This is a genomic window from Methanothermobacter tenebrarum, assembly GCF_003264935.1.
In the GTDB taxonomy this organism is placed as follows: domain Archaea; phylum Methanobacteriota; class Methanobacteria; order Methanobacteriales; family DSM-23052; genus Methanothermobacter_A; species Methanothermobacter_A tenebrarum_A.
The window spans coordinates 1-57403 of record NZ_QLOE01000004.1 but is presented as its reverse complement, the minus strand read 5'-3'; the positions used below and the strand labels follow the sequence as shown (position 1 = coordinate 57403).

At 39.5% G+C, this 57403-nt stretch carries 66 protein-coding genes and 3 tRNA genes (1 of these 69 cut by a window edge); 45 read left to right on the top strand and 24 right to left on the bottom strand.

All coding sequences use genetic code 11. The annotated features are described in order from the left end of the window. Positions 1-44 carry the 3' end of a tripartite tricarboxylate transporter permease gene (locus tag DPC56_RS04230; RefSeq protein ID WP_112093933.1) on the top strand. It extends 1189 nt beyond the left edge of the window, so only the last 44 of its 1233 coding nucleotides appear in the window; its start codon lies off the left edge, out of view; it ends in the stop codon at positions 42-44. Here the strand turns inward: DPC56_RS04230 and DPC56_RS04225 are convergent. After that, positions 41-856 carry a 50S ribosomal protein L11 methyltransferase gene (locus DPC56_RS04225; RefSeq protein WP_146737608.1) on the bottom strand — a complete coding sequence of 272 codons (816 nt, stop codon included), beginning with the start codon at positions 854-856 and terminating at the stop codon, positions 41-43. The genes DPC56_RS04230 and DPC56_RS04225 overlap by 4 nt on opposite strands. Positions 857-1188: 332 nt before the next feature. Here DPC56_RS04225 and DPC56_RS04220 point away from each other — a divergent pair, with 332 nt between their 5' ends. From DPC56_RS04220 to DPC56_RS04200, 5 genes are all read left to right on the top strand, one after another. Beyond that, positions 1189-2601: a CpaF family protein gene (locus tag DPC56_RS04220; protein ID WP_394339523.1), complete on the top strand. Its 1413-nt coding sequence runs from the start codon at positions 1189-1191 to the stop codon at positions 2599-2601. 30 nt (positions 2602-2631) lie between these two features. Continuing rightward, a complete protein-coding gene (locus tag DPC56_RS04215) occupies positions 2632-3666 on the top strand; it encodes a type II secretion system F family protein (protein ID WP_112093823.1) in 1035 nt (344 codons plus the stop codon). 370 nt (positions 3667-4036) lie between these two features. Beyond that, entirely contained in the window at positions 4037-4999 is a 963-nt protein-coding gene (gene mer, locus DPC56_RS04210) for a 5,10-methylenetetrahydromethanopterin reductase (RefSeq protein WP_112093822.1), read from the top strand. A 104-nt stretch (positions 5000-5103) separates the two neighbouring features. Beyond that, positions 5104-6201, top strand: a complete 1098-nt coding sequence (locus DPC56_RS04205) for an archaeosine biosynthesis radical SAM protein RaSEA (RefSeq protein WP_245923872.1) — start codon at positions 5104-5106, stop codon at positions 6199-6201. 207 nt (positions 6202-6408) lie between these two features. Continuing rightward, positions 6409-7695, top strand: a complete 1287-nt coding sequence (locus DPC56_RS04200) for an adenylyltransferase/cytidyltransferase family protein (protein ID WP_112093820.1) — start codon at positions 6409-6411, stop codon at positions 7693-7695. 1 nt (position 7696) lies between these two features. Here the strand turns inward: DPC56_RS04200 and DPC56_RS04195 are convergent, their stop codons facing one another. From DPC56_RS04195 to DPC56_RS04170, 6 genes are read right to left on the bottom strand one after another with little or no spacing between them, the layout of a single operon-like run. Continuing rightward, complete coding sequence (locus tag DPC56_RS04195) at positions 7697-7891, bottom strand: hypothetical protein (RefSeq protein ID WP_112093819.1); 195 nt, start codon at positions 7889-7891, stop codon at positions 7697-7699. Positions 7892-7927: 36 nt separating this feature from the next. Beyond that, on the bottom strand, positions 7928-8770 hold the full coding sequence (locus DPC56_RS04190; RefSeq protein ID WP_245923871.1) for an NAD(P)-dependent oxidoreductase: 843 nt from the start codon (positions 8768-8770) through the stop codon (positions 7928-7930). A gap of 29 nt (positions 8771-8799) precedes the next feature. Further along, positions 8800-9663, bottom strand: a complete 864-nt coding sequence (locus DPC56_RS04185; protein WP_112093818.1) for a damage-control phosphatase ARMT1 family protein — start codon at positions 9661-9663, stop codon at positions 8800-8802. Positions 9664-9667: 4 nt separating this feature from the next. Further along, the gene (locus DPC56_RS04180; protein ID WP_112093817.1) at positions 9668-9868 is read right to left on the bottom strand and encodes a MoaD/ThiS family protein; all 201 of its coding nucleotides are present in this window, start codon (positions 9866-9868) and stop codon (positions 9668-9670) included. Continuing rightward, positions 9843-10784, bottom strand: a complete 942-nt coding sequence (locus DPC56_RS04175) for a TIGR00269 family protein (protein WP_112093816.1) — start codon at positions 10782-10784, stop codon at positions 9843-9845. The genes DPC56_RS04180 and DPC56_RS04175 overlap by 26 nt, the downstream gene beginning before the upstream one ends. A 23-nt stretch (positions 10785-10807) precedes the next feature. Then, the gene (locus DPC56_RS04170; RefSeq protein WP_112093815.1) at positions 10808-12379 is read right to left on the bottom strand and encodes a dihydropteroate synthase-like protein; all 1572 of its coding nucleotides are present in this window, start codon (positions 12377-12379) and stop codon (positions 10808-10810) included. A gap of 89 nt (positions 12380-12468) precedes the next feature. Here DPC56_RS04170 and porC point away from each other — a divergent pair, with 89 nt between their 5' ends. Genes porC through DPC56_RS04135 form a run of 7 tightly spaced genes read left to right on the top strand, consistent with a single transcriptional unit; the run spans position 12469 to position 17078 of the window. Next, the gene (gene porC / locus DPC56_RS04165) at positions 12469-12999 is read left to right on the top strand and encodes a pyruvate synthase subunit PorC (RefSeq protein ID WP_112093814.1); all 531 of its coding nucleotides are present in this window, start codon (positions 12469-12471) and stop codon (positions 12997-12999) included. Between the two features lie 6 nt (positions 13000-13005). Further along, positions 13006-13248 (top strand): pyruvate synthase subunit PorD, encoded by a 243-nt coding sequence (porD, locus tag DPC56_RS04160; protein ID WP_112093813.1) that lies wholly within the window; start codon positions 13006-13008, stop codon positions 13246-13248. 13 nt (positions 13249-13261) lie between these two features. After that, positions 13262-14413, top strand: a complete 1152-nt coding sequence (porA, locus tag DPC56_RS04155) for a pyruvate synthase subunit PorA (RefSeq protein WP_112093812.1) — start codon at positions 13262-13264, stop codon at positions 14411-14413. Next, positions 14414-15280 carry a pyruvate synthase subunit PorB gene (gene porB / locus DPC56_RS04150; protein WP_112093811.1) on the top strand — a complete coding sequence of 289 codons (867 nt, stop codon included), beginning with the start codon at positions 14414-14416 and terminating at the stop codon, positions 15278-15280. It abuts the gene before it with no gap. A 16-nt stretch (positions 15281-15296) separates the two neighbouring features. Continuing rightward, positions 15297-15779, top strand: coding sequence for a 4Fe-4S dicluster domain-containing protein (locus DPC56_RS04145; protein ID WP_112093810.1), 483 nt, complete (start codon positions 15297-15299; stop codon positions 15777-15779). Positions 15780-15790: 11 nt separating this feature from the next. After that, entirely contained in the window at positions 15791-16222 is a 432-nt protein-coding gene (locus DPC56_RS04140; RefSeq protein WP_112093809.1) for a 4Fe-4S dicluster domain-containing protein, read from the top strand. 16 nt (positions 16223-16238) lie between these two features. Next, the gene (locus DPC56_RS04135) at positions 16239-17078 is read left to right on the top strand and encodes a fumarate hydratase (protein WP_112093808.1); all 840 of its coding nucleotides are present in this window, start codon (positions 16239-16241) and stop codon (positions 17076-17078) included. A 63-nt stretch (positions 17079-17141) separates the two neighbouring features. On the opposite strand, the gene phoU is transcribed toward DPC56_RS04135, so the two are convergent. The 6 genes from phoU to DPC56_RS04105 all read right to left on the bottom strand — a co-directional run bounded on the left by phoU (position 17142) and on the right by DPC56_RS04105 (position 22093). Next, positions 17142-17801, bottom strand: a complete 660-nt coding sequence (gene phoU, locus DPC56_RS04130; protein ID WP_112093807.1) for a phosphate signaling complex protein PhoU — start codon at positions 17799-17801, stop codon at positions 17142-17144. 26 nt (positions 17802-17827) lie between these two features. Beyond that, entirely contained in the window at positions 17828-18580 is a 753-nt protein-coding gene (gene pstB, locus DPC56_RS04125) for a phosphate ABC transporter ATP-binding protein PstB (protein WP_112093806.1), read from the bottom strand. 2 nt (positions 18581-18582) lie between these two features. Further along, complete coding sequence (gene pstA / locus DPC56_RS04120) at positions 18583-19434, bottom strand: phosphate ABC transporter permease PstA (RefSeq protein WP_112093805.1); 852 nt, start codon at positions 19432-19434, stop codon at positions 18583-18585. A gap of 10 nt (positions 19435-19444) precedes the next feature. Continuing rightward, a complete protein-coding gene (pstC, locus tag DPC56_RS04115) occupies positions 19445-20323 on the bottom strand; it encodes a phosphate ABC transporter permease subunit PstC (RefSeq protein WP_112093804.1) in 879 nt (292 codons plus the stop codon). Between the two features lie 17 nt (positions 20324-20340). Beyond that, positions 20341-21165 (bottom strand): phosphate ABC transporter substrate-binding protein, encoded by an 825-nt coding sequence (locus DPC56_RS04110; RefSeq protein ID WP_112093803.1) that lies wholly within the window; start codon positions 21163-21165, stop codon positions 20341-20343. A 112-nt stretch (positions 21166-21277) separates the two neighbouring features. Beyond that, a complete protein-coding gene (locus tag DPC56_RS04105) occupies positions 21278-22093 on the bottom strand; it encodes a phosphate ABC transporter substrate-binding protein (RefSeq protein ID WP_112093802.1) in 816 nt (271 codons plus the stop codon). A gap of 185 nt (positions 22094-22278) precedes the next feature. Between DPC56_RS04105 and DPC56_RS04100 the strand changes: the two genes are divergently transcribed. Next, positions 22279-23142 carry a citryl-CoA lyase gene (locus tag DPC56_RS04100; protein ID WP_112093801.1) on the top strand — a complete coding sequence of 288 codons (864 nt, stop codon included), beginning with the start codon at positions 22279-22281 and terminating at the stop codon, positions 23140-23142. Between the two features lie 48 nt (positions 23143-23190). Here the strand turns inward: DPC56_RS04100 and DPC56_RS04095 are convergent, their stop codons facing one another. The 4 genes from DPC56_RS04095 to DPC56_RS04080 form a co-directional block, all read right to left on the bottom strand. After that, entirely contained in the window at positions 23191-24081 is an 891-nt protein-coding gene (locus DPC56_RS04095) for a phosphate signaling complex PhoU family protein (RefSeq protein WP_112093800.1), read from the bottom strand. Between the two features lie 15 nt (positions 24082-24096). Next, complete coding sequence (locus DPC56_RS04090) at positions 24097-24693, bottom strand: hypothetical protein (protein WP_348638835.1); 597 nt, start codon at positions 24691-24693, stop codon at positions 24097-24099. Between the two features lie 61 nt (positions 24694-24754). Beyond that, positions 24755-24826, bottom strand: a tRNA-Thr gene (locus DPC56_RS04085). Positions 24827-24846: 20 nt separating this feature from the next. Continuing rightward, positions 24847-24929, bottom strand: a tRNA-Leu gene (locus DPC56_RS04080). Between the two features lie 205 nt (positions 24930-25134). Between DPC56_RS04080 and DPC56_RS04075 the strand changes: the two genes are divergently transcribed. The 27 genes from DPC56_RS04075 (at position 25135) to glnA (ending at position 44552) form a co-directional block, all read left to right on the top strand. After that, entirely contained in the window at positions 25135-25290 is a 156-nt protein-coding gene (locus DPC56_RS04075; protein ID WP_112093799.1) for a 4Fe-4S binding protein, read from the top strand. 12 nt (positions 25291-25302) lie between these two features. Beyond that, the gene (locus tag DPC56_RS04070) at positions 25303-26460 is read left to right on the top strand and encodes an NAD(P)/FAD-dependent oxidoreductase (protein ID WP_348638834.1); all 1158 of its coding nucleotides are present in this window, start codon (positions 25303-25305) and stop codon (positions 26458-26460) included. Between the two features lie 13 nt (positions 26461-26473). Next, the gene (locus tag DPC56_RS04065) at positions 26474-28957 is read left to right on the top strand and encodes a hypothetical protein (RefSeq protein ID WP_220084812.1); all 2484 of its coding nucleotides are present in this window, start codon (positions 26474-26476) and stop codon (positions 28955-28957) included. 422 nt (positions 28958-29379) lie between these two features. Continuing rightward, positions 29380-29880 (top strand): hypothetical protein, encoded by a 501-nt coding sequence (locus DPC56_RS04060; protein ID WP_112093796.1) that lies wholly within the window; start codon positions 29380-29382, stop codon positions 29878-29880. 8 nt (positions 29881-29888) lie between these two features. Next, a complete protein-coding gene (locus tag DPC56_RS04055) occupies positions 29889-30134 on the top strand; it encodes a DUF2109 domain-containing protein (RefSeq protein WP_112093795.1) in 246 nt (81 codons plus the stop codon). Next, on the top strand, positions 30131-30388 hold the full coding sequence (locus DPC56_RS04050) for an EhaD family protein (RefSeq protein WP_112093794.1): 258 nt from the start codon (positions 30131-30133) through the stop codon (positions 30386-30388). Before DPC56_RS04055 ends, DPC56_RS04050 begins: the two co-directional genes overlap by 4 nt. Then, entirely contained in the window at positions 30385-30666 is a 282-nt protein-coding gene (locus DPC56_RS04045; RefSeq protein ID WP_112093793.1) for an EhaE family protein, read from the top strand. Before DPC56_RS04050 ends, DPC56_RS04045 begins: the two co-directional genes overlap by 4 nt. Continuing rightward, positions 30663-31160 carry an EhaF family protein gene (locus DPC56_RS04040; protein WP_220084811.1) on the top strand — a complete coding sequence of 166 codons (498 nt, stop codon included), beginning with the start codon at positions 30663-30665 and terminating at the stop codon, positions 31158-31160. Before DPC56_RS04045 ends, DPC56_RS04040 begins: the two co-directional genes overlap by 4 nt. A gap of 4 nt (positions 31161-31164) precedes the next feature. Further along, positions 31165-31842, top strand: a complete 678-nt coding sequence (locus tag DPC56_RS04035) for an EhaG family protein (protein ID WP_112093791.1) — start codon at positions 31165-31167, stop codon at positions 31840-31842. Between the two features lie 14 nt (positions 31843-31856). Continuing rightward, positions 31857-32528, top strand: coding sequence for a proton-conducting transporter transmembrane domain-containing protein (locus DPC56_RS04030; protein ID WP_112093790.1), 672 nt, complete (start codon positions 31857-31859; stop codon positions 32526-32528). Positions 32529-32534: 6 nt separating this feature from the next. Beyond that, complete coding sequence (locus DPC56_RS04025; protein ID WP_112093789.1) at positions 32535-32750, top strand: hypothetical protein; 216 nt, start codon at positions 32535-32537, stop codon at positions 32748-32750. A 13-nt stretch (positions 32751-32763) separates the two neighbouring features. Next, the gene (locus DPC56_RS04020) at positions 32764-33636 is read left to right on the top strand and encodes a respiratory chain complex I subunit 1 family protein (protein WP_112093788.1); all 873 of its coding nucleotides are present in this window, start codon (positions 32764-32766) and stop codon (positions 33634-33636) included. A 10-nt stretch (positions 33637-33646) separates the two neighbouring features. After that, on the top strand, positions 33647-33886 hold the full coding sequence (locus tag DPC56_RS04015; protein ID WP_112093787.1) for a hypothetical protein: 240 nt from the start codon (positions 33647-33649) through the stop codon (positions 33884-33886). Between the two features lies 1 nt (position 33887). Then, on the top strand, positions 33888-34166 hold the full coding sequence (locus DPC56_RS04010) for an energy-converting hydrogenase subunit EhaL family protein (protein ID WP_112093786.1): 279 nt from the start codon (positions 33888-33890) through the stop codon (positions 34164-34166). Next, positions 34163-34564, top strand: coding sequence for an EhaM family protein (locus DPC56_RS04005; protein ID WP_181454383.1), 402 nt, complete (start codon positions 34163-34165; stop codon positions 34562-34564). Before DPC56_RS04010 ends, DPC56_RS04005 begins: the two co-directional genes overlap by 4 nt. Continuing rightward, positions 34561-34992 carry an NADH-quinone oxidoreductase subunit B family protein gene (locus DPC56_RS04000; protein WP_112093784.1) on the top strand — a complete coding sequence of 144 codons (432 nt, stop codon included), beginning with the start codon at positions 34561-34563 and terminating at the stop codon, positions 34990-34992. Before DPC56_RS04005 ends, DPC56_RS04000 begins: the two co-directional genes overlap by 4 nt. 18 nt (positions 34993-35010) lie before the next feature. After that, entirely contained in the window at positions 35011-36180 is a 1170-nt protein-coding gene (locus DPC56_RS03995) for a hydrogenase large subunit (protein WP_112093783.1), read from the top strand. Positions 36181-36186: 6 nt separating this feature from the next. Beyond that, positions 36187-37200, top strand: coding sequence for a 4Fe-4S binding protein (locus DPC56_RS03990; RefSeq protein ID WP_112093782.1), 1014 nt, complete (start codon positions 36187-36189; stop codon positions 37198-37200). Further along, positions 37176-38549 (top strand): 4Fe-4S binding protein, encoded by a 1374-nt coding sequence (locus DPC56_RS03985; RefSeq protein WP_348638836.1) that lies wholly within the window; start codon positions 37176-37178, stop codon positions 38547-38549. Before DPC56_RS03990 ends, DPC56_RS03985 begins: the two co-directional genes overlap by 25 nt. Before the next feature lie 12 nt (positions 38550-38561). After that, a complete protein-coding gene (locus DPC56_RS03980) occupies positions 38562-39320 on the top strand; it encodes a 4Fe-4S binding protein (protein WP_112093780.1) in 759 nt (252 codons plus the stop codon). Further along, positions 39310-39945, top strand: a complete 636-nt coding sequence (locus DPC56_RS03975; RefSeq protein ID WP_112093779.1) for a CBS domain-containing protein — start codon at positions 39310-39312, stop codon at positions 39943-39945. The genes DPC56_RS03980 and DPC56_RS03975 overlap by 11 nt, the downstream gene beginning before the upstream one ends. A gap of 194 nt (positions 39946-40139) precedes the next feature. After that, positions 40140-40793, top strand: coding sequence for a cobalt transporter CbiM (gene cbiM, locus DPC56_RS03970; protein WP_112093778.1), 654 nt, complete (start codon positions 40140-40142; stop codon positions 40791-40793). Next, the gene (locus DPC56_RS03965; RefSeq protein ID WP_112093777.1) at positions 40790-41074 is read left to right on the top strand and encodes a PDGLE domain-containing protein; all 285 of its coding nucleotides are present in this window, start codon (positions 40790-40792) and stop codon (positions 41072-41074) included. Before cbiM ends, DPC56_RS03965 begins: the two co-directional genes overlap by 4 nt. 39 nt (positions 41075-41113) lie before the next feature. Then, a complete protein-coding gene (gene cbiQ, locus DPC56_RS03960; protein ID WP_112093776.1) occupies positions 41114-41899 on the top strand; it encodes a cobalt ECF transporter T component CbiQ in 786 nt (261 codons plus the stop codon). Positions 41900-42173: 274 nt separating this feature from the next. After that, a tRNA-Met gene (locus tag DPC56_RS03955) sits at positions 42174-42282 on the top strand. A 134-nt stretch (positions 42283-42416) separates the two neighbouring features. Then, positions 42417-43169, top strand: a complete 753-nt coding sequence (locus tag DPC56_RS03950; RefSeq protein ID WP_112093775.1) for a HesA/MoeB/ThiF family protein — start codon at positions 42417-42419, stop codon at positions 43167-43169. Positions 43170-43223: 54 nt separating this feature from the next. Beyond that, positions 43224-44552 carry a type I glutamate--ammonia ligase gene (gene glnA, locus DPC56_RS03945; RefSeq protein WP_112093774.1) on the top strand — a complete coding sequence of 443 codons (1329 nt, stop codon included), beginning with the start codon at positions 43224-43226 and terminating at the stop codon, positions 44550-44552. Positions 44553-44574: 22 nt separating this feature from the next. On the opposite strand, the gene DPC56_RS03940 is transcribed toward glnA, so the two are convergent. From DPC56_RS03940 to DPC56_RS03930, 3 genes are read right to left on the bottom strand one after another with little or no spacing between them, the layout of a single operon-like run. Beyond that, the gene (locus DPC56_RS03940) at positions 44575-45699 is read right to left on the bottom strand and encodes an ABC transporter permease (protein ID WP_112093773.1); all 1125 of its coding nucleotides are present in this window, start codon (positions 45697-45699) and stop codon (positions 44575-44577) included. After that, positions 45696-46799, bottom strand: a complete 1104-nt coding sequence (locus DPC56_RS03935; RefSeq protein WP_112093772.1) for an ABC transporter permease — start codon at positions 46797-46799, stop codon at positions 45696-45698. The genes DPC56_RS03940 and DPC56_RS03935 overlap by 4 nt, the downstream gene beginning before the upstream one ends. Further along, complete coding sequence (locus tag DPC56_RS03930; protein WP_112093771.1) at positions 46796-47698, bottom strand: ABC transporter ATP-binding protein; 903 nt, start codon at positions 47696-47698, stop codon at positions 46796-46798. Before DPC56_RS03930 ends, DPC56_RS03935 begins: the two co-directional genes overlap by 4 nt. 77 nt (positions 47699-47775) lie before the next feature. On the opposite strand from DPC56_RS03930, the gene DPC56_RS03925 reads away from it, so the two are divergent. Together DPC56_RS03925 and DPC56_RS03920 are read left to right on the top strand one after the other, a co-directional pair. Beyond that, positions 47776-48990, top strand: a complete 1215-nt coding sequence (locus tag DPC56_RS03925; RefSeq protein WP_112093770.1) for a molybdopterin molybdotransferase MoeA — start codon at positions 47776-47778, stop codon at positions 48988-48990. A 12-nt stretch (positions 48991-49002) separates the two neighbouring features. After that, entirely contained in the window at positions 49003-50160 is a 1158-nt protein-coding gene (locus DPC56_RS03920; RefSeq protein ID WP_112093769.1) for a site-2 protease family protein, read from the top strand. Positions 50161-50186: 26 nt separating this feature from the next. On the opposite strand, the gene DPC56_RS03915 is transcribed toward DPC56_RS03920, so the two are convergent. From DPC56_RS03915 to DPC56_RS03900, 4 genes are all read right to left on the bottom strand, one after another. Further along, positions 50187-50471, bottom strand: coding sequence for an Hsp20/alpha crystallin family protein (locus tag DPC56_RS03915; RefSeq protein ID WP_181454382.1), 285 nt, complete (start codon positions 50469-50471; stop codon positions 50187-50189). A gap of 14 nt (positions 50472-50485) precedes the next feature. After that, on the bottom strand, positions 50486-50797 hold the full coding sequence (locus tag DPC56_RS03910; RefSeq protein WP_112093767.1) for a 4Fe-4S dicluster domain-containing protein: 312 nt from the start codon (positions 50795-50797) through the stop codon (positions 50486-50488). 4 nt (positions 50798-50801) lie between these two features. Then, positions 50802-51518 carry a DUF169 domain-containing protein gene (locus tag DPC56_RS03905; RefSeq protein WP_112093766.1) on the bottom strand — a complete coding sequence of 239 codons (717 nt, stop codon included), beginning with the start codon at positions 51516-51518 and terminating at the stop codon, positions 50802-50804. A 718-nt stretch (positions 51519-52236) separates the two neighbouring features. Next, complete coding sequence (locus DPC56_RS03900) at positions 52237-52863, bottom strand: cobalt-precorrin-7 (C(5))-methyltransferase (RefSeq protein WP_112093765.1); 627 nt, start codon at positions 52861-52863, stop codon at positions 52237-52239. 113 nt (positions 52864-52976) lie between these two features. Here DPC56_RS03900 and DPC56_RS03895 point away from each other — a divergent pair, with 113 nt between their 5' ends. Then, the gene (locus tag DPC56_RS03895) at positions 52977-54164 is read left to right on the top strand and encodes a redox-regulated ATPase YchF (RefSeq protein WP_112093930.1); all 1188 of its coding nucleotides are present in this window, start codon (positions 52977-52979) and stop codon (positions 54162-54164) included. A gap of 35 nt (positions 54165-54199) precedes the next feature. Continuing rightward, entirely contained in the window at positions 54200-56917 is a 2718-nt protein-coding gene (locus DPC56_RS03890; protein WP_112093764.1) for a cation-translocating P-type ATPase, read from the top strand. Positions 56918-57403: the final 486 nt, after the last annotated feature.

Sequence of the window (57403 nt, the reverse complement as noted above, 5' to 3'; positions counted from 1 at the left end):
TCATGGGAGTTCTAATAATACCGGCACTAGCCATCTACCTCTAACGAATAAGGAGTATCTCCTTGGCAAGCTTCCTAGAAGCTCTAACAAAAGGAGAAACATCAACACCTGGGAAGGGGTCAACAATACAAAGATCATACTTCTCATCAATGAGTGAAGGAAGATCCCTTATATCCTCATTGTATACTTCGAAATCTCCATATTCATCCTTTAAATGGTTTACTTCCAAATTTATAAGGGTCATTTTCAAACTCTCACTCCATATGTCATTAAATACTACTTTACTGGCCCCTGCAAAGAGTGAGAACAATCCTAGGGTCCCAGGGCCGCATGTTGCATCTATAACCTTAAATGAACTTTTAAACTTTCTTAGGATATTATAAAGGTTCATCACCTTCAGATATGAAGAGCTTGGAGATTCTATGTGCATTCTACTCTGCCTTTTATAAATGCATAAGGCTCCTCTTTGGCTTTTTATAATATCACAGCGCATATCGCATCCAGCTAATCTTTCATATACGAGAGGTTTATACTTTGAGTCAAGGATGCCCACTGTCATCATAGGATTGCCTTTTATAACTCCTTTAATTTCTGGTACTTCTTCAATTATGCGTTTAGCGGTTTTTTTATCTAACTTATCTGATAATAGGATTAAAGATTTTGGTGATAGGAATGGTGCTCTTGAAAGCGGATAACCAATACTCATAAGTGGTGTGCCAACACTTCTCAGACTTGATTTTTTATCTAGCAGCCCCTCTTCAACCATTATAGTTAGTATGTGCCCCATTGTAGTGTCAAGGTGTCTTTTACCACACTTGCATTTACCCCACTCCCTATTAATAGCCTCTAAATCCACTTGATCCCCTATGGGGGTTTCCTTATCTAGGTGGGGGTTATAACAATCCTTACATCCATTATAAAAATCTTGAATCTTTTCTAATAAGGATCTCTTATCTAGTATGCATTCCCCCCCACATTCACACTTTAATCCCATATAATCTTTAAATATGATATTCATCATATTAAAAAATGATTCTCATGAAGGATAAAAGGAAGGAGATTTTAAGGGAAATCCTTGGAGAATTCGCTGATGACAGCCTCGACGTGGAAAATGGAAAAGTTAAATCAGAAAAGGAAAGCACTTTCGACATCGATAAGATAATCCAGAGAAAACCTTCAAAGCCTAAAATGGGAGATGTTAAAGAATTTGAAATCATCGAAGAGGAACTAATACCATTATACAAGGTTTCCCTCCCAAAATTTTCCGATAAAGAAAGAGAACTTATAAATGAAATAAGGACAAAGGTCGTGGAAGCCGCTGTAACCACCGGCGGTGAATTCCAAATCGACAAAAAAACCCTCATGAGGGAGATTAAGAACTTCCTCAGGATGAAGGGGATTCGAGACATTGACAGACTCGCCAAGCAAATCGTGCAAGAAATGCTAGGCTACGGTGAAATAGACCCCCTCATAAGGGATGATAACCTCGAAGAGATAATGATAATCGGCGTGAAAAAACCTGTTTTCGTCTACCATAGAGACAAAGGTATGATGATAACAAACCTCATATTCGATGATGCTGACGATATTAAAGCCCTAATTGATCTTATCGCGAGACAGGTAGGCAGACGCATAGACCAACAAACACCAATCCTAGATGCAAGATTACCCGACGGTTCAAGAGTCAACGCAACCATCCCCCCAGTCTCCCCAGATGGCCCCACGCTAACAGTACGTAAATTCAAAAAAGACCCCTACACCATCGTAGACCTCATCAACTTCAAAACATTATCATCTTATCTCGCAGCCTTCCTATGGGTATGTACAGATGGCCTTGGAGCCAAACCATGCAACGCAATAATCGCAGGTGGCACAAGCTCAGGTAAGACAACAACCCTGAATACAATAGCAGCATTCATACCACCCCGTGAACGTGTTATCACAATCGAAGACACACTCGAACTTCAATTACCACACCCACATATTCTAAGATTGGAAACAAGACCCCCAAACATAGAAGGAAAAGGCGAAATCGACATGGACACCCTCGTCAAAAACTCCCTCCGACAAAGACCAGACAGGATAATAGTAGGAGAAGTAAGGGGCCCCGAAGCCATAACATTATTCACGGCCTTAAACACTGGCCATTCAGGGTTCGGAACATTACACTCCAATACAGCCCAGGAAACCATCACTAGGCTCACAAACAGGCCCATGAACGTCCCTAATATTATGATACCCGCATTGGATTTCATAATAATGCAAAATAGGATGTACAGTTCATCTGGTCGTTCAATAAGGCGTATAACCGAAGTAGCCGAAGTTGTGGGCATGGAAGAGGATAGAATCCAATTAAACAAGATATTCGAATGGGATAACGTCACGGACAAAGTCGAATACGTTGGTATAACAAGCCAAACCCTAAGAGAAATAGCAGAACTAAGAGGCATGAGTATAACCGAAATAGAAGAAGAAATCGAGAGAAGAAGATTAGTCCTAGAATACATGGCTGAGGAGAATATAAGATCAATAGATAATGTGGCCAAATATATCCATGGATATTATAAGAATCCCGAGGAGATTCTAGAGAAGATACTCTAAGAGAAATCCCCCCATTGGGGGCGTCTAAAAATGGTTTTTAAAAAGATTTTTGAAAAACTCGGCGGCATAACAATAGAGGCGGGTAAGAAGGTGGAAGAAGGAGTTAAAACTCCAGCCGCGAAACTAGGCAGCATAGGGCAACCTTTCACCGGTAGACGTGATTTCAGGGGCACTATAAGGCGTAGAAGCACCTCGATGATAATGGAAAGGATGAGGATGACCCCTGATGAGGTGGAAGTATTTAAAGAACTCATAGAAGCCGACAAACACTTGGAAGAAGAGAAAAAAGAAAGTGAAAGGAAGTATATGGAAGCTTCACTTGAAGAATTATTAAAAGAAGAAGAAAAGAAGTTCGACCCCAAAATACTCCTAATGCTTGGAATCGTTTCCGGCCTCATATTATTACTGATAACAGTCACACTAGGCCTTGGCTTGGATATTGGCATAATATTAATGTTCGCAGTAACTTCCTTATCAGTAATCTTGACAGTTGCACCAAAATTACAAAAGGGCAGGAAGTCCGTGGAGGCATCACGCCAATTACCATTCGCTTTAAGACAGATGGCAACAGAACTTAGAGCGGGATTAGGACTCCATGATAGTATGCGCTCAGTGGCACTTTCAGGTTATGGGGCGTTATCTGAAGAATTTGCAAGGACCCTCGAAGAGATAAGATATGGTGAAAGTACTGAGAATGCTCTAAGGGAAATGTGTAACCGGGTGAACTCAGAGGGCTTGGATAGGGCCGTTTATCAAATTACAAGGACACTTGAAAGTGGGGGTGACCTAGCCAAGACCCTTAATATTATAGCAGATGATGTGGCATATGAGATGAGGATGAAGCTTAGAGATTATTCCCAAAAGCTTAACTCATTTACCATGATATACATGTTTATAGCTATCCTTGGACCTGTGATATTTCTCGTAATGTTACTAGCAGCCGCCACAATAATGGAAGGGTCAGTTTTACCCCCAGTTGCAATATTATTGTTATACCTATTTTTATTCCCAATGATAGCAGGGTTCATGGCCTTCATGATAAAAAGGCTTGAACCAAAATTATAGAACACGAAACCAATTTAATGGGTTTTCCTCCTCACGATAAAAGTGTGGGTCCATCTAATTTAAAATATGATGAACAGTTCAGTTAATAATATTTAAAACTTTCGATTACCTTTAAATCATAAATTATTTCTATTTTGCAGATAAACTCATATATTAGTTGCTGCACAATTCCCCCCACAATATGTGAGGGGCTGTAGCAGGAGAGGTGGGTGGGAAAAGCAAAAAAGATCTGGGAGTTTAAACTCCCAAAAAAGTTGCCTGGGGATGATTAGCATCCCTACATATCTACCATATCTAGAAGGGAAGCAAAAAACCCCACAAAAGGGGATGAGAAGAATCCCCTAATATAATAACCCCAAAGGTGATATATATGAAATTTGGTATCGAAATCGTCCCAAGCATGCCAATAGACGAGGTAGTTGAAGTCGTTAAATTGGCAGAGGACGTCGGTTTTGAATACGCTTGGATAACAGACCACTACAACAACAGGTACGTATATCAGGTCCTCGCCTTACTTGCTAAAGAAACCGAGACCATCAGAATAGGTCCAGGTATAACAAACCCATATGTTAGGAACCCAGCAATAACAGCCTCAGCCATAGCAACCCTTGATGAGATTTCAAATGGAAGAGCAAACCTCGGTATCGGACCCGGTGACAAGGCCACATTTGACAAATTAGGCATCGCATGGGAAAAACCAATATCAAGGATAAAAGAGGCAATATCCATAGTAAGAACCCTAACAGCAGGGGAAGCGCTTGACACAGGGGCAAAGTTAGACTACAAGCCCGTGCAGGAAAAAATCCCAGTATATATGGGCGCCCAGGGCCCAATGATGCTCAAAACCGCCGGTGAAGTGGCGGATGGTGTGCTAATTAATGCTTCAAACCCAAAAGACTTTGAAGCCGCCGTTCCAAACATAAAAGAAGGGGCAGAAGCTGCAGGCAGAAGTATGGATGAAATTGACGTCGCCGCATACACTTGTACTTCAGTAGATGAAGACCCTGAAAAAGCAGCTAACGCCGCTAAGATAGTGGTCGCATTTATAGCCGCAGGATCCCCACCATTCGTACTTGAAAGACACGGCCTACCAGCTGACACACAACAAAAATTCGGAGACCTCATAGCCAAAGGAGACTTTGGCGGTGCAATAGCAGCAGTAGATGATGCATTAATGGAAGCATTCGCAATTGTAGGCACACCCGATGACCTCGTGCCCAAAATAGAAGCCCTCGGTGAAATGGGCGTAACACAATACGTCGTTGGTTCACCAATAGGACCAGACATGAAAAAATCCATAAAACTCGTAGGGGACATCATAGAAAGCTTCTAAAAAAAAGTAGCAATTTACATCCCCCACAATTTTTTTATAATCCTTCCTTTTTTTATTTCCTCTTTTTCCACAGAATATTTAAATAATAAAAAACCATACTATTAATGATAAAAACTTCTTTTTCTAGGAATATGATGAAAGAATTAGCACTGAAAACCAGAAAAAAGGCTATTAAACGGATTAGAAGAAAATCACCAGAAGAATTAGCAACTACTTGGTGTCAAGAAGACTTGCTCTACTCAGGAAGAGGTAAAGCTATTTTCATGATACTCCCCACCAGAGGATGCTCATGGGCACTATCCCAAAGTGGCGGGTGTACCATGTGCAGCTACCTTTCAGATTCACTCCTCGAGGACATCAAAGCCGAAAAATTAAACAAGATATTCATAGATCTAATATCCCAGTATAAGATAAAAGAAAAAACTGCAGTTAAAATATTCATCTCTGGCAGCTTCCTAAACCCAGAAGAATTCCCAGAAGAATCCAGGAAATTCATACTAGAACATCTCAATGAAATAGATAAAATAGAGGAGATAATAATAGAATCCCGTCCAGAGTACGTAAACAAGAAGATACTCATTGAATGTTGCAATCACGCCCCAAACAAAATATTAGAGGTTAGCATAGGACTTGAAACAGCAGACGATTACACCCGTAAATACAAAATAAACAAGGGCTTCACAAAAAAAGATTTCGAAAGAGCCATCAGAACCATAAAAAGTCTAAAAAAGGATTTCAATATAAAATCAAAGGCTTATATACTTATAAAGCCCATCTTAACAAGTGAAAAAGAAGCCATTCAAGATGCCATCAACTCCGCAGTCTACGCAGAAAAAATAGGCGTTGACAGAATATCATTCTGCCCATCAACCATACACAAAGGCACAGTAATGGAAGAACTCTGGAAAAAAGGCTCATATAAGCCCCCATGGATATGGAGCCTCATCGAAATCATAAATAACACGCGAAAAAACCTTAAAATACCCACAATAATGGACACCTCAGGACTAGGAACACCAAGAGGCCCATACAATTGTAAAAAATGTAACACGAAACTCAAAAAAATGATCATAGAATCCAACCTAACCCAAAAAATCATACCAACAATAAAATGCAACTGCTACAATAGATGGATCGCCGAAAAAGAACTCGGAAATTTCACAAGATCAACAACTGAAATCAAATACCAAGCCTATGGATAATCCACCCAAAATTTATCCCCCCCATATGCAAGACCAAAGAAGTTGGTTTTGTTAAATAACAAAAAAAATCAGAAAGTCAACCCATATGACATCCTAAAAAAACCCAAAGTTGAAGAACATGATTTATAATCAAATAAAGACCATAGAATAGATTCTTAACCTTCAGAGTCAAATTAGAGTGCGACAATTCACAAAAAAAGGGATTCGATGATTGGGATAAGCGCAGATTTCGACCCACTACATAAAGGACACATGAAACTTATAGAAAAAGGACGCGAAATAGCAGAAAAAATTGGAAGCAAACTCGTCATATACCTTAACAAGGATTATAGTGCCAACCATGCCCCATTCTTCGCATCATACGAAGCTCGTAAAAAAATGGCCCTCAAAGCAGGGGCTGATGAAGTCATACCCATCGAAGGCCTACACTACAGGCTAACACTAGCATACACTGTACCTATAAGGATAGCTATGATGATAGAGGATGGTGTTACAGATTATGTGGATGCTGCTAACGTCCCCCCCAAAATCATAAAGAAAGAGGCAAAATATTTCGCCAAAAGAGGCATATTCAGCGGAATACCGGCAAAACTTCCAAATAGGAATGTTATCAGATGGTTTGCCGTTAACGAATTCTTCCAGAAAAAATACAACCGGAAAATGAAGTTTCACATCATCCCAGAATTTACAGAAAACGGTTCAAAGATTTCAGGAAGAGAAATAAGAAAAAAGATAATAGAAAATAACTTGAAAATAACCGAAGACGTGGCCAAACTTTTACCAGAAACCACTATAAAAATCCTTGAAAAAGAACTGAAAAAAAGAAAAGCCCCAGGTAAAAGGAACTTCAATTTGATAAAGGATAAAATGAACAAGCTTTCAAGAGCAGACCTCCTAGAGATAGCCTACCTTAACGCCAAGCTTATAAACTCCATCGTCAAATGGAGACCATATAATACAGAAAACCAGATATGGGCAACATTTAGAAGGGCCGGGTATGGTCCAGTGCTTACAAGACTAACCTTAAGCTCAATGGAAATGAATGTAACCAGGAGAGAAGTTTATAAGCTAATAGGATATTATGAGAAAAAGGGGTGGATACCACCAGACCAAAAAAGGGAAAAGATAATTCAAAGGGCCTGGTTCGTATCAAAGAGCGTAGAAAAAGGTTACACTTCAAAAAAAGCCCATGAAAGATTCTTGGAACACAGAGGATCTTTAAATGAGCCTGAAAGATCCTTCAAAGCTGGTATACGCTTAAAAAAGTCTGAAGTTAAAAAATTAAAGGAAGGAACAGAAGCCAAAATATATGTAAAGGAAAACGATACTATTTCTTGCCAGATACGGGATGGGATGAAAATTAAAAGCCAGCTAATTCTCCCGGGTGTAATGGCAACCTATCTTAGGTTAATCATAGATTCACATTTCATACCATTTTATAGTAAGCTCATCAAAGAAAATGGGAGTTTCAAAGTCAAAATAAATATCGGATAGCCTATTTTTTTCCTCTGTGTTCTACTATCGGACATGTCCATGATTTGCAAAATGTCATGACAAATTTACCATCATCAGTATCTAAATGGATCCTCCAGCATTCATCATCATAAAATTTGAATCCAACATTAAGGATTTTTTTACCAATGAGCTTTTTAAGATTCTCTTTGCAATCATCTATAATATCTTCTCCCAATCAAATCACCTTAATATTATTATCTTTATTTTACAATTATAAACTTTTTATATTATCAAAAATCATGGTATAACTCTCGAATACCATTCTAAGGTCATCTAATTCCATGAATATCCTTTTAAAGGTTTTAGATGTGCACTTTGACATTATGGGGGTTATGTTCTCTGATAAAAATGATTCAACGTCCTTCATCTCCTCATATCTCCTCTTTGAATGTAAAGCCGAACTTATAACCCTTGAAATTGCACGCTCTCTAAAACCTTCATTTTCTGTCTCTTCAAGTATTTCCAACAAATCCTCATCAAGGCCCATTCGATATGCTGCCAAAAGAGTCTCCCATAAAAGCGCCGACACACCTTTAGTATAAGAACTCCTCAACATTTTAAGTGCGGAGGCATCACCCACCCTATCACCCCTAACTTCTATATTGAATCCATAATCAGTTAATTTGGCAAAATCATGGGCAGAAACCCCTGATGCTAAAATTTTAACCCCTAAATCCTTACTTATACGTCCCATGATAGCAGCATCGACCACCCTGCCATTCCTTATATAATCAAGGGCCTTTTTCACAGTAGAAGGTGCAACATTGTTTATATCTACATAGACCCCTCTAACATGATTGCCAACTTCTCTAGCGACTTTCATAGCCACACTGGGCGTGACAGCAGATATTACAATATCAGATCTTCTAGAAACTTCTAAGATGTCACTGCATTCGCTAACTCCAAGATCACGTGCTAGTTTCTTGGTACGTTCACTCCGACCTCTCGTAGCGGTCAAAACCTCAACGCCTTCATCTAAGAGTTTCGAAGCCATGGTAGATGCTACTTCTCCAAATCCTATAAAACCAACTTTAATATTATCAAACCTCCCCAAAAAAATTAGGCTCTACTGGGATTGAGTTATTAATTGATTTTTATCATTACATTAGATCCTACTTTCACCCCTATATCCTTTGCAATGGCTGTGCATTTAGCATTTAATAAGCAAAATACTGATTTATTGTCAAGTGGAGCTTCTGTTAGGCCCTCATAATTGCCAAGGCCTTTAGCTATTATAATCTGGGAATTGTCAAATATTTCTTTGAATTCATTTGAAAATTCATGGTAGATTACACCCACTGAATCTGTTCCGGTTGTAACAATATCCGCGATTTTATTGAGTCCCGCTTCCAATGCATCTTCTATGCAAGCATCATTGAGTATGGGTTTGTCTTTAACAGCAACTGTGATGTTCACGTCATAATCTAGGAGTTTTTTTATGAGTAGTCTGTCGAATATTATTTCACCTGTATTATCCGCAAGATAGAGCACTTTTTTGGATTTTTTTAGATCATCTTCGAGTATGTTGGTATGGTTGACTTCTAAAGGGGAATGGAGGGATTCTATAACAACTTTTTCATGGTTGAAGTCGAGTCCAAGGGCTCCGAAGTCTATTATGTTACCTGTTATGGCCACTTTCACGAAATCTTCGAGGTTTTCATTATCTTTTAGGAATTTTCTGACTATTGGTAGGAAATTCTGAGCGATCTTGTTACATCTTTTCTTTTCATAGGCATAGGGGTCATTGTTTCCTGTCATCTCTTTGATGAGCCTGTGGATAGTGGTGCCTATTTCATTGGATATTGCGCCTTCCTTGAATTTGGAATCGAGTAAATTTATTATCTTTTTCATTATTTTGAATTTTAGTTTTTCATCATCTATTGCAAGATCCAATGCTTCCCTTGCCTGCCTTAGAAAACACGGAGCGCATTCATAGTACACTCTCATGGTATTATCCACCATATATGACCCTAATAACTTCTATAATGTCGCCATCATTTACTTGTTCTTCTTCAACTACTATCTCACCATTTTTTTTAACTACAACCGCTTCTAGGGGGATTTTAAAATCTTTGAGAACATCTTTGATTGTTAATTTTTCCCTGATTTTCATTGTTTTTTTCTCGTCATCTATTATGAGAGTGAATTTCATCTTTTAACCTCCCTATCTCTTTTAGGAGGGTGCAAGTTTTGCATAGGTCCCGGGCAGCTGGCTGACCACACCTTATACACTCTCTTAGTATGGATTCCCCTTTAAGTTCTTTTTTAAGGGCATTTCTGATTTTTTCATGACCTCTTAGGGTGGAGTATAGTATGGTGGGATGGTCTTTTGATAGTCCGGTTAGTATTGTGCCTATTTTTTTCCTGAAGGAAGTTTTTCGGTATGGGCATTCTTCTAGGTGGACTTTTAAGCCCTTTGCCATTACATATGCTGTGACCTCTTTTTCTGGGATTTCCCTGAGTGGTTTGATTTTAGTTACAAATTTTTGTGAATAGGTTGCAGGGCCTATCCTGGTGAGGTTTTCTATGTTTCCTTCTAGGTAGTTCATTACTATTGCTTGGACTTCGTCGTCAAGATTGTGTCCGGTTGCTATTTTATCTGCTCCAAGTTTTTTGGCTTCCTTGTTAAGTATCCATCTTCTGAGCACTCCGCAGTATGTGCATGCTTTTCTTGGGGGTTTTGATGCCATTATTTCGTCTATTGTTATTTTGAAGTGTTCTTTGAATGAGAATATGTGTTGTGGTATTCCAAGTTTTTTGCAAGTTTCTGAGGCGTATTCTATTCCTTTTTCGCGGTAGTCTTTTATACCTTCGTCTATTGTTATTGCCTCGAGTTCTATTATGTTTCTTTCTGCGAGTATTGATAGTATATCTAGTACTGTTGTGCTGTCTTTTCCACCTGAAAGGGCGACCAGTACTTTATCACCTTTTTTTATCAGTTCGTATTTTTTTATGTCCTTGAGGACTTTTTTTTGGATTGTTTCAATGAAGCATTTTTTGCATAGGTGTTGTCCTGAATATCTTCTATGGATGATAACATTTTCTGAGCCACATTTTGTACATGACATTATTCATTGCTCTCCAGAATAGTTCATAGTTTAAATGGTTTTCTGAAAAGTTCAAGATCTTGTCTGTAATCTTTTCCTGTGATGAGTGCTATTTCGGCTTTTTGTAATTCGGCTCCTAGGTATGCTGCATGTTCTAGGCGGGTTACAAGGTTCCTTTTTATGATTTCTTCATATAATTTTTTGGCATTATCTGATACTAGTGCGATTTGTGCTTCCATGTTTTTGTAGTGTATCACTTTTATTTTACCATCTTCTACTAGTATTTTGAAACTTCCTGCTTTATCTTGTGTGAATTTGATCCCACCATGTGCTTCGAGTATTGGGACTTTTATTTTTTCTTTTATTTTTTCATGCTTTCTTTTGTCCTTGAAGATTATGAGGTCTATACCTAGGTTTTTGGGGATTGATTTTCTATTTTTTGCAAGAAACATCATGCGTGATGCTACTGCGAGTTCGTATGTGCTGCCTTTGTTTTTCCCACTTACTTCTGGTGTGAAGAGTATGCCGGCGCCTAATTCCATGCCCATGCCTGCGAGTAGGGCGTTCACTCCTGTTGAATCCACATCTATGAGTTCTGCTACATTACCCGCGCCAAAGAATATTGGTTCCGGGTTTCTTGAAGTGTATTCTTTACAGGCTTTTATTGAATCCACGATACTTTTACTGTTGACAGGATCTAGGATAGGGTCTGGGATGATATCTATACCTTTACATTTTCTCTTTAGAGATTCTAAAGATTCCACTCTTTCCTTGGCTGTTTCAGGTATCCAACCTCCAGTATAATCTGTGGGGAGTATAACTGCTGGTATGTTTCTTTCTTTTAAAAGTGGTAATAATTCCTCGTAGTTTCCATGATCAAGGCTTAGAACTAGCTGTGCACCGGCTTTAACAGCTGTTTCTATTTCATCAGGGTTTAGAGTGTCAATACTCACTGGGAGGTTGCCAGCCACCTTTTTCACTGTTTTTATAATTTCTGGTATTCTTTTTGATAAGTTTTCGCCTGGTATTGTCCTGATATCTATTATGTCAGCCCCATTTTTCACGAGATATCTAACTTGCTTTATTAATTCTTCTTTTTTTAGGAATGGCGCCTTTGCAACTTCTGCCAAGACCCTCATTGGAAAGTCTCTTCCAACAGGGAGATCACCTACAAGGATGTTTTCTTCTTTTTTAAGTAATTTCTCACGTTTTTCTTCATCCTCTTCAAAATCTTTTATAAACTTAAGGGCTCTTTTCCGCTGTTCTTCTTCTATGAGCCTGTCAGCGGCTTTCTTGGGTGATAATTTCAATTTGTCCAAAAGATCAAGTACTATTGGGAGGTCAGCAGCATCTGTAGGCCCCTTATATGTGGGTATTCCTGTCTCCTTTGTTATTATGCTAGCATCCTTGGGTATTAGGCCTGGTATGAGTATAAGGTCTAGTTCCGAGATGATAGTATCATCTAAGTTTTTTATTTCATTTATTATTTGACGGGGGGTTAGAAAAGCTGCTATGAGTATGTCTGCGATATGGACGTGTACATCATGCTTTTTAGTAGATGAAGCTTTTATTACGAGTTCTCCTGCGAGTTTTCCTGTGATTATAAGAACCTTCATTTTATCCCTCATTGATTTATAAAATTTGACCATCATGTATATATACTAAAATTTTATAATGATTAACAATGAAAAATTGGAGGTAGACCATGATCGAAATCCGATTTCATGGACGCGGCGGACAAGGTGCCGTCACAGCAGCAGAAATCCTCGCAAAAGCCGCATTCGAGGATGGGAAGTACTCACAAGCTTTTCCATTCTTTGGTGTGGAAAGAAGAGGCGCCCCCGTCATGGCCTTCACAAGACTAGATGAAAAACCCATAAGAAGAAGACATCAAATTTACAACCCTGACTATGTTGTCGTATTAGATGACGGACTCCTAGAAGTCGTTGACGTATTCGCAGGACTAAAAACCAACGGTGCAGTCATAATAAACACGAGAGAAGAACCCCAAACACCTCCAGGAGCCAAAAAATATACCATCGACGCTACAGGCATAGCATTAGAAATCCTAGGCCGACCCATTGTAAACACAACAATGCTCGGAGCATTCGCAGGCGCGACAGAAGAAGTAACAATAGATGCTATCATAAAGATAATCAAAGAAACATTCCCCGGCAAAATCGGGGAAAAGAACGCCGAGGCTGCTAAGAAAGCCTATGAAAACATAAAAAGGTGAATATAAATGGAAATTGGAGCCACCGTAAAAGAACCCGGAAGCACGCGAAAAAACAAAACAGGCAGCTGGAGAACTTTCAAACCAATCCTTGACAAAGAAAAGTGTATAGAATGCGACAACTGCGTATTATTCTGTCCAGACGCATGCATAAGCCCAGAATATGAAATAGATTATGATTACTGCAAAGGATGCGGGATATGCGCAGAAGAATGTCCCGTAGAAGCAATAAAAATGGAAAGAGAAAGATAACCAGGGTGAAAAAATGACACTAAAAATAATATCAACAAATCGGGCAGTCGCAGAGGCCGTGAAACTCGCCAAACCAGACGTCATACCCGTTTATCCAATAACACCACAAACCTCCATATCAGAATACCTAGCACAATTCGTAGCCAACGGAGAACTAGAAGCCGAATACATACGAGTAGAATCAGAACACAGCGCCATGAGCGCATGCATAGGAGCATCAGCAGCCGGTGTAAGAGTATTCACAGCAACATCATCCCAAGGACTAGCACTAATGCACGAAATGCTATTCGCAGCAGCAGGCCTCAGAAACCCCATCGTAATGGCAAACGCCAACAGATCACTCTCAGCCCCCCTAAGCATATGGAACGATCACCAAGACTCCATAGCAGAAAGAGACTCAGGCTGGATACAAGTATATGTCGAAAGCGCACAAGAAGCCTTTGACTCCATACTCATATCATATAAAGTATCAGAAAACAAGAAGGTACTCCTACCCAGCATGGTCTGCCTAGACGGGTTCATATTAACACACACAGTAGAACCAGTTGAAATACTCCCAGAAGAAGAAATAGACAACTTCCTACCAGAGTACAAACCAGAACATGCAATATTAGACCCAGAAAATCCAATGTCTCTCGGAACATTCACAGACCCAAACTATTACATGGAAGCAAGATACCAAATCGAAGAAGCCACACAAAGATCTAAAAAAATCATAGAAAAGGTTAACAAAGAATTCAACGAAACATTCAACCGCAAATACAACTTCATCGAAGAATACCGATGTGAAGATGCGGATATCGTGCTCGTGGCAATGGGATCCCTCTGCAGCACCCTAAAAGAATTAGTCGATGAATTCAGAAAAGAAGGTAAAAAAGTCGGCCTACTCAAAGTAAGAGTCTACAGACCATTCCCAGCAAAAGAAATTTATAATGCAATTAAAGACGCTGATAAAATAGCAGTCCTTGATAAAGACATCACATTTAGCATGGGAGGAGCACTCTACACAGATATGAGGGCTAAAATACGCGACAAAGAAATTTACAATTTCATCCTAGGATTAGGAGGACGCGACATAACACCCCAAAATGTTAAGGAGATTGTGGAGAAAACAGAAAAACCAGAAAAGGACATCACATGGATCGGATTAAAGGAGGGATCCTAAATGGAAATCCCCAAAGAAGAACTCCTCGCCCCAGGCCACCGTGGCTGCGCAGGATGCGGCGCAACCCTAGGCGTGAGATTAGCACTAAAAGCCCTCGGCAAAAATACAATAGCAGTTTCAGCAACCGGCTGCCTAGAAGTTATCACCACACCCTACCCAGAGACAGCATGGGAAATACCATGGATACACGTAGCATTTGAAAATGCAGCCGCAGTTGCCTCAGGCATAGAAAGAGCCCTAAAAGCCAAAGGCAAAAAGGACATAAACGTGGTTGCATTCGCAGGTGATGGTGGAACAGCAGACATAGGCATGCAAGCCCTCTCAGGGGCAATGGAAAGAGGCCATAACATCATCTACATTTGTTACGATAACGAAGCATACATGAACACGGGAATACAAAGAAGTGGAGCAACACCCTATGGCGCATCAACCACAACATCACCACCAGGTAAAAAGAGCTTCGGCGAAGACAGGCCCAAAAAGAACATGCCATTCATCATGGCAGCCCATGGGGTACCATATGTGGCAACAGCATCAATATCATACCCAGAAGATTTCATGAAAAAAGTTAAAAAGGCAAAGGAGACAGAAGGACCAGCATACATACACTTACATCAACCATGCACAACAGGATGGGGATTCGACCCATCAAAGACTATAGAAATCGGAAGACTTGCAGTAGAAACAGGTGCTTGGCTATTATATGAGATAGAAGAAGGAGAATTCAGGGTTACTTATAGGCCAATACAGCGTAGACCAGTCACAGAATATTTAGATGCCCAGAGAAGATTCAAACATTTAAAAGACGAAGAGAAGGCCAAAATACAAGAGTATATAGACAAGATATGTGCAGAGCTCAGAATATAGAGTGGAGGATAAAAAGTTGAAAAAGATCTTGAGCCAACCAGAATTATGTGACGGTTGCAGAGACTGCGAAGAAGCCTGTGAAGAGCTCTATGGGGCTCCTAGGATAATAATACGTGAAATAAATGGGACATATTATCCTATAATATGTCAACAGTGCGAGGACGCCCCATGTAAGGCAATATGCCCTACTGAAGCAATCAATGAAACCATAGACTTTGAAAGATGTATAGGCTGCGGACTCTGCATGATAGTATGCCCATTCGGCGCCATAGTACTATCAGAGAGAAAAGCCCACAAATGTAACCAATGCCCAAAACTAGACACGCCAGCTTGCATAAAAGCTTGCTCCAAAAGAGCCTTATCTATAGTAGACGCTGAAAAACTAAAACTCGAAAAACAAGAAAAACACATAGCAAAAATGGCAAGAACCGCAAAACCAAAATTTGACATACTAGAATTGGTCTCAAAAAGCAAAAAAGCCGAGGAGAAACTAAAATAGGGGGGCTAACATTGCGAGAGTTAATCTTAAGCCCAGAATTATGCGATGAATGCGTAAAATGTGAAAGAATATGCCCAAGGAATGCTATCCGCTTATTAAATGGCGTGCCAATCTTTTGTATGCACTGCGCCCCAGAAAAAGCCCCCTGTCTCAACATCTGCCCAGAAAACGCCATAATAGAAAAAGAAGGAGCCATTATAATCGATGAAGAAAAATGTGTAGGCTGCGGTTTATGCCGAGACGCTTGTCCCATAGGCGCAATTTACATGGATGAACATGGAACTCCGCGTAAATGTGACCTATGTATAGAATATGATAAACCACTTTGTATCTCAATCTGTCCCACAGGAGCTTTAATAGAAAGTTCAGAGGATCTATTATCCACCAAGAGGGATAAACTAGCAACCGAACTTAAAAAGATCAAGGACTTAATCCAATTATAGACGCTAGGAGGATCCTATGATCAGCCAAGGAATGGTCAAGGAAACAGTATGCCAACTTTTCAAAAAAGCCACCACTACACTGCCCAGGGATGTTGAATCAGCCCTCAGAAGAGCCTTCAGAGAAGAAAAGGATGAAATAGCATTATTAAACTTGAAGGCAATCCTAGAAAATATAAAGATCGCCAAGGAAAAAAGGATACCAATATGCCAGGATACAGGACTCCCTATAGTATTCGTGAAAATGGGTAATGTTAGAGTTGAAAAACTTTATGATGGGATCATAGAAGGAGTTAGAATGGCGACATCACAGATCCCACTAAGGCCTAATGTTGTGGATCCTATCTCAAGGGAGAATACTGGGGATAACACTGGTAAAATGATCCCACAGATAGACTTAGAATTAGTAGATACCGATTCTCTCGAAATAACGGTTATGCCAAAGGGTTTTGGTTCAGAGAATAACAACAGGCTAAGAATGGGACTGCCCAGTGAAGGCCTTGAAGGTATTAAAGATTTCGTGGTTGAAACAGTGATTAGAGCCGGTGGCAAACCATGCCCACCCATAATAGTCGGGATAGGTGTTGGCGGATCTTCAGATCTCGCGTTAAAGCTTGCCAAAAGAGCTTTACTTAAAAAAATTGGGGAACGAAACGAAGACGATAAAATAGCAGAACTGGAAGAAAGCATACTCGAGGAAATAAATAGGAGTGGTATAGGCCCAATGGGACTTGGTGGTAAAACAACCGCATTAGATGTTAAGATAGAAACTGCTCACACCCATACCGCAGGATTACCTATTGGTGTCTGCATACAATGTTGGGCTTCAAGACATGCCACCGCCATATTAAAGCCATGAAAATACAGTAGGGGGGAACAGTCGCCCCCCTTCTTTTTATAATTTTTTAATGGATTTCCAATCCTATGGTTTTTCACATGTTATCATGAATATTGTCCTGTCAGCTATGCTCACAGCCCTGTCAGCCACTCTTTCAAGGAATCTTGCTATGAATAATAGATTTACAAGATAATTAATGGCTTCTTTATCTTTGAACATACTAATCGTTACATGTTCTAGTGTTTGGTCGAATAAGTCATCCACTTTGTCATCGTCGTGTCTGAGTTCTTTTGCCATTTCTATGTTTTGATCAAGGAATGAATATATCCCCTTAGAGAGCATCATCTGGACAAAATCTGCCATGTGCATGAGATCTTCTAGGGGTTTTTTGGGTATTTCCTCATCTTTTATATTCTCAGAATATTCTGCTATATCAGCTGCGAGATACCCTATCCTTTTAAGATGGCTTCCAACTTTTATACAAGCCTCTATAAATCTCAGATCCTTTGCAACTGGCTGTTCAGCAGCTATCAAACTTATACATTTCCTTTCAAGGTTAAATACCATATCATCTATCTCTTTACTGGCTGAGATCACTTCCTCCTTTCTCTTTTTGTCGAAATCGAATAAGAGGTTTGTAGACTTTTTATGTGTTTCAAGGGTTTTCTGGGCTACTTTTTCCACATCTTTCCTCAAATCTTTTAACCTTTTTCTGAAAAGTATTCTTGGATATTTCTTCTCCATAATATTCCTCCTAGAAACCGAAAAAATTATCCAAATCTACCAGTTATGTATTCTTCTGTCCTCTTATCTTTTGGTTCTACAAAAATCCTCTCTGTCAAACCACTTTCGACGATCTCACCATTTAAAAAGAACGCAGTATACTTTGAGACCCTTGTAGCCTGTTGCATATTATGTGTTACTATTATTATAGTGAAGTCGCGCTTTAGTTTGTGTATCAAGTCTTCAATTTTAGTGGTTGAAATAGGATCTAACGCAGAACATGGTTCATCCATTAATATCACCTCTGGTTCTATAGCTATCGTCCTTGCAATGCACAGACGTTGTTGTTGCCCCCCTGAAAGGCTGAGAGCTGTCTGATCTAATTTATCTTTAACTTCATCCCAAAGCGCAGCTGCCTTTAAACTTTCCACAACCCTATTCTCTATCACTTCCTTGTCAGTTATCCCATGGACACGGAGACCATATGCAACATTTTCAAATACAGATTTTGGGAATGGATTCGGCTTTTGGAAAACCATACCAACCTTTTTTCTTAACTCAACCACATCTACGTCAGGATCATAAATGTCTTTCCCATCTAAATAAACATGACCTTCATGACGGAAACCAGGTATAACATCATTCATCCTATTAAGTGTCCTTATAAAAGTTGATTTACCGCAACCAGATGGGCCTATAAGAGCTGTCACAGTATTCTTAGGTATCTTCAAATTCACATCTTTTAAGATGTGGTCTTCACCAAAGTAAACGTTTAAATCTTCAACTTCAATCCTGTACATGATCATCGCCCCATAATTTTCTTCCGATACCTTTCAACAAGAGTATTGGTAGTGACTGTAATAATAAGGACCATTATCACGAGGACAGCTGCAGTCCCATAAGCGTTTTTAAGGGAAAGTCCCTCTGTGGCAAGCACATATAAGTGTAATGGAAGAGGCCTCCCAGGGTCGAAGATGGAAATTGGCATTGAAAGAGCGGATCCAACGACAAACATTACCGCAGCAGCCTCTGATATGGCTCTGGCCATCCCCAATATTATTCCCGTGACTATCCCCGGCATTGCTGCGGGTATCACAACCCTGTAGATTGTTTCCCAATTAGTAGCGCCTAATGCCCAGCTTGCTTCCCTGTAGGATCTTGGCACGCTCTCAATAGATACTACGGCCACTTGGAATATTGTGGGTAAAGCCATAAGTGCGAGTACAAGACCTCCTGAAAGGAGGGACCATCCAAGTCCGAGGAATATAACAAAGAATGATAATCCAAATAATCCGAAGACTATTGAGGGTATTGATGCTAATGTTTCAGCACCAAATTTTATGAGCTTAACTATCTGCGTTTCACCAGCATATTCTGCCATGTAAACTGCAGCCCCAATACCAAGTGGTGTTGCGATTAAAACCGCTAATAGTGTCACATAGATGCTTGAGACTATCATTGGGGCTATACCACCAGCTCTGCCAGAATCTATGGGCTCTGACAGTAAGAATTCGAGGTTAACTGCTGGCAAACCTTTGATGAGTATGTAGCCTATGATCACTATGAGTATTATTATTGTGAATATCCCAGAAGCCCATAGTATTCCATTCATTATCTTCTGGGTGGTTTTGGGTGAAATAAGCCTAAGTGACATTTTAATCACCCTATAGGTAGCCTCCTCCGACTACTATTTTTTTCTTGTAGTGGAAGTAGTTGGCGATTACCAGCAATATCATGATGACTATGAATAATATTACGGCTGTTCCAAAGAGTGCGCTATAATGTAATCCTGTTGCGTATCCCATCTCAAGGGCTATGTTTGATGTTAATGCCCTTACAGGATCCAATATTGAACTTGGGATCTGTGCCACGTTACCTGCTACCATTATAACTGCTAGTGTTTCACCGATGGCTCTTCCCATCGCGAGGATAATAGACGTAATTATACCTGGTATTGCAGCCGGGACTATTACATATCTTATTGTCTGCCAATGGGTTGCTCCTAGGGCGAGTGACGCTTCCTTGTATTCCAATGGAACCGATTTGATCGCATCCTCTGATACACTTATTATTGTGGGCATTATCATGATGGCAAGTATTAATGAGGCTGTGAGTATGCCGAAGCCTGTGCCCCCAATATGTGTCCTTACAAGGGGTACTAGGACTATGAGTCCAAAGAATCCGTATACGACAGATGGTATGGCTGCTAGTGTTTCAATGACTGGTTTGAGGATTCTTCTCATGAATTGTGGTGCTATTTCCGCCATGAAAATTGCGCATAAAAATGAGAAGGGAACTGCAATGGCGAGTGAGAGGAAAGTAATACATAATGATCCTACTATCATTGTAAATACGCCATATTCTCCATCTGAAGGGGCCCATTCCCAACCGAATATGAAATGTATAAAACCATAGTCTTGGAATATTGGTATGGCTTCTCTGAAGATGAAAAGTACTATTAGTAATATTATTATTATTATTGAGAATATTGCGGTTAGGAAAAGTCCTTTTTCAATTAACATTTCTCTTGTCCTACTTATCATGGTATGCCCCTCACAATTTAGTCATCATCTGAAACATTTGCTATTGCAGGTACAATTCTTTCACTTCTTATTATGTTCTGTCCTTCTGGTGAAAAAACCCACTTTATGAAGTCCTTCACGACACCGGTCGGTTCGCCCTTTGTAAGGAATATGAATGGAACGACAAGTGGGTATGATCCATCGGCGACTGTTTTCTCAGATGGTTGGACACCATCAATTTTGAGGGCTTTTACATCATCGCTCATATGGGACATTGAAACAAAACCTATAGCATATGGGTCTTGTTTAACTGCTTGTTTAACTGATTCTGTGGATCCTTGAACTATTGCATCCTTTCTTATTTTAGTATCTTTCATTACTAGGCTCTGGAATGAACTTCTGGTCCCTGATCCTTCTTCCCGGACTATGACATGTATTTCGGCGTCTGGGCCTCCTACTTCCTTCCAGTTTCGTATTTTTCCACTGAATATGTCTCTAAGTTGTTCTTTTGTCAAGTCGTTTATGGGGTTTTCTTTGTTCACTGCTATCACTATACCATCTTTCCCGATAACATATTCTCTTAAACCATCCTTTTCTTCGGGTTTAAGGGATTTTGAACTTGTACCTATATCCACAACACCCTGTTGGGCTGTTCTGATGCCCATACCAGATCCTCCGCCTTGTATGTTTATTTTAACGTCCGGGTGTTTTTTCATGTATTCAGCTGCAAGTTTTTCAGCCACTGGCTGTACAGATGTTGAACCTGCTATCTCGATTCTCTCATAATGGACGCCTGGTCTTAATAATAGGTAGATTAAGATGACAAATATGAGTATTATCCCCCCTTTCCATTTTATATCCAAGTGTATCACCCTGAGAAATATTATTTCCTCTAAAATAATTTTCCTTAATTAGTATATTAATCTTTCATCTCAAGGGGGGTTCTAAAAAAAGAGAAAGTGGGGGGGTTGTATTCTATTGTTTGGCTGGGACTACTTTCTCAGATTTTACTATTGCTTGTCCTTCTGGGCTTAGGACCCAATCAATGAAATCCTTCACTACGCCAGTTGGTTCGCCTTTTGTAAGGAATAGGAATGGTCTCTGGAGTTTGTATGATCCATCAGCCACTGTTTTCTCTGATGGTATTATACCATCAATTTCAAGTGCTTTAACGGTGTCATCAAGGTTAGCAAGTGATATAAAACCGATGGCATTGGGGTCTTGCTTAACTGCTTGCTTAACTGCCTCTGTGGAACTTTCTACGATTGCATCCTTTCTTATTTTAGCTTCTTTTCCCATTACGATTTCTTCAAATGCTTTGCGTGTTCCTGAACCTTCTTCCCTTGTTATAACTGTTATCTTGGCATCTGGGCCTCCTACTTCATTCCAGTTTGATATTTTTCCACTGAATATGTCTCTGACTTGTTCTGTTGTAAGACCTTGGATTTTATTTTGTTTATTCACAATTACAACTATACCGTCTTTGCCTATGAGGTATACTTTAAGGCCTTTCTTTTCGTCTTCTTTTAAATCTTTGGATGATGTGCCTATGTCTGCTGTTCCTTGTTGTGCTTGTGTGATGCCTACGCTTGATCCTCCGCCTTGTACGTTTATTTTAACGTCCGGGTGTTTTTTCATGTATTCAGCTGCAAGTTTTTCAGCCACTGGCTGTACAGATGTCGAACCTACTATGTCGATCCTTTTTTCTCCACCTTGGCCGCCTAGGACTACTATGGCCCCTATTATTATAATTATGGCGACTATTATCCCTAAAATTGTTTTGGTGTCCATTTTTCCTCACCGATTTTTAAGTTAGTTGCAAACCTATTTAAATTTTACTATTGGTGAATTATATTTCACATTTTATGAACTAAATTAGTTGGTGATGCGATTTTGTTCATGTTATAGGAATAAAACTACACTAAAAGTATAAAATTTAAATATGATGACATATAAGGCTGGTATGGTGGATAGCTATGATAACAGAAAAATCCTTAAAAGAAATTTTTAAGGTTAATATTTGTCGCTGGAAGACAGCCATAACCCTCATCGAAAAAGATTGTATAATTACACGCGGTTATTTAATAGAAGATTTGATTGAAAATTATTCTTTCGCTGAAGTCATATTCCTACTATTAATGGGCGAGTTACCATCTAAAAATAAATCCAAAATGCTTAATGCCATATTGGTATCCTTCTGCGATCATGGTGTTACACCACCAAGCACACAAGTCGCCCGCCTCACCAGATCAACGGGTTCATCTCTAAACACTTCTCTAGCCGCTGGTTTATTAGCCTTCGGCGAAAACCACGCTGGAGCCATAGAAAAGGCTATGAAATTATTCCAAGAAACCATAAATTCATGTAAATCCCACAAAGATATACCAGTATTAGCAGAAAAAATCGTAGAAGAACACCTAGAAAAGGGAAAGAAAATACCTGGTTACGGTCACAGATACCACCACAAAGACCCCAGAGCAACGAAAATATTAAAAATAGGAAAAGAACTAAAATGCACAGGACCACACACAGAATTAGCAAAAGAAATAGAAAAAATACTATACAATTCCAAAAAAATACACCTAAATATCGATGGAGCCAACGCAGCAATACTATCAGACATAGGATTCCACTGGAGCACAGGAACTGGAATATTCATGATAGGAAGATTACCAGGACTAATAGCCCACATAAACGAAGAAGCACAAGAAAAACCATTCAGAAAAACCTTAAAGCTCGAAGAAATACAATATCATGGAAAAAAACCAAAGAAAAAGTTGCAAAATCAAAAAATCAACTTTAGCGTGCCATCTGGTATATCAACCCAAAAAAACTTCTAGAATAAATAGGAACGCCTTAACCAGTTCATGACCAAAATCCTTGAGAAATTATAGCCTCCTGAACCTCTCGGGAGTAGTTGTCCGTGGAATATTCATATAGAATTCAACTGCAGTATCCACGATCTCCACAGAAATATCTCCTATTCTCTCAAAGGTCTTAACTATCCTTGAAAGCGAAATATAATATGTTGAACGCTCTTTCTTATCAAAAGAGGTTTCAGCCATCTGAGTAGCAATACAATTAAGCGCTTTTCTCTGTATCCTATGCATCTCCTTCTCAAGTTTCATAACATCATCTCTAAGTTCCAATTTTTCATTAAGGAAAGCTTTCATAGCCTTTTTAACCATTCTAACAGCAGTTTCATACATCCTACGAAGATAATCCATAATCTCAGGATCTACAGGATACGCCTCCTTAACCGTGAAATTGGCTATTATACCTGAATGGTCACCTATACGTTCAAGATCATATGCTATCTCAGTGAACACCACAGCCCTCCCAAACTCAGAATATGGATTCATAGCAATTGCAGTATCAACTGAAGACCTGATCTTCTCATGCATATGATTAGTAACATAATCCATCCTAAGAGCTTCATCTGCAAGCTCTTTATCATAATCGGCAAGAGCTTGAAATGACTTTTCAAGCTGCTTACAAACATGCCCCGCCATATCCCTCAAAAGCTCCTTAATGAAAAAACTTCCAGCATACTCCCTTGAAGTCACCTCCTCGCCAAAAACATCTGCAAATTCCTCAAATCTTTGAAGATCAACCATATAAGCCCTCTTAACAACACCCTTCCTTATAAGCGGCCTAAGTAATTTAGTAACATAACGCCGTGTAATCCCCAACTTTTTAGCGATCTCATCCTGCGTGGAAGGATTTTCATATAATATCACATCAATTATAGCCTTAAGGGTAGCGTTCCTCCGGGACATTTCCACCTCATCCCATTATAATTGCTTATCCTCAGTTATTATAATTATAGACTCATTAAGTATAACAGCTATTACATAAAGTAGAATTGTGATGACAATAACCGAGATCAGAACATCAAACTGATAAAATATTAGACTATAAAGTTTCACAATGGAAGAATTCACATCCACAAATCCCCTTAAAAGGAGTAATAGGCCAGCGAATACAAGCAGGTACCCATGGGATTTCTTTATCTCATCTGACCTCAAGAGAGGATATAATCCCATTATGAGAAGGCCAAGGCCCATTGACCTGAAAAGATTCCAATGGGTTACACCCTCTAAAAGATAAATTATACTCTCCGATCTCCAATAAAAATTGGCTAGGAAGTTTATAACTTCTATTATGAGTATAATCATAAGTGGGATTGTAAAAACTATCTTATCCTCTACTATCTGCGTTTTAACATTCTCTAGGGGCTCTCTAAGGTAATGAGATAAGAGTTGATAGAGCATTGACCCTAAAACAGCACCTAATGCAGTTCCACCCACCCCAAGCTTTTGGGTGGTGAACGCCACTATTCCCGATATTACACCCGCCATTATTATATCAAACGCCTTAGACAATTCCATCACCAAAAAAATGTTATTTCTCCATAAACTCTTATCCATGAAAGAATCAAACCATCTACAAAGCCTTAGGGGGGATTTGAACCCCCGACCTCTGCCTTACCAAGGCAGCGCTCTACCACTGAGCTACTAAGGCCAAAATAAGTATAGGTCTAATGCAGGGGAAGGGATTTGAACCCTCGAAGGCCTGCGCCAGAGGATCTTAAGTCCTCCCCCTTTGGCCGCTCGGGCACCCCTGCATGGTAATTAATAAATAGTAAAAAACTGGTATATTAAGTTAACGGTTAAGTTAATGATTAAAATGATACCCCTCCAGCCCTTAACAGTTCCAATAAAAGATATTTTATAAGTAAAGTCAAATATGATTCCTAATCAACACATCCTGTTAAAATAATCGCTTTTGGCACTCTCTAATGGGGGGAAAATAAAATTAAAGGTGGTTGATTGAGGTTACTAGATAAATGTGGGTGTTGCGGCGCTTGTGTAAATGTATGCCCATATGACATCCTAGAAATGGAAAAGATCGTTATAATAAATGGGGAATGTAGGGAATGCGGTACTTGCAGTATAGTATGTCCAGTGGACGCCATACAAAAATAAAAGGTGAAGATCGTGAAATATGATCTCATAGTAGTTGGGGGTAGAGTAGCCGGGTCCATATCTTCGTTTTACGCTTCAAAGGAGGGTCTCAAGGTTCTCATGATAGAAAAAAACCCTGAAATAGGCACGCCAGTACAATGTGCCGGGGGAGTTAGTGATACCTTCTTTAAATCCATGAAAATAAACCCATCACCAAAATTCACTTGTACTAGGATCAGAGGCGCATGTATCCATGCACCCTCTGGTGCAAGTTTCCTAACCAGAGACCCTATAATAACAGGTTATATTGTTGAAAGAAAAGTATTTGACAAACACCTTGCCATTTTATCAGCTGAACAAGGAACCGATATAATGCTCAATACCACAGCAAAAGATCTAATAATCAAAGATGGTAAAATTACTGGTGTGATAGCTAAAAAGGATGGTCAAAGGTTTGATATCCGTTCAGAGATCGTTATAGCTGCAGATGGGATCCAATCAAAAATTGCCAGAAAAGCCGGCCTCGATACAAGGTTTAAAGTGGATGAAATCTGCTCATGCGCCCAGTCAGAGATGGTAGGTGTTAACGTTAAAAATGATATAATGGAATTCTATCTCGGAAACAAAATAGCACCCGGCGGTTACTTTTGGATATTCCCAAAGGGCGAAGAAAGGGCGAACATTGGCGTGGGAATACGTAGAAAAGAATGTAATATGAAAAGCGCACAATATTATCTCAAAAAATTCACATCAAAATTGAATGCAACTGAAATAGAATTCAATATAGGAGCCGTGCCCATTGGAGGGCCTGTTAAAAGAACCTATACTGATGGTCTGCTCGTAGTAGGTGACGCCGCAGGACAAGTAGACCCATTAACCGGCGGAGGCATACACATAGCCGCAGAATGCGCGAAAATAGCTGCTGAAACCGCATCAGATGCCATAGAAGAAGGTAGAACTGATGCAGAGTTCCTAAAAGTGTATGAGAAAAGATGGTATAAAAAAGTTGGAGCCAATATTAAAAGATCCCTCAAGTATCGGAAAATACTTAATAAACTAACCGACGAAGATTTAAATAACCTGGTGGAATCACTAAAAGGAAAAGAATTAAATCTAGATTCCAAGATTCCACTTTTTAGACTCGTGAAAGATTACCCTAATATCCTCAAACTCCTCAAAGAAATACTATGATATGGTGATAAACTTGTTAAAAAATTATAAAATTATATTAGTATGTATTCTAGCCTTTATCATAAGACTCATACCAAGTAGGAATTTTGCATTCCCTGGTAACGATGCATACATCCACCATGACATTGTAATGAGACTGGCCACAAAAGGCATAGGCATACTTTCAAAAAATCCCACTTCCCTACTAGGACTTAAACCATACGCTTACCCACCACTCTACCATATACTAGGACTCCTCATGTATAAGATCTTTAACAGTCAACTTGTATTCTTTATTTTACCACCACTTCTTGCGATATTAACTATACTCATATTCTATAAGATTGCATGGGAGATCTTCGAAAATGAGAGAGATTCAATCCTCTCCGCCTTTTTATTCTCAATAGTACCATCATTCGTGGCCAGAACATCAGTATTCATACCGGAATCCTTGGGAATCCTATTATTCACAATAATACTCTACCTACTCATAAAATATGTTAAAAGCATTCCTGGATACTCTGATATTGATAATTTCAGTCTAGGAAGATTCTTCAAGGTATTTAAAGGCAATCCTAAGTATATTATAATAGCCCTTTTAATATTATCAATGTACTTATTCACCCATAGAGGATGGGTATTCCTCGCCATAACTGTCCTAATATTAATTTTAACATTCCTAATACCCTCTTTTAAAAAGAGACCAATAGAAGTTTCCATCTTATTCTTCCTTGCAGCTGTTGGTATTCTAGAATTCACATTATTCACCGCCCGTTTACAAACACAACCAGTTACAATACTCGGATTCCCAAAATGGATGGGCTTGATCCAGCTCATATTCGGATTATATGGTGCATTATTTTTCATGAAATCAAAGAATCCCATTTACAAGTTTATACTTTTATGGTTCGCAGTATTCGCGATAGTAGGAACATATTCTTTCAGATTCCGGGACCCTTATGCGGCGATACCACTATCTTTGATGGCTGGTTACGGGCTCTCACAGGCTATTATAAGATTGGATAATGTGAAAATACCAGATTATAGGATACTTAAGAAGAATATCACACCATATATAAGATTATTTGTTATTTCAATCTTTCTGATCATCCCAATCGCACAAGGGAGTGTGATAGCTTATCTAAATGTTATAAGTCCTACACCGGAGCAGATAGAAGCCTTTGAGTGGATAGAGAAAAACACAGCACCCGATTCTGTGTTCTTGGCGACAATGGACGATGCTTACCTCCTTATAGGTAACACGCACAGGAAGGATGTTCTACTATGGAAGACGATCTACCAGGGCATGATGGGGAACCCACCCACATTGAAAGAGAAAGAGATGAGCGAAATGGAAGTAAAAACAATGTTCACCACTTCACAGCCCAATGAGGCATACTATTTCATCGAAAAAAATAACATAACATACATTTACATTGGAAAAACCATGCATCAACAAGGCTTGGGTTTATATCTCCCCACAGACACCCACTTCAAAACCCTTCTCGTCACAGGAGACGTCGCAGTATATCAATACATCCCAAAGCCCCCCATAGAAGGGAATAAATCCAAAATAAACTTTACCGGAGACCCAGAATATGAAAAGATAACACATTTCATAGAAAAATTCTGGAACGGATACTCTTACTCAGAGATTGGAGAATACACTCCAATAGAATATGATCCCGCCAGAGACTTGGAATTTGGAAGCACATTTAAAGGCTGCTACGACTCCAATGCCATGATAGCAGCCCTATATGACAAACTAGCCGCGAAAACAGGGAACACACAATTTAAAGAAAGATCTGATTATCTGATCAAATGGCTGGAATATAAACAGATGGAAAACGGCTCATTCCCAGGGGGCATGCCACCAGCAGAATACACTATAACAACAGCCCAGACAATCTATCCCCTAAAAGACCTAAAAACAAATGAAACTGAAAAAATAACAAATAAAGGGTTGCAATTTATCGAAAACCAAATAAATAATGAGGATATTAAAATAGCAGCCAACAAAGAATCATCACAATTTATAGGACCAGATTACCTGAAACTTAAAACAGAATCCCAAGTAGGTGGAATGAAACCAGACAAAGAAATCATATATAATGTAATTGAAAAACAAAGAGGAGACGGATCTTGGACTTCCGCACCATATGAAAACATCGAAATACTTAAAGGATTAACCCTATACTACCTTGCAACAAATGATACAAAAGCTTTAAAATCGATCCAAGAGGGTTCAAAATGGCTTAAAGCTAATCAAGAGTATGATGGCAAATTTAAAGGTGACGGAGACCCGGAAATATATTCCATAGGGCATTACGCCGATGCAATCCTAGTATATTATGTAGCAGGGGACAAAGAAGCCATGGAAAAAACCCTCAATTACACCTTAAAAAAGAACATTGAAAATGATCCAATACCACTAAAATCCTACCTAACACTATTCTGGGATCTTAAAATAATATACAACGAGGACACAGCCCTAGAATTATCATCAAAGATACTATAAACATATAAAAGCAATGGAATACACCCATTACACCCCATATTTGAAGTTTCCGCACACCTTCTTAATTATTCTTCTTATTTTGGCCAAGAAACTGGGAAAATAACAAAAATCTATAATATATTCATATTCTAAGGCAAAACAAAATATATTTATATACAAAATATATTTATATGTTTTAAGAAAAGAATTAAGGTGAGGTATAAAGGGATAAGGGGTACGAGGTGCAAAAGAAATGTTTAATATACTATTATTCACACTCCAAGATTTTTTGAAAAAACCATTAAACATTTAAATGCCATTTCGAGTTCCATAACCTCACAAAGCTTCATTGGACCATACATGGAATCTAAGAATATTAAACATATAACCGGGACAACTCTAATATTATTTCTAGTGGAGACTAACACTTGGGGTGGATATCTTTGAATGAAATCATAGCAATACCAATCGCCGCAGTTCTAGCATGGCTAAACTTCGTTATAATAGACATATGGATGGGCTTACCCGAAGCCCCAGGTGTCAGAGGCGCGAAGGCGATCGGCGAATCCATAGAAAAAAGAGGGGGGGATCTAGGCGGAGGCTACTTTAAAGGCAACATCGTATGCTCCCCAGACGCCTCAGCCGGCACTCTACTAGCATCTTGTGGCTACTATGGATTCGGGGGCCCAGAAGGTGGTCTGATCGCCGCATTATTCGTCTACTTCGGGAATAGAATGTGCGCAGATCCTGGATACGCTGGGACAACAGGGGCCCTAACCATAACCTTCATAATATGGGTCGCCTCACATTTTGGTATCACAGCAAATTACTTTATAGTAGGTATAACCATCGCCATACTAACAATCCAAGGCTTGTATCATCCTCTATCATCCAAACTAATCGGTAAAATAGCTAGAAAAATGAATAGAAAGGTCATCAAATAGTGGTGGAAATGATAGAAGAGACAATTATTTCATGTATAATAATATATATGGTTTTAAGACTCTTCATAACCCAGAATAGGCTAGAAAGGATGCCATACCTCAACGTTATAAATTTCGGGGTTGCTGCGGTTATAACACTCAAAAATCCATCACCACTGGGCGCTATAACATCCATGGTATATTTTATACTCGCAACTGTAGGCGCCAATGCAATAGCATTCACCATAAGTAAGGTAAAGGAGATAGAACAATGAACATCGAATTCGTATATGCTGCGGCCATCCTAATGATAGTCGGAGCACTAGGAGGCGTGCTCCAAACAAGGCCCATAGACAAGTTCCTCATGTTAGCAGTGTTAGGTGATGGTCTAATTAGTATCGTGGCAACCTTCGGCTACCTTGACGTGGCTATGGCATCTTCATTCATGACCTTTGTAGGGATAATCATAATGATGATAGGATTGGTTAGAGTACTTGAAATCAGAAAAATGCGAGGCGAAGTAGGATGATCTCAGCCACCGGGACACTCCCACTAATATCATTCTACCTGGGATTAACTCTACTATTAATCGGAGGTTTGGGTGTTGTATTCGGGCCTAAAACCTCCGAAGAGCCCATAGTTAGGATAATAAACCTCACAGTCCCTTCTACTGGTGTAGCATTAATCTTTTTAAGTTATAATTATACCCTTGCAATGTTAACATTTCTAAGTGTGAACCCGATCCTCTATATCATAATGATAAGGGCTATTATAAGATTGGAAGAAATGGGGGGCTCTATAAGTTGATAGGGAGGATCTTAAATCTGTTAGCCGAGCCTAGGGTTGTCCCTAAGATATTTGCATTCGCAATAGCAGTAGTATTAATTTTTAGTTTGCCTCTTCCATTTCATCTCAACCCTGAACAAGTCTATCCTAAACCCCCACCTCAACTCCAGATAGAGTTGGCCAAGAAAAATGTTGATGTGAGTTATAATCTCGCACCTTATAATCGTGGCGGATTACCAGTAGATCCCAATAATAGGGGTATAGTGAGATCACAGTACAAAAGCCCATATGAGGGGTGGATAACAGCCTATCTAACCCCATTCTCCCAGTGGATGAGGGATGTTTCATATCACCTAGGCACCACTATCGTAGCGCATCCTGGGGGGATCCTAGATGAAATCCTCTATTATACAAGGGGATTAGACACGATACTCGAATCATCCATATTATTCACAGCATTTACTATAGCCTCTTGGGTTATATTAAATAGGACAAGAAAAATGACGGGAGAATAATAAAATGGATCCTCTTTCAATAGTCCCTAATGTCGTGCCTCAGATAATCGTAAACTTTTATCCCATAGCGATCATAATCGCCATCTTAACAGCCGCCATAGGACTTTCAGGGGTTATAATAGAGAGAGATGACTTCCAAAAGATCCTGATAATCCAGATAGTCACCTATGCCATGCTGATAATCGTGGCAGCTGTAGGGACTGACTTAGCCGAAGCACTCATCCTCCCAGGGTTAGTTGTATCACTAGCAGAGATACTAGCAGTAACAGAAGTGTTAATATTCAGAGAATATACAAAAAGAGGAACCAGCTACCCAAGATTGAAAAAATATAAACCTATCGACATGGAAGTTTTAAAAACAGCCATCCCCATGACCTCACTCCTCTGTGTTGTATATGGTACGATACTAACAGGTTTTACAGGGGGAGCTGTCGCAGGGGCTGGTATACTCATCTACCTGTTCATAGGAGAACCCAAGGGCTTATCAACTGATTTCTGGGAGGAAATGTCAGGAGTTTCAGGGTTAGCATGGTGCTTATGGCTTCTAGGATTCCTATTATATTTCTTAAACCCCAGATTATGGCTTGTGGCACTATTCATGTCAGGTGGCGGGATCATAATCAAAGTAGCCTTGAAATTCGGACTTCTAGGAATACTAAATCGGGAGGAATTCAATAAATAAGGGCGGTCAAGGTTATGAATGAAATAACAAATTTAAACGGTCCAATAATAGGACACATCCCATTCATGGACATAGTATTATATATAAGCCCATTTTCACTAGCCTTAGTTGCGGTTATAGTGGCTTTCACAATATTCCTAGCACTAAGCAAGCCAGAATTAAGATCAGTAGCAAGATTCGGAGAAGACATAGTAAGAACGACAACTGTAGAGAAAAAAGAGGCCAGGTTCAGGAGATTCATGACAATACTCTGTGGTATAGCATTAACAGGCGTGGTTACCACAGGAGACTTGTTCAATTTCGCACTATTCGTATCATTAACTGGCATCACAAACATGGGCATATTCGCAGGAGTGAAAGACACCCACGTCCTTGATGCAACATTCCATTATGGCCTCGTACTCATGATCTGTAGCCTACCACTCTTCGGTGGAGTGGCCATGATACTAGCAAACACAGGCACCCTGAGCATGGGCATCCTCGCAAACATCCCAACAAACCCTATATTGAATATGAGCCGGACATTACTCTTAATAGGGGCTATAGGAGAAGGTGCATTGGCACCATTATTCGCAACCAAAGTAGAAATGATAAGAGCAAAGGGAGCCCCCTATATAAATATGATGCATTTAAGCTCCCTAATGGTCTTCACAAGGGTAATAGAAGTCCTATTAATCCTGGGGTGATCCTCAATGAAAAAAAATACAAAAAATAGTATACTCGCAACAGTCACCAGCCTACCCATCATACTTGGACTTATAATACCACCCCCATTAGTTGTTTCAATCGTAATTTTAACCGTTTTCATCCCACTATCAGCATATTATATCGGCCTCGTGTTAATGGCCCGTGCAAAGACCAAGAAAGAGGAAAAAGAACGTACAAAGATAACATTCACAGGTTACTAATCTGGTGATAAAGATGGCATATCTATCCACAGTCAACTTACCTTACATGTTATTAGAGATAATCACAGCATTCATAATAGGAGGATTATTATTAGGACTCCAAAGGAAGGTTATAGCGAGGATCCAGGGCAGACCAGGACCGCCCATAATACAACATCTACTACACACATTCAAATTTTATATAAAAGAGCTTTCGATCCCTAGAACCTCGAGCATGCCATTATATGTGGCGATAGTAATGGCATTAGATGGTCTATGGGTTCTTGCACTCATCATAGGCCCAATACTACATGGTCCACTCGGTATCGTAATATTATGCTATGCTATACATAAGGTTTCAGAGCATGGTATAGGCCTAGCTTCTGGGTCCCCTTATACAAAAATGGGAAGTTGTAGGGCAGTTCTTTCTGCTACTGCTGAAATGCCCCTAATAGCGGTCATGGCACTAGTATACTTCAAAACCCACACCCTTATACTGTCTGATATAATCAATTATCAGATCATCCACGGCCCCCTTATCATGCAATTACCGTTATGTGCATTGGCTGTGTTCATATTACTAGTTTCAAAGGCCCCTTATAGTCCATTCGGGATTGTATGGGGTAAGGATATAGTTTCAGGTTATAAGACAGAGCATTTTGGGGTTATAAGGGGTGTTCTGATGATGGGTGAAATCCTAGGCTACTTCGTACTCCTATGGTGCTTTTTAACCCTCTTCCTTGGGGGTATAATAAACACGTCACTAGACTATATCATAGGGATGACAATCATTACAATCGTCCTAGGATTTATCGTTGCCTTGACACCGATGGTGGCACCATATCACTCTGTGATGATACAATGGATATTCGCAGTACTGGCCCTCGTAAATGCCGTCCTTGTGTGAGGTGTAAATAATGGAAAGATCATATATAGTATTGTCACTGGCAATGATCGGCATTCTTATCATGGTAATGGTTGCAGCTAGTATCATGCAATTAAGGATTGCAATACTAGCTGTTATAATATTCACATTATTAGTTTCATTTTTCTTCCTAGGTGAAAGGGTGGAAAAGATTGAGACCATAGCATTCTGGTTTGTTATCATCATGTTCATAATCACAGCAGCCTTCATATCCAAGGGGGGAGGCTTCTAAGATGGCATACTTCACATACCTTCCACATTTGCTCATGTTCACCATTGGGATGCTGATAGGGTTAGAGGTAAGTTATAAGTGGCACAGTGAACCATTCGTAAGAAAAAGGATAGAACCCATACCACTCATACTCGCTTTAATCGGGGGCGGGCTTATGATCATCTACGCACCCATCGGATTATTCTTCATAGGTTTTGTGATGGGGATGAGACCAGGATATGGTGTCTATGAGAGCATAATAGGGATCCTATTTGCATTAATACTATGGGTGACCCTATGACCGACAAGACAATAAAAAAGATAAAACTATGGAAACTTGAAAGTTACGCCTACAAAAACCAGGTGCTGAAAACGCTCTCAGAAGCCTTGAAGATCCCAATAGAAAAAGTGGAGGAATTATTAGCCAAAAACTTGGACATGGCAAGGATAGAATCATCCCACTCATCAATGGAACAAGCAATACTTTTCAGACTTGAAAAACAAATAGAACTAGACCTAGGACTAGACTACCTAGACCATCTAGAACTCTTGGATAAAGAACAACTCAAAGCCATAAAAGAAGAAATCATAAAAAGATTAGAAATTTCTGGGAAACTAGAAATAGACCCAGAAGAGTATAAAAAACTGATAGAAAAGGCCAGGAAGAAGATAATAAAAATCCTAGAGGGGAGTGGATGATAAAAGACTTCATAAGGAAAAGATCCATTCACGTTTGCCTAATCTGCACTGGAGGATGCAACGGATGCGACATAGAAGTAGCCGCACTCCTATCAAAAAGATACGACCTCGAACAATACGGCATATATTATCATAACAACCCACGTGAATGCGACGCCTTACTAGTCACTGGACACGTGGCAAAACAATGGCAAGAAAAACTCATAGAATTATACAACAAAGTCCCAGAACCGAAAGCAGTGCTTGCAATAGGAGCATGCGCCCTAACAGGGGGCATATTCCAACAAGAATCCGACAAAACAGGGGCCCCAGTAAGCAATTTCATACCAGTAGATGCTGAAGTCCCAGGATGCCCGCCAAGACCGGCCGAGATAGCCACAGCCATACTAAAATACGTGCCAGGAGTCTTGGCCAGCTATTCAAAATAATCCACAAGAGGGATGATAATGAGTTATATACCCATAGGGCCGATCCACCCAGGGATAAAAGAACCATTAAGAATAAAACTCAAAACAGAAGGAGAACGTGTAGTAGCCGCCGAAGTAGACTTAGGCTATTTCTATCGTGGCGCAGAACAGATAGCCAAGGGCAAACCTTGGCAGAAAGTAGTCTACCTTTCAGAGAGGATCTGCGGCATATGCTCCCACTTCCACCCCGTAACATTCATAGAGGGCCTAGAAAAAATTGCAGAGTGCGAACCCCCACTCAGAGCACAATACCTCCGGGTAATAGTAGGTGAACTCAACCGTATACAAAGCCACCTAATTGCCAATGCCATATACTTCCTGGCAATAGAACACGAAACCCTCGGAATATACTTACTAAACATCCGAGAAAAAATAATGGACCTTACAGAAATGATAACAGGAAACAGAGTGCACTACGCCTGGAACGTAGTCGGCGGAGTGCGAATGGACATCAAAGAAAACCAAATCAAGAAAATATTAGAAAACTTGGATATAGTGGAACCAGCAGTATACAGATACCGTAAAATGTTCAAAACCGGAGCATTCCTAGGCCTAAGATCCAAGGACATAGGAAAAATGACCAGAGAAGAAGCAATAGATGTAAGGGCAGTAGGACCCATAGCAAGGGGTTCCGGTGTAAAATTCGACTGGAGACAAAAACATCCAACCTTCACAGACTACTTCGATTTCAAACCAGTATGGAGAAAAGAAGGCGACAACTATGCAAGGATAATGGTAAGGTTCGATGAAATACTAGAATCCATAAAAATAATAAGAAGAGCCATCGATGAACTCCCGGAAGGGCCGATAAGGAAAGAGTGCGAAATACCGGAAGGTTCAATTGATAACAGATACGAAGCTCCAAGAGGCGAAGTCACATACATATTCGAAACAGCGAAAAATGGTATCATAAGGGATATAACCATAAGAACCCCCACTATAATGAACCTTGAAGCTTGTGTAAAACATATGTTCAATGATTCGCCTACAATAGCAGATGCAGTCGCCATATACCAGAGTATAGACCCTTGCATTGCCTGCACCGAACGTGTAACAATAATCGATGAAGATGGAAACAAAAAAGATTTCAGGGGTATGAACAACCTTTTAAAAGAACATACCACACAGAAAGGAGAAAATGAGAGGTAAATTATAATGTCCTCTGTAATATGGTACATATACGAATTCGCAAGGAAAAAATGGATCAAAAGATTCCTAGATGCTAAAACAGATCCAGAGATAGCCGAATCGCCATCAAGGTTCAGAGATTTCCCAGAAGTCCAAAAAGAATTATGCATTTCCTGTGGAGCCTGCGTAGCCTCCTGCCCATCCCCAGGGGCGATAAAACTGGTGAGAGACGATGAAATGGAAATGGCCTACCCTGTCATAAACAAATCAGCTTGTATAAGATGCGGATTCTGCGTGGAAGTGTGCCCAACAGAACCAAAAACCCTCAAAACAGGTGAAAACTATCTTATAAAAGAAGAATACAAGATACTACCAAAGGATACCCTCTATGTGATCGATGACTACCTTTGCATACGCTGCGAAAAATGCCTAGAAGCTTGCAAGGTAGGGGCCATCTCATCCCATGACAACATAATCACCATAGACCAGTCAAAATGTGTATCATGTGGAGATTGCATCAACGCATGTCCAATAAAAGGAGCCATAAAAGAAGTCTTTATCACAAACATCGACGAACAAAAAGAGATAATTAACTTATTAGTCGAGAATCTAGAAAAGGCTATAAACTTAGAAGTTGAAAGGGTTAGAAAACTCCCAGACTATGACCCTGACAAGATTATAAAATTGGAATTCCCACTATCCAAAATTATGAAAAAAGCCCTTAAAATACTTCCTGATGAAGAAAAAGTAACCAAGATAGTGGAAAATATAACAGACAGACTTAAGATCAATGTAATAACCTGGGATGAAGACAAATGCAAAGGTTGTAGATTATGCATAGACGAATGCCCCACAGGCGCCCTCAAATACAACGAAGAGAAAGGCATCACCGAAAGAGACCCTGAAAAGTGCCTCAGATGCAGCATATGCTACCAAACATGTCCATTCGGAGTCCCAGGATTATACACTGCAAGATTCCTCCTAAAAGATGATAAAATCCTCATAACCCTAAAACCATCCCAGATAGTTGGAAGGGGCTGATAAAAATTCCAGTAACTGTCGAAAAAACATACAAACCAATAAGGGAAGTAGAAGTCCAATATGAAATAGATGATAAGAAGTGCAAAAAATGCCAGGATAGGCCCTGCCTTAAAGTCTGCCCAGTAGATGCCATACATGAAATACCACCAGATAACCACATCGAAATAGACGAAAAATGTATAGGATGCATACTATGCAGGGAAGCATGCCCATACGATGCCATAAAAATGAAAACCATCCTATCAGAGCCTATAAGAGAACCAACACCTACAATAAACCCGAAACTTTGCCTAAACTGTGGAGCATGCGTTGCAGCTTGTAAAACTGGTGCCATAGAACTCGTAGCCTCTGGTAAAGAGGAAATACACCCAGTGATAGATGAAGAAAAGTGTGTAAGATGTGGTTACTGCGCCCGAGCATGCCCCTCAGAAGCCATAAAATATGGTGAAATCCTACCAAGGGCCGTGGCCACAGGAAAGGCCCTGGTAATAAACCACAACAAGTGCATAGGTTGCATGACATGCACAAGAGTCTGCCCATCCAAAGGGGCGATAAAAGTCGGGAAAGTAAGTAAATTACCCTACATAGACCCTGCATATTGTGCAAGATGCGAAAAATGCATGGACGTATGCCCATCAACCGCCATCAAATACACCACAAGAACCACAGCCATCAGAAAATTTAACAGAATACACACCATGGAAATGGTATCAGAAATTCTCGAAAAAGAAACAGAAAAAGTAGCAGAGGCCACAAGCAGGATAAACTCTATCCTAGAAAATATCGCCGATGAAATAAGCAATAAACATGACGAAAAAAGCTTTGAAATAGATATAACAGATCAGATAAAAGAAAAAATCAAGGAAATCATAGACGGGGACATTGAAATAGATGAAATAGTAGAGATAATCGAAAAGACCAAACCACATAGAGAAATAACAAGTTTAGAGGAGAAATGTATTGGCTGCGGAGCTTGTGTCGATGAATGCCCAGTAAACTGCATAGAACTTGAAATGCCAGCCCCAATTAGCATAGGAGAAGAATGTGTATATTGTGGAAAATGTGTACAAGCTTGTCCAGTAGAGGCAATAACCCTCAAAGAAGAATTCTTCACCATCAAAGATGATAGGATACTATTTACAAGAAGAGAAATCAAGGGGCCAAAGAGTGGAAAGGTCATCCCTGATGATATGATTTGTCAAGCATGCGGTATCTGCGTAAACAAATGCCCAGTAAATGCCCTAAGCCTCAAAAACGATAAAATAATAGTTGACCAGGAAGCTTGTATCAGCTGTGGTGAATGTGAAAAAATATGCACCGTAAACGCCATCAAACTAATCGCAGATTAATGGTGTATAAGAATGGACATAATCTTTAAAAAAAGTAAAGACGCGCTTAAAGAAGACTTACAGGGGAGATACATGGAATTAGAGGCCGTGGAAGGCCAAGGTTTAGATGTTGGAAAATGTGAAATGAAGGGTAAATTCATAACAATCTCCCCAGAATGTATAAGATGTAACCTATGCGCCGAAGAATGTCCAGTGGACGCCATGGCCGATGCAAAATCCACTAGACAGGCTAAAGTGCTTGAAAATTGTGTGAAATGTGAAATATGCGCCCAGACTTGTCCTATAAGATGCATAAATGTGGTTGAGAGCACAGCAACAATAGACGAAGATGTGAAATACCACCTCAAAGACTTGAAAATACCCCACAGAATCCTGAGAATGAAAAACATCAAAATAGACAGTGAAAGATGTAAAGGTTGCGGTACATGCATCAGATTCTGCCCAACAGAAGCTATAAGACTCGAAGATGAAACCGCAACCATAGATACCAGTATATGTATCGGTTGCGGAGCTTGTGCAAATGTATGTGAAGAAGGCGCGATAAAACTTGAAAGAGAACTCGGACCCGTAATAAAAACGAAAGAACTTCTAATAGACCGAGAAGCTTGTGTTGCATGTCAAATATGTGAGGAAAATTGTCCAACAGAAGCTATAAGACTCGAAGACGAGGAACTCATATTCTTAGAGGATAAATGCATATTATGTGAAGTATGCTCTACTAAATGCCCCGTAGGCGCACTAAAATTAAAGAGGTTATCCTATGAAAGTTAAAGAGCTTATGGATAAGAAATTCATAGTAGTAGGCCCAGATGAAGATCTAGATGAAGTATCAGAAAAAATGGAAACACATAAAAGATTCACCATACCTGTAGTAGACGAGAAAAGGAGACTTATAGGATGGATAACATCCCTCAATGTCATCAGGGGCCTTAGGGAGGGTAAAAAGAGGGTGTCAGAGATTATGCACATACCAGAGGAGATTATACACGTACATGAAAATGACCCTGCAAGATTAGCAGTCTTGGAAATCTCAAAACATAAGGTTGTTAACCTGCCTGTATTAGATGATGAAGGTGTCATTGTCGGGATTGTAAGAGCATTGGATATAGTGAAAACACTTTCTAGTTTATATGAGATCAAGGTTTACAAGATCTTTGAAGCCATGTCACAAGAGTTAAAGGGTATAAGTTGGGATGAGCTCATGGAAGCTGCTGCTATAATCACAAGAAGGAGAACAGGAGAAAGGATAACAGCAGAAGAATACGAGGAAAGGATAAAAAAATCAACATTTGGAGAGGCGATTTGGGCGACTGGCGGGCTTGAAAAATTCTTCGTTGGACTTATAGCAATTGGAGAGTTAGTCATAGCTAGAAAGGTTGCAAGGGCTAGGAAATAAACTCATACAATCTACAAGTTACCTATTTTTTCCAAGTTTGAATCATTTATTGCTTGTCCTCTATTCTTTTTTTAGGAAACAAAAAATTGTTATTACCCTCTATATAAATAATACAATCTAGAGTAATACTAGGGGTAATGTTTATATTATATAATGTATATGATAATATCAGAAGAATTAGGAGGTAAGATAGCTTGCATATACCCGATGGTTTCATACCACTTTCCCAGTGCGTCGTCTACTGGATAATAGCACTCGTAGCTTTGTATTTTAGTATTAGATGGGCCGGCAAAAAACTCGATGAAAAGCGAATCCCCCTTTTCGCCGTTTTAGCAGCTGGTATATTCGCGATACAAGCAATGAACGTCCCAATCCCATGGGGTACAAGTGGACACATGGTCGGCGCAGCACTCATTGCCATAATATTCGCAAGTCCATGGGCAGCAGTCCTATTATTATCCATCGTACTTATACTACAAGGTCTAATATTTGGAGACGGTGGAATAACAGCATTAGGGGCTAACATCCTCAACATGGGCATCATCGGAGGATTCGTAGGATACTACCTATTCAAGGGTACAAAGGGCCTAGGAGAAATACCCGCAGTTTTCATAGCAGCATGGGCTTCAATATTCTTGGCAGCTATAGCATGTGCGATAGAAATGTGGATCGCAGGAACATTCCCACTAGATAAAGGACTTGCAATGATGGGATTATACCATGCAGTCATAGGGATCATAGAAGGAGTCCTAACCGTAGTAATAGTACTAGCAGTTCAAAGCGCTCGTCCCGACCTATTCTCATTTAAAGAGTGGGGAAAAGAAAAGGCCGAGGTGTTATCTAAATGAAGAGTCGAGACAAGAAACTAATTGTTGGTGGGGTTATCATAGCCCTCATCATAGCAGTACTAGCACCATTCCTAGCATCTTCAAACCCTGACGGATTAGAAAGTACAGCAGAAAAGGTCATGCCAAATCCAGAGACCGAACCAGTCATAAAATCACCCCTGCCTGATTATACCATACCAGGGCTCGGTAAGGAAGGGGAAGTACTTTCATTAGTCCTTGGCACAATAATAGTTCTAATCATAGCTTATGGGATAAGTGTGGCGCTTAAAACTGGGAAATAACCACCCCCTCCCCCCTTTTTTATTTTTTGAGGTCCTTTTATGGAAAATCTTATAAGCATAGAAAAGGAAACCCTGAAAGAAAGTCCTATCCATAATCTTGATGGGCGCATAAAAATAATAATAAGTCTAATCATAATAGTCTATGCAGTGAGCGCCTCTGATCCCCTCATCCTTTTTATAATGGAGGCTTATCTTCTACTTTTACTATTATTCTCTAGGATACCATTATCTTACACATTAAAGAGACTATTTTTGATATTACCATTTGGAGGTTTCATCGCCTTATTCCAATTATTTATAAAGGCTGGTGACATTATCTGGACCGGACCCCTTGGGGTTCATGTGACAATGCAAGGACTCCTATTCGGCATATTATTATTTGCGAAGATAACTGTTAGCATAACAGCGATAATCCTACTCTCTTCAACAACAACAATGCAGGAGCTTACAAATTCAATGAGGGGAATCGGGATACCACACACATTTATCATGCTTCTCAATCTAACTGTAAGGTATCTGTTCTTTTTCTATGATGAACTTGAGAGGATAAAAAATGCCCAAAAGACCCGATGCTTCGATATATGGAACAAGAACACTGAATACTCATGGAGACTGAAAAAGATAGGGGAAACCATTGCAATGATATTCCTACGTGCTTATGAACAGGGCGAAAAGACTTATCTAAGCATGCTAAGCCGCGGATATTCCCAAGAAAGCCAAATGTACCAAAAAAAATCTCCACTAAAAAGAGCTGACATTCTGTTCATGGTCCTAAATATATCCTTCATAATATTACTCTATTACATCCAAAACTTCCAATTATAAAATTTGTAGGGAAGAACTTCCTACCGGGCATGTGCCGAAAAATATTTATAACATAAAAAATGATAATATGACTTGTCACCCCCTAAATAGTTCTAGAAGCCTACAAAAGGGTTCTAGAAGCCAATACTTACTTCAAAGTCCGCTTATGAGAAAAAAAGCCAGCTTCACATGAAATTTACCATTCAATAGCCAATACTGATATTCAAAGATGTCACTTCTAATTAACAATGAATAATTTTCACTGGATAAAATATTGGTTTTTTTGTAGGCAAAAGCCGGGGTGGCTCAGCTGGTTAGAGCGCACGGCTCATAGGGTAGAATAACTTGCTCTAACCCTTACCTGGGATACCGTGAGGTCGCGGGTTCGAACCCCGCCCCCGGCATAAACTTAAAGCTATCATTCTTCTTTTCTTCAAATGCTTTGATAAATTTTTATAGTAATAGTAAACTAAAGGATAATCATCCTATGATTCTCAGAGATTCCCCCCCATTCATGGGAGGATTAAAGGTGGCATAGATGCCAAGAAGATATGAGGGCTTAACCTATTGGGAGATAATAACTAGACAGATGGGTTTTCTGAAAAAGAATGAACAGTTAAAGCTAAATAAGGGTAGGGTTGCAGTAATTGGATGTGGGGGTATTGGCGGCGCCGCCATTGAAATGCTAGTTAGAATGGGTGTAGGATCACTATCTATCGTAGATAAGGACACCTTCAGCATATCTAATATCAACAGGCAGTTAATGAGTAATTTTCATAATATTGGAAAGCCAAAGGTAACCGTTACCCAAGAAAGGATATGGAAGATAAACCCATTCATTGAAATCGAGACTTTTAATTGTGAAGTTAATGAGGACAATGTAAATACAATCATAGAAAATAGTGATGTTGTGATTGACGCCATGGATAACATCATATCAAGGATCATAGTTAGTAGAGAGTGTAAAAGATCCAAAATACCATTTGTACACGGGGCCGTGCATGCTTCAATGGGCCAAGTGACCGTATTTGGAGATAGGACACCATCCTATGAGGAAGTTTTTAAATTACCTTCAAAGGGTCTTAGATTAACAGATGAAGTTAAAGAGAAAGTTCAGCGCTTAGAAGGTGAAATTCCGCCAGTTATAGGGCCGGTGCCGAATATTGTTGGTTGTATAGAATCATTTGAGGCTTTAAAGCTTTTAACGGGTAAGGGTAGTGTTATATGGGCTCCCAAACTTTTAACCTTTGACCTTTTAAAGGATGACCCCTTTAAGATTGTGGAATTATAACAAAGTATATATAACACTAGGAGGAAATATACTTCCGGTCAATGGAGGTATTCTATGGATGATAAAATCGAAAAAATCATGGAAAAAGTAGAAGAATGCGACATAAAATTCGTCAGACTACAATTCGTAGACATACACGGGGCAGCCAAAAACATGGCCATCCCCCTAATTAGAGCAGACCAACTAGAAGACATAATGAAAGAGGGCATATTATTCGACGGGTCTTCAATCGAAGGCTTCGTAGACATAAACGAAAGCGACCTCGTGTTAAAACCAGAACTAGAAACATTCTCCACACTACCTTGGAGACCAGAGGAAAAAGGTGTATGCAGATTCATATGCGACGTATACTGGCCAGATGGCAAACCATTCGAAGGCGATCCAAGATACGCCCTAAAAAGAGTCCTATCGAAATACGAGAAATTAGGATATGAATATAATGTGGGTCCAGAACCAGAATTTTTCATACTCGATTATGACGATGAAGGGAACATAATACCCCTTGACACAGGCGCGTACTTCGATGTTGAACCAATAGACCAAGGAACAGACTTCAGAAGAAAACTAGTAATGGACTTGGAAGCCTTAGGCTTTGACATTGAAGTAAGCCACCATGAAGTGGCCCCAGGACAACACGAGATCGACTTCAAATTCGACAACGCCTTAAAAACTGCAGATGCTGTTATAACATTCAAACAGGCTATAAAAGCAATAGTAGATAAGATGGGTTACCTTGTAACCTTCATGCCAAAACCATTCTTCGGAGAAAATGGAAGTGGCATGCACTGCCACCAATCACTCTTCAAAGATGGTGAAAACATATTCTACGATCCCGACACTCCCACACAATTATCAGAAACGGCAATGTACTTTATAGGGGGTCTGTTAGAGCATTCCAGAGCATTATCTGCAATATGTGCACCGACAGTCAATTCATATAAGAGATTAGTCCCAGGATATGAAGCCCCTGTGTATATTGCCTATGGTTTCAAAAACAGGTCAACACTTATAAGAATACCTGCATCCCGTGGCAAAGGTACCCGAGTCGAATTCAGAGCACCCGATCCATCATGCAATCCCTATCTTGCATTCGCTGCCATGTTAGAGGCTGGAATGGATGGTGTGAAGAATAAAATAGACCCTGGAGAACCAGTTGAATTCGATGTATTCAAACTAAACCTAAAAGAACTTGAAGAGAGAGGTATAGAAACGTTACCATCAAGTCTGTGGGAAGCATACCATGCACTTGAAGAAGATGATGTCATAAAATCAGCCATTGGAGACCATATCTATGAAAAATTCATGGAAATAAAACATAAAGAATGGGACGAATACAGAATCCAAGTATTCAAATACGAAATAGAAAAGTACCTCAACATCTAACCCCACCACCATTCCACCTTTTTTATAATCTTATTAAGCCTTCCCTTTTGAATGAAAGAGTGGAAAAAATAAATACCAAAAGGGAAAAGATCAAAGAAGGTATCATATCCCAGATAACTCCTCCAACAGATTGACTGGTTGAAAGTTTCACTAATATTACAGTTGGTATAAAATCTAGGAAGGGTCCTAGGAAACCCACATCCATAAAAAGTGGCACAAAAAGTATAAATGTTGCAATGAAAAGTATGATGGTTATCGCGGAATTAGCCTCCTTCGTACTGTCAACCAAACTCGAAACAAACACTCCAACACCCGCAAATCCAAAGGCCATGAAAAGGACCAGCAAAACAATCAAAGGCAAATTATAAAGTGGGACATGGAGCAAACACAAGATAATAATCCATGCCAAACTCTGTAGAATAGAAAATAAAACTACAGGGATTATCTTACCAATTATTATCATGGATGGTGATAGAGGTGCCATAAGAAGCACTTCAAAGGTCTTCCTCTCCTTTTCACCAACAATACTATCAGTAACGATATTACTACCAAGGAAGAAAGGTAAAAAAAGTATAAAAGGTACCATGAAACCATACATAATCCCAACAAAATACGGACTTTCAAGGGCGACCTCCACATGCCTCTCCTCGTTCATCTCAACTATACTAAGCCTAATAGGCTCCTTAACCTTGCTTATTTCCTCACTTGGAAGATTATCAAGGCTCTTCTCTATATTATATGATTCCGCTGCCCTTCGTATCTTCTCAGATAATATAGTGTAGAATATGCTCCCAGCATCTATGTTCACCCTAACATTCCCATCCTCACCCAGATATACCGTAGCTGATGTTTCCGAACCAAGTGCCCTATTCGCGCTTTGAAGATCACTATAATAGACAAGTTTCAAATTTTCTTCCTTCAAATTTTTTTCAAGGATCGTCCCCTTTATATCTTCAGGTGCGCCAACCTTCAAGAATTGACCTCCACCCCACTTATCTATTAACCCTGGGTCTAATGCAATTGAGCTTACACTGGCAAGGGCGAAACTTCCAAGTAGTATAATAACCTGTACAATCACGAGGAATACATAGACCCTATTCGTGAGGATATCATATGCCTCCTTTCTTGATAATGCCACCAATTTCATAGAAAACCCCTTAATAGCCTTAAAACACCTGGACGGGGACCGAATATTATATCATCCTTTTCAAAAAGCCACACCGCCAAACCATAAAAGATCACACTACTAAAAATCAAAATCGAAACCGTTGATACCATATCAAATATTGTTATATTTTCTAAACTTAGAAGCTTTATTATGAGAATTAAGGGGCCTAAACCACTCTTCTGGGAAATATATGCAAGTGCTGGGACTATAAGAAAACCTATAATAATTATATAAGCTAATGTTATACCTATACCAGCTTCCTTGTAATTCTTGGAATAAACAGCAACCAAACTTGTAAATCCCACAACTGGGAATGCGGTTAGAAGAAGAACCAAATATATGATGAGGGCGTTAGGTATTCTAAACCCAACCCATATTATAATCATCCATATAAGTAATTGAACGCCCATTATTATTATAACTGCAAGAGATTTTCCCAGTATAATATGACTCCGGGGGATTGGCATTGCAATAAGTGATTCCCCCGTTTTCCTTTCTTTCTCTCCCGTGATACTGTCAATGATAAGATTCCCAAACATAAACAAAGGCAGGATTAGGAGTATCGCAACCATCACCTTATTCACAAGTTTTAATGGCAGTGACTCACCCACAGCTTCTTCTTTAACATTAACTTGTTCCTTTTTCATGGATGTTATGATCTGGTTGGCTATTTTCCTTGAGGACCTTTCAACCGCACTTTCCACCTCCTCTTTTACAACATTTCTCATTGGAGTTGAATAATCTAGGAATAAGCTTGCATTCAATGGTAGTCCATTGTATTCATCCACAAGTAAAAGTGAATTTTCTCTTGGGGATCTTATACTTGTAGGGTGTATCATAACAGCCTTGGGGTTGAGTTCATCTCTGATGATCCCAGAGGGGTCATTAACATCCAAGGATACGAATTCACCTAGTGAAGGGGTTAATGTGATTTCCTCAGTTGTGTTCATCATCTGGAGTACGCCACTAAAAATGAATATTATTAAGAATAATGTGACTATCTGGAATATGAAGATGAAGAGGAATTTGCGGCTTTTGAATGTGCTTTTGATCTCCCATTTTGTTATAGTCCACATCATGAACCCTTAACCATTTCTATGAAAACATCATCCAGGCTAGTTTCCCTTGTATTCACAGAATAAACATTCTCCCCCAAAATTCCTATAATAGTTGGGATAATACTCCTATTTTTAAATGAAATCTCGAGCCTATTCCCATCCAATCTTATATTCTTCACACCCTCCACTTCTAGAAGGTTTATGTCAACTCTACTAGGGTCGATGAGACTTATCTCCAATGTCAGATCGCCTTTTATCTTCGATTTAAGCTCCCGGGGCGTGCCCACATCTAATATTCTCCCCTGATTCAAAATAGCGACCCTGTCACAGAGGTAGTCAGCTTCTTCCATGTAATGAGTGCAGAGTATCATAGTCTTATCACCTTTGAGTTCCCTTATAAATTCCCTTATAGAAGCTGCTGTGGCCGGGTCGAGGCCCATTGTAGGCTCATCCAATATGAGGATAGGAGGATCATGTACAAGCGCCCTAGCTATCCCAATACGCTGTCTCAACCCCTTAGAGAACGTGTTTATAGGATCATTCGCCCTGTCCTCCATGCCCACAAGTTCCAATAATTCATTAACCCTATCATCGAGAACATCCCCTGGAACCCCATATAATTCACCAAAGTATTTGAGAAGATCTCTTGCTGTGAACCGTTCATAGAGGTTCGGCTCCTCCGGGAGATAGCCTATCATAGACTTAACCTTAATAGGATCATGTGTGACATCTAATCCAGCTACTCTAACCTTACCCTTATCAGGATGTAAAATACAAGCAATTATCCTGATGGCAGTGGTTTTACCAGCCCCATTAGGGCCTATAATACCCAATAACTCGCCCTCATCCACATGGAAACTGATATCATCCAATGCTATTATCTTTCCGAAACTTTTTCTAAGAGATTCCACTTCTATCATGTCAATCTAAACTCTCTGATTTCCACCTAAAAATTATATTCATTAATAAAATATTAATATGATAGGAGAGGATCTTCATGTTTATAAGTGAACTTTTACCAGTGAAAGAAGCCTTCAGATTATTAGATGAAAACCAAAGGCTCACCAGTGAGGAGACCATCGATCTTATCGATGCCCATGGCCGTGTGAACTCTAGGAGATTAATTTCAAAGTTGGATTCACCACCCTTTGATAAGGCTGCCATGGATGGTTATGCTATAAAGGCAAAGGACACATTCCAGGCCAGGGCGGATAATCCTATAACTTTAAAGGTTATAGATTCAATTGGTGCGGGTAAGGTTTCAAATGTTAAACTTAAAGAAGGGGAGGCTGTTAAGATAGCCACTGGCGCCCCAATACCTGAAGGTGCAGATGCTGTGGTCATGGAAGAATACACTTACAAAATAGGGGATAAAATCGAGGTTTTACAGCCCACTAGTCCAGGTGAAAACATCGCGCCAAGAGGAGAGGATGTAAAAGCTGGTGAAACCATACTGGAACCAGGAACTGTTATGCGCCCCCAAGAACTTGCAATCACAGCATCCGCAGGCTATGATACCATTGAAGTTTATAAAAAACCTAGAGTTAAGATTATCATCACAGGCGATGAACTCGTGGAACCCGGGACAAAACCAAGACCAGGAAATATAATAAATTCTAATAAGTATACTCTTAAGGCGCTTGTTGAAAGTGCAAAGGCATCACCGACTGTTGAACATTCACCAGACAATCCTAGAGTGTTGGAGGAAAAGATCGAAGAGAACATTCAAGGATATGATATGATAATAACAACTGGTGGAACCGCCATTAGCAAAGGCGATATCGTAGTGGATACAGTTGACAAGCTTGGCCGGGTCATCTTCCATGGAGTTGCAATGAGACCAGGAAAACCACTAGCTTTTGGTCTGGTAGAGGATAAGCCCGTGTTCATGCTCTCAGGGTATCCTGTGGCTGCTATGGTACAATTTGACATTTTCGTAAGATATTATCTGTTAAGGATGCAGAATATCAACTATGAGCATCAGCTAGTTGAGAGGATATGTCAACGTAAAACCCCATCCAAGCTTGGGCGGACAGATTACATACGTGCATTTACAGATAATAAAATAGTCGAACCGATACTTATAAGTGGGTCGGGGATCATAAAATCAATGGTAAAATCAAACAGTTATATTGTGATAGAAGAAAACAGCGAAGGAATAGATAAAAACTCAAAGTGCAATGTACTCTTATTCAATTCATTCAAAATCTAAGGTGTAAGGGTTATGGATATTCTATTATTCTATGGGATCGTTTTTGTACTCATATGGACTTTAGCATTATTATTCAGGAAAAAATTAAAGATTGAAGTTTATGGACCCCTCCTCATGCGCAAAACAAAGAGGATGAGATGTCTTATTGATAGGATAGCCCAAAGGTATTCTAGATTCTGGAAATGGAGCGTGAATATAGGCATTCCCATAGCCTTCTTTTTCATGTTCTACATGTTATATGCCATCATAGCATCCCTCAAGGACATTTTCGTGCAACCACAAGCATCTTTAATCGTCCCAGGAGTGGATATCCCAGGAAGCCCCCTATTCGTCCCATTATCATATGGACTGATAGGACTAGTAATCGTAATAATAGTGCATGAATTTGCACATGGGATACTGGCAAGGGTCGAAGGGGTGAAAATAAAATCCATTGGCCTACTCTTACTTGCAATAATACCAGGGGCTTTCGTAGAACCAGATGAAGATGATATTAAAAAGTTAAAGAGGCTCCCAAGGCTGAGAATATACGCAGCAGGATCCATCGCAAACCTTATAATAGCATTTTTATGCCTACTCGTATTTGTTGGCATTTCATCCTATGCCGTGCCCTCAACCTTTGAGATAGATGGCGTGCAAATAAAAAGTGTGGTACCAGGGAGTCCAGCCAGTCACGTGCTAAAAGATGGTATGGTGATAAAAAGTATCAATGGCAAGCCTACTAATAATCTGACCAATTATGAGAAGGTTTTAAAGGATATAAAGATTGGGGAAGTTATAACAATACAAACAGATCAAGGTATCTTCAATTTAAAGACCTCAAGAAACCCAAATAATGCAAGCAGACCCTATATTGGTATAAGAAGCACTAATAACTTTGAAGTGAAGGAGCCCATAAAATCGATATGGGGAGATGAAATCCCAACTTTACTCCTCTACCTCCAAGATTTGTTCTTCTGGATTTCAATACTCAATTTCGCAGTGGGGACGGTGAATCTACTACCTGCAAAGCCACTCGACGGGGGTCTAATGTTCGAGGAACTTTTAAAATCCAAACTACCCAATAATTTAGTAGATCATATTGTAAGTTCTGTTTCAGTATTCGTCATCTTAGTATTGGCAATTAGCATAATATGGGGCACAGGCCGGGGCATCCTACTAATGTTCTAAAAAAAGAAAGAAATTAATTGACCAATTTATCTGATTTCGATTTTACGGCCTTCAAGCGGCTCTTTTAACCCTATTTTTATAGTTAGTAGTCCGTTCTCGAATTTAGCCTTCACATCTTCTGGGTTTACTCTATGGGCGAGCGCCCAGCAACCACTGTATCTGAAATTTGCGCCTTTTGCATTTAAACAGAATCCTTGTTCTGTGATTTCAAGGTTTATATTCTCTTTTTTAACTCCTGGCAGCTCTATTGTTATATTGTATTTGCCTTTGGAATGGGTTATGTAAGCTGCTGGGATATATGTAAGTTTCATCATTTTGCCTTCCTTTATTCTTGGGGCTCTAATTTACCTTCTTTTTTGAGTTCTTTTTTGACTTTTGCCCAGATACCATGTTCCTCGTAGAATTCACGGAGTTTTTGCTTGTCTGGGAAGCTTATTGCTTCTCCTTGACAAAGTGTTTCGCAGGTTGTGCAACCAACAACACATTTGTAAGGTTGTGCAACCACTGGCCCGTCCTTGGTCCATTTATAAACATTTTGTCCGCAATTCATGCACATTCCACATTTCAGGCATTTTTCAGGGTCTATGGTAGGATACCATTCTATTTCTTCCCGTGGAACACCTGCAAACCATGCCATGCTATCATCTCCTTTCAAGCGATTTAAAAGCTTTTTTTGCTCTGGCCCGTGGTATGGCCTTTTCTTTTAAATATTCTAATTTTTCAACTATCCTGGGGAGTATTTTTCCTGGAAAGCCTAGTATGGCTTCTTCTGTTTTGATGTCTGTTGCTTCTCTGCATCCGTAGCATCCATAGGTCATGTTAAGTTTTGATTCTAGGAAGGGGATTATTGTCGAATCCACACAGACTGCTTGGAGAACTGCTGTGGAGCTTCTTATCCTTTCACCGCCTAGAAGATTTAGGTATGCTAGGGCTATCCACATGAGTCTTTCTGGAAGATCTTCTACAATGACCACATTGGGTCCTTCATCAACTTTATCGAGGGGGTAAAGATATATTGCATTACAGAATCCCCTTTTTAACTTTTTCATGCCCTGGAACATTTTAGCGCCTGTATCTGGTTTATCAACTATCCCGAAACCAACGAGTCCACGGCCTTCCTCGAGTTTCTTTGGGAGTTCCTTGAATCCGAATACATGTGCTGCTGCCGGACAAGAAATTTCATCTCCTGGGAGCAATACTTCTTCTCCTTTTCTTGCTTTCATGACACCTTGACAATATCTGTGTTTTTTCAATACCTTAGCATTCTCTGGCATCTTATCTTTGATGAATTTAACACCTACTGGTGATGCTTCTAATCCAAGGATAGTACGAAGTCTAGTAGCATCTTCACATACCATAAACTAACTTATAATTTTATACATTTAAATATTTTGATATAATACTCAGTCAAAAAAATAAGATAACAAAGTAAAGTATAATTTCATGTTTCAATGAAAAATTCTACTCGCGTGGGAGACAAAGCATATCAGTAGCTGATGAAAGCTCTCACTTTCCAAGATTATCCAATTACCTTAAAGATAATCATAGCCCACTTAAGAAAGGGGATGCCCCCATCAAGCCAAGCGAATTCCTATCCATTCAAAGGGATATCTGCCAAATAATGGTTCAGTAAACAAAAAAAGTCTTCTACCCTCCATGAGAATATGGTAGACATATACAGAGTGGAACTGACTCGCAAGTCTACTTTTATTGGATTTTACAGAACATTCAACACCAACTGAATAAGAAAAAGGCCATAGAAGTGGTTGAAAATGAGTTCAAAAGACTCAAGTTTCTATTATTTAGTGGAAAATCGCTCTAAACATTCAAATACAAGGCAAGACTATTATTCGCTTTTCAAATTAAAAGGTAGACCATCTAAAAACTAGCCCTCCAACATTGAAGTCACAAAAAACTAGGATGTCAATCGAGCAAATTTTTAAATTAGGGAAAAATCCATCTTTTTTGCTCTGAAGAGTTGAACGAAGAAAATCAGAGAGAGTCAAAAATAGGACGTTTGTTAATTGTCGAACCAAATCTAAAAAAATGAAAGAGATAATTGAAATTGGATGTCTCCTAATATATCACCATGACACACATGTAACTGAACTTTGAATTTTTAACATCTTTTAGTTTTATTCTCATGACTCGTTCATCAGGGTAACTTAGCCTTTCACATATTGCAACTTTTCTCTGGGGATCTACGCCGTTTTTTATTAGGAATGATGCTGTTTCACTAGGATTTTTTGATGGTAATATGATTGTGGGTCTTCCATTGTCAATGACTTTGAGTATTCCATCATCTTTTCTTCCATGTAATGTTAAGATATCTGCATTGTTCCATGGTAGTAATAGTCGGGCCGCGCACAATTGGATTGAACTGATACCAGGGATAACTTGAACATCAACTTCTATATCAAGTTTTTTCATGATTTCATTAACTGGATTTAAGACGCCTGAAAATCCAGGATCCCCTGTTGAAATGATTGAAACCGTCTCGCCTTTAGAAGCTCTTTTAACAGCCTCTTCTAATCTTTCCTTGACATTTTCACCATTAAGTGTTATCTTTTCCTTTTTTTCATCAAATAATTTTAGGACTCTTTCACTTCCAACGACTAGGTCAGATTTTTTAACCGCTTTTTTCGCTGCTGGTGTTACAAAATCTGGTGATCCTGGCCCGGCCCCCACAAGATATAGTACCACTGAAGAAATCCTCCCTTTAATTTTTCATGTGCTAATTTTATATTTAAGCACACATCTTATATTATTTAGGTAAGGGGAAAATAGTTTGGATGAATTTTTTAGTGTGTGGTATGATGATAGAGATTGGGATTACAGGAAAACCTAATGTAGGTAAATCTTCGTTTTTTAATGCAGCTACTCTTTCAAAAGCAGAAGTTGCATCATATCCTTTCACTACTATAGATTCGAACAGGGGAGTGGCATATGTAACTTCACAGTGCCCATGTAAAGAATTCAATATAAAATGTAATCCTAAAAATTCCATTTGTGAAGATGGTGTTCGTTTCATACCCGTCGAACTTATAGATGTTGCTGGTCTCGTTCCAGGAGCCCATGAGGGTAGGGGACTTGGGAATAAGTTCCTTGATGATCTAAGACAAGCTAGTGTTTTTCTCCATGTGGTAGATGCTTCTGGTTCTACCGATGAAGAAGGGAGACCAGTAGAACCGGGGAGTTATGATCCCATCAAGGATGTTGAATTTCTCGAAAAAGAAATTCTTATGTGGCTTTATGGTATAATAGGTAAAAACTGGGATCGATTGATTAGAAAGGCAACCTCTGAGAAGATCGACATGGCAAAGGTTATCTATGAACAACTTTCAGGTGTAGGTGTGAGTGTTGAGGATGTTATCGAAGCTTCAAGAAAGGTTGGAAAAGACTACCATTCATGGAGTAACGAAGATTTGCTTGTATTCGTGGACGAACTTCTCAAAATCGCGAAACCCAGTCTTATAGTTGCAAATAAGGCCGACATGGCATCTGCACGGGAGAACATAGAAAGATTAAAGGAGAAGTATCCTAATGTTGTCCCAACATCTGCAGAGGCTGAATTGGCACTGAAAAGAGCTGCCAAGGCTGGTCTAATAGACTATACGCCAGGTGATGGTGATTTCAAGATATTAGATGAGGGTAAACTCACCAAAAAGCAATTAAGTGCACTTGAATACATAAGAGAAAATGTTTTAAAAGTTTATGGGAGTACAGGTATACAAGAAGCCCTTAACAGGGCAGTGTTCGACCTACTTGACATGATAGTAGTCTACCCAGTAGAGGACGAACATAAATTATCAGACAAAGAAGGTAACATATTACCAGACGCATTTCTCATCCCCAGAGGCTCTAAACCCCGTGACCTCGCATATTTAATACATACTGAAATAGGAGATTCTTTCATGCATGCAATAGATGCCCGGAAAAAAATGAGAATAGCCTCAGACTACAAACTCCAAGATAGAGATATAATAACCATAATATGCAAATAAACCCATAAATAAGAGATGCATTTCAAGTGAAAAATATGAAAATATATCAATTACCTGAAGAAGAAGTCCTAAAAAAATTAAAAACAACAAAAAATGGTCTAAGCCATTCAGAGGCCGAAAAACGCCTAAAAAAATATGGGCCCAACAAATTAAAAGAAGTTAAAAAGAAACCTATTATATTCAATTTCCTAGAGAACCTATACAATATCCTAGCCCTGATTTTATGGGCTGCTAGTTTCCTTGCCTTTATATCAGGCACTCCACAGTTAGGAGTTGCCATAATCTCCGTTATTATCATCAATGCCATTTTCAGCTTCTGGCAAGAATATGAAGCCGAAAAAGCAGCCGAGGCCCTTAAAGAGATTCTACCCTTAAAAGCAAAGGTTATAAGGGACGGTGAAGAATTCGAAACATTGGCCGAGAACATTGTCCCAGGAGACCTTTTAATCCTAGAAGAAGGGGATAATGTACCAGCAGATGCTAGGCTCATCGAAGCACACGAACTAAAAGTTGACAATTCAACACTAACCGGAGAATCCAAGCCAGTGCGAAAAGTATCCCATCCAGTAGAAGAATATGACAATTATGTCGAAACACCCAACCTAATATTTGCTGGTACAAGCATAACCGCGGGTTCCGGCAAAGCAATAGTATACCGCACCGGTGAAAATACAGAATTTAGTAAAATAGCCGAATTAACACAAGAAGTTAAAGAAGAACCAAGTCCCTTGCAAAAACAAATAGCAGGTGTTGCAAGGATAATAGCAATCATCGCAATCATAATGGGCATAATACTATTCATAGTCAACCTCTACATTATAAGGTTACCACCTAGTTTAGCATTTATTTTCGCAATCGGGCTAATGGTGGCTAACGTGCCCGAAGGATTGCTTCCAACTGTTACATTGTCCCTCGCGACTTCTGCTCGCAAAATGGTAAAAGATAACGCTCTCATAAAAAGATTATCCAGTGTCGAAACCCTTGGCTCCACCACCATAATATGCACAGATAAAACAGGCACATTAACCCGTAATGAGATGACAGTACGCAAAGTATGGGTACCCTACAAGATAATCGATGTAACAGGAACAGGCTATGAACCGAAAGGAAAATTTATATGGGATGGTAAATCCCTCACCCACAAGGATATGCGCGAAATAAAACTGCTTATGAGGGCAGCATCATTCTGTAATGACGCTAAACTAATACAAGATGGTGGTGAATGGCACATTATAGGAGATCCTACAGAAGCTGCGTTACTAGTAGCCGCCAAGAAGATAGGCTTTGACCGCGACCAAGAAATGAAGAAGATTCCAAGAATAACAGAACTCCCATTTGACTCCAAGAGGAAAATGATGACATCAATACACCAGAAACCTCATAAAAAAGTCGCATATGTGAAAGGCGCCCCAAAAAGAATAATCTCTCTCTCAAAATGGATATCAGTTGATGGAAAACCAGAACCACTAACCACCGAAAAAAGAAAAGAAATATTAAAAATCCATGACGAACTCGCATCTCAAGGCTTCAGAATGCTTGCAATGGCCTACAGAGACCTTCCAGACCAACTAGAAGATTACAAACCAGATAATGTCGAAAAAGATCTTATACTAGTAGGGATGACAGCACTCCAAGACCCTCCACGTGAAAATGTTAAAGAAGCTGTTAGAGAATGTCAAAGGGCAGGTATCAAGATAATCATGATAACCGGCGATTATGGTCTAACAGCAGCAGCAATAGCAAAGGAGATAGGGATAATCCCAGATGAAAACTACCATATAATAAAAGGGAAAGAATTGGACAAAATGTCAGATGACGAACTTAGAGATCTCCTAAAAAGAGAAAGTAATATAATATTCGCAAGAACCGTCCCAGGACATAAAATGCGCATAGCAAAGGTCCTAGAAGGCGAAGGAGAAGTAGTAGCAATGACAGGAGACGGAGTTAACGACGCCCCAGCCCTTAAAAAAGCCGATATAGGTGTTGCGATGGGAAGCGGGACTGACGTGGCCAAAGAAGCTGCTGACATGGTTTTAATAGATGATAACTTCGCCACTATAGTAAAAGCGGTTAAAGAGGGACGGACCATCTACGAGAACATTAGAAAATTTATAACCTACATTTTTTCACATGAAACCGCTGAAATAGTACCATTCATCCTAATGGTCTTGCTTGGAATACCACTCCCAATTACTGTAATGCAAATACTTGCAATAGACCTTGGAACAGACACTTTACCCGCACTGGCACTCGGCAGAAGCCCCCCTGAAGCCGATGTTATGGACAAACCTCCAAGACCACCCCATGAACGACTCCTGAATCTACCAGTTATACTCCGCGGATACTTGTTCATCGGGGCTATAGAGGCCATTCTTGTAATGTCAGGCTACTTTTGGGTGCTCTATAACGGTGGCTGGACACTGGGAAAACCATTAGCCTTTACTAACCCGTTATACCTTAAGGCCACTACAATGGTTTTCGCGGGTATAGTCATGGCCCAGGTAGGTAATCTTTTAACATGTCAGACTATGAAATCATCAGTTTTTGAAATAGGCTTATTCAAGAATCGTTGGATAATCTGGGGAATACTATTCGAGCTTATAATATTATTATCCATAGTTTATGTTCCTCAACTCCAGCCTATTTTTGGAACCGCACCCCTCGGATTCAATGAATGGGCATACTTAATGTCATTCATCCCCATAGTTTTTATAGCAGATGAAGCCCGAAAGGCAGTTTCCCGACATTTATAATTCATGAGAAAGATCACCTTTGGGCAAGATGTTCATATGTCATTTTTTTAGCCAATTTTTGCTATTGTGCACCCCCATGACAAAAATAGCAACAATTGAAGAGGGTAATAATAAGGATGAGAACATGAAAGTGTAAAACATCTGATATAGGGAGCTAAGGGATTATAGGAAGGTTTATCGAAGGTCTTCGTAAACGCTTTTTGCTTGTCGTATTTTTTATTTTAGCCATTTTCTTTTAAAATTGTTTATGAAAAGGACTATTTAATTTTTTTCTTGTTGAAAAACCCCCATAGAACAGTAACCTTTATATACTTGTTTTGTTTTATAGGGGGATTATGGTGTTATCATGAAGAGAGTATTATATTTGGGTGTTTTCTTGGCATTTTTACTAGTGCTGGTCAACAGCGCCTCAGCAGCCCAATTAACATACAATGAAGTTTCAAACGCTTCAAAAATAATAGCTGACAAAGCGTCAAAAACAGGCCA

Excerpts from the sequence above, each read along its gene's own strand:
- DPC56_RS03990 (WP_112093782.1), top strand. The coding sequence starts at position 36,187 with ATGTCCTCTGTAATATGGTACATATACGAATTCGCAAGGAAAAAATGG.
- DPC56_RS04030 (WP_112093790.1), top strand. The coding sequence starts at position 31,857 with ATGAATGAAATAACAAATTTAAACGGTCCAATAATAGGACACATCCCA.
- DPC56_RS03915 (WP_181454382.1), bottom strand. The coding sequence starts at position 50,471 with ATGAAACTTACATATATCCCAGCAGCTTACATAACCCATTCCAAAGGC.
- DPC56_RS04100 (WP_112093801.1), top strand. The coding sequence starts at position 22,279 with ATGATAACAGAAAAATCCTTAAAAGAAATTTTTAAGGTTAATATTTGT.
- DPC56_RS03975 (WP_112093779.1), top strand. The coding sequence starts at position 39,310 with ATGAAAGTTAAAGAGCTTATGGATAAGAAATTCATAGTAGTAGGCCCA.
- DPC56_RS04050 (WP_112093794.1), top strand. The coding sequence starts at position 30,131 with ATGAACATCGAATTCGTATATGCTGCGGCCATCCTAATGATAGTCGGA.
- DPC56_RS03920 (WP_112093769.1), top strand. The coding sequence starts at position 49,003 with ATGGATATTCTATTATTCTATGGGATCGTTTTTGTACTCATATGGACT.
- DPC56_RS03905 (WP_112093766.1), bottom strand. The coding sequence starts at position 51,518 with ATGGTATGTGAAGATGCTACTAGACTTCGTACTATCCTTGGATTAGAA.
- DPC56_RS04220 (WP_394339523.1), top strand. The coding sequence starts at position 1,189 with ATGGGAGATGTTAAAGAATTTGAAATCATCGAAGAGGAACTAATACCA.
- DPC56_RS03935 (WP_112093772.1), bottom strand. The coding sequence starts at position 46,799 with ATGATGTGGACTATAACAAAATGGGAGATCAAAAGCACATTCAAAAGC.
- DPC56_RS04185 (WP_112093818.1), bottom strand. The coding sequence starts at position 9,663 with ATGAGAGTGTACTATGAATGCGCTCCGTGTTTTCTAAGGCAGGCAAGG.
- DPC56_RS04105 (WP_112093802.1), bottom strand. The coding sequence starts at position 22,093 with ATGGACACCAAAACAATTTTAGGGATAATAGTCGCCATAATTATAATA.
- cbiQ (WP_112093776.1), top strand. The coding sequence starts at position 41,114 with ATGGAAAATCTTATAAGCATAGAAAAGGAAACCCTGAAAGAAAGTCCT.
- mer (WP_112093822.1), top strand. The coding sequence starts at position 4,037 with ATGAAATTTGGTATCGAAATCGTCCCAAGCATGCCAATAGACGAGGTA.
- DPC56_RS04205 (WP_245923872.1), top strand. The coding sequence starts at position 5,104 with ATGATAAAAACTTCTTTTTCTAGGAATATGATGAAAGAATTAGCACTG.
- DPC56_RS04180 (WP_112093817.1), bottom strand. The coding sequence starts at position 9,868 with ATGAAATTCACTCTCATAATAGATGACGAGAAAAAAACAATGAAAATC.
- DPC56_RS04090 (WP_348638835.1), bottom strand. The coding sequence starts at position 24,693 with ATGGAATTGTCTAAGGCGTTTGATATAATAATGGCGGGTGTAATATCG.
- pstC (WP_112093804.1), bottom strand. The coding sequence starts at position 20,323 with ATGATAAGTAGGACAAGAGAAATGTTAATTGAAAAAGGACTTTTCCTA.
- DPC56_RS03995 (WP_112093783.1), top strand. The coding sequence starts at position 35,011 with ATGAGTTATATACCCATAGGGCCGATCCACCCAGGGATAAAAGAACCA.
- DPC56_RS04135 (WP_112093808.1), top strand. The coding sequence starts at position 16,239 with ATGATCAGCCAAGGAATGGTCAAGGAAACAGTATGCCAACTTTTCAAA.
- DPC56_RS04055 (WP_112093795.1), top strand. The coding sequence starts at position 29,889 with ATGATAGAAGAGACAATTATTTCATGTATAATAATATATATGGTTTTA.
- porB (WP_112093811.1), top strand. The coding sequence starts at position 14,414 with ATGGAAATCCCCAAAGAAGAACTCCTCGCCCCAGGCCACCGTGGCTGC.
- DPC56_RS03965 (WP_112093777.1), top strand. The coding sequence starts at position 40,790 with ATGAAGAGTCGAGACAAGAAACTAATTGTTGGTGGGGTTATCATAGCC.
- DPC56_RS04095 (WP_112093800.1), bottom strand. The coding sequence starts at position 24,081 with ATGTCCCGGAGGAACGCTACCCTTAAGGCTATAATTGATGTGATATTA.
- DPC56_RS04035 (WP_112093791.1), top strand. The coding sequence starts at position 31,165 with ATGGATCCTCTTTCAATAGTCCCTAATGTCGTGCCTCAGATAATCGTA.
- DPC56_RS04010 (WP_112093786.1), top strand. The coding sequence starts at position 33,888 with ATGGCATACTTCACATACCTTCCACATTTGCTCATGTTCACCATTGGG.
- DPC56_RS03950 (WP_112093775.1), top strand. The coding sequence starts at position 42,417 with ATGCCAAGAAGATATGAGGGCTTAACCTATTGGGAGATAATAACTAGA.
- DPC56_RS03930 (WP_112093771.1), bottom strand. The coding sequence starts at position 47,698 with ATGATAGAAGTGGAATCTCTTAGAAAAAGTTTCGGAAAGATAATAGCA.
- DPC56_RS04005 (WP_181454383.1), top strand. The coding sequence starts at position 34,163 with ATGACCGACAAGACAATAAAAAAGATAAAACTATGGAAACTTGAAAGT.
- DPC56_RS04025 (WP_112093789.1), top strand. The coding sequence starts at position 32,535 with ATGAAAAAAAATACAAAAAATAGTATACTCGCAACAGTCACCAGCCTA.
- glnA (WP_112093774.1), top strand. The coding sequence starts at position 43,224 with ATGGATGATAAAATCGAAAAAATCATGGAAAAAGTAGAAGAATGCGAC.
- DPC56_RS03890 (WP_112093764.1), top strand. The coding sequence starts at position 54,200 with ATGAAAATATATCAATTACCTGAAGAAGAAGTCCTAAAAAAATTAAAA.
- porA (WP_112093812.1), top strand. The coding sequence starts at position 13,262 with ATGACACTAAAAATAATATCAACAAATCGGGCAGTCGCAGAGGCCGTG.
- DPC56_RS03895 (WP_112093930.1), top strand. The coding sequence starts at position 52,977 with ATGATAGAGATTGGGATTACAGGAAAACCTAATGTAGGTAAATCTTCG.
- DPC56_RS04215 (WP_112093823.1), top strand. The coding sequence starts at position 2,632 with ATGGTTTTTAAAAAGATTTTTGAAAAACTCGGCGGCATAACAATAGAG.
- DPC56_RS04200 (WP_112093820.1), top strand. The coding sequence starts at position 6,409 with ATGATTGGGATAAGCGCAGATTTCGACCCACTACATAAAGGACACATG.
- porC (WP_112093814.1), top strand. The coding sequence starts at position 12,469 with ATGATCGAAATCCGATTTCATGGACGCGGCGGACAAGGTGCCGTCACA.
- DPC56_RS04000 (WP_112093784.1), top strand. The coding sequence starts at position 34,561 with ATGATAAAAGACTTCATAAGGAAAAGATCCATTCACGTTTGCCTAATC.
- pstA (WP_112093805.1), bottom strand. The coding sequence starts at position 19,434 with ATGTCACTTAGGCTTATTTCACCCAAAACCACCCAGAAGATAATGAAT.
- phoU (WP_112093807.1), bottom strand. The coding sequence starts at position 17,801 with ATGGAGAAGAAATATCCAAGAATACTTTTCAGAAAAAGGTTAAAAGAT.
- DPC56_RS04175 (WP_112093816.1), bottom strand. The coding sequence starts at position 10,784 with ATGTCATGTACAAAATGTGGCTCAGAAAATGTTATCATCCATAGAAGA.
- DPC56_RS03925 (WP_112093770.1), top strand. The coding sequence starts at position 47,776 with ATGTTTATAAGTGAACTTTTACCAGTGAAAGAAGCCTTCAGATTATTA.
- DPC56_RS04170 (WP_112093815.1), bottom strand. The coding sequence starts at position 12,379 with ATGAAGGTTCTTATAATCACAGGAAAACTCGCAGGAGAACTCGTAATA.
- DPC56_RS04015 (WP_112093787.1), top strand. The coding sequence starts at position 33,647 with ATGGAAAGATCATATATAGTATTGTCACTGGCAATGATCGGCATTCTT.
- DPC56_RS04020 (WP_112093788.1), top strand. The coding sequence starts at position 32,764 with ATGGCATATCTATCCACAGTCAACTTACCTTACATGTTATTAGAGATA.
- pstB (WP_112093806.1), bottom strand. The coding sequence starts at position 18,580 with ATGTACAGGATTGAAGTTGAAGATTTAAACGTTTACTTTGGTGAAGAC.
- DPC56_RS04045 (WP_112093793.1), top strand. The coding sequence starts at position 30,385 with ATGATCTCAGCCACCGGGACACTCCCACTAATATCATTCTACCTGGGA.
- DPC56_RS03980 (WP_112093780.1), top strand. The coding sequence starts at position 38,562 with ATGGACATAATCTTTAAAAAAAGTAAAGACGCGCTTAAAGAAGACTTA.
- DPC56_RS03910 (WP_112093767.1), bottom strand. The coding sequence starts at position 50,797 with ATGGCATGGTTTGCAGGTGTTCCACGGGAAGAAATAGAATGGTATCCT.
- DPC56_RS03940 (WP_112093773.1), bottom strand. The coding sequence starts at position 45,699 with ATGAAATTGGTGGCATTATCAAGAAAGGAGGCATATGATATCCTCACG.
- porD (WP_112093813.1), top strand. The coding sequence starts at position 13,006 with ATGGAAATTGGAGCCACCGTAAAAGAACCCGGAAGCACGCGAAAAAAC.